General features: G+C 73.7%; 53 protein-coding genes and 4 tRNA genes (2 of these 57 only partly in view). 48 read left to right on the top strand and 9 right to left on the bottom strand.

Annotation, left to right across the window (positions count from 1 at the left end; genetic code table 11):
- Positions 1-2, top strand: a 2-nt sliver of a protein-coding gene (locus ACFVXN_RS07190; RefSeq protein WP_389229500.1) for a cyclophilin-like fold protein. Its footprint begins 547 nt before the window's first position; only 2 of the gene's 549 nt are visible here; its start codon lies off the left edge, out of view; only part of the stop codon is in view: it crosses the left edge, with 2 bases visible at positions 1-2.
- Positions 3-31: 29 nt separating this feature from the next.
- Positions 32-430, top strand: a complete 399-nt coding sequence (locus ACFVXN_RS07185) for a cupin domain-containing protein (protein WP_389229497.1) — start codon at positions 32-34, stop codon at positions 428-430.
- A 49-nt stretch (positions 431-479) separates the two neighbouring features.
- On the opposite strand, the gene ACFVXN_RS07180 is transcribed toward ACFVXN_RS07185, so the two are convergent.
- From ACFVXN_RS07180 to ACFVXN_RS07170, 3 genes are all read right to left on the bottom strand, one after another.
- Positions 480-554: transfer RNA gene (locus ACFVXN_RS07180), tRNA-Val, on the bottom strand.
- A 29-nt stretch (positions 555-583) separates the two neighbouring features.
- Positions 584-654: transfer RNA gene (locus ACFVXN_RS07175), tRNA-Cys, on the bottom strand.
- 55 nt (positions 655-709) lie between these two features.
- Positions 710-781: transfer RNA gene (locus ACFVXN_RS07170), tRNA-Gly, on the bottom strand.
- A 182-nt stretch (positions 782-963) separates the two neighbouring features.
- Between ACFVXN_RS07170 and ACFVXN_RS07165 the strand changes: the two genes are divergently transcribed.
- Both ACFVXN_RS07165 and ACFVXN_RS07160 read left to right on the top strand, forming a co-directional pair.
- Positions 964-2073, top strand: a complete 1110-nt coding sequence (locus ACFVXN_RS07165) for a chorismate-binding protein (protein WP_389229494.1) — start codon at positions 964-966, stop codon at positions 2071-2073.
- Positions 2070-2906 (top strand): aminotransferase class IV, encoded by an 837-nt coding sequence (locus ACFVXN_RS07160; protein ID WP_389229491.1) that lies wholly within the window; start codon positions 2070-2072, stop codon positions 2904-2906. The genes ACFVXN_RS07165 and ACFVXN_RS07160 overlap by 4 nt, the downstream gene beginning before the upstream one ends.
- Before the next feature lie 11 nt (positions 2907-2917).
- Here ACFVXN_RS07160 and ACFVXN_RS07155 read toward each other — a convergent pair whose 3' ends face one another.
- Positions 2918-3346, bottom strand: a complete 429-nt coding sequence (locus ACFVXN_RS07155; RefSeq protein WP_389229488.1) for an SsgA family sporulation/cell division regulator — start codon at positions 3344-3346, stop codon at positions 2918-2920.
- 238 nt (positions 3347-3584) lie between these two features.
- On the opposite strand from ACFVXN_RS07155, the gene ACFVXN_RS07150 reads away from it, so the two are divergent.
- The 20 genes from ACFVXN_RS07150 (at position 3585) to ACFVXN_RS07055 (ending at position 23662) form a co-directional block, all read left to right on the top strand.
- Positions 3585-3656, top strand: a tRNA-Val gene (locus tag ACFVXN_RS07150).
- A gap of 132 nt (positions 3657-3788) precedes the next feature.
- On the top strand, positions 3789-5804 hold the full coding sequence (gene thrS / locus ACFVXN_RS07145) for a threonine--tRNA ligase (RefSeq protein WP_389229485.1): 2016 nt from the start codon (positions 3789-3791) through the stop codon (positions 5802-5804).
- 4 nt (positions 5805-5808) lie between these two features.
- Positions 5809-6396 carry an HIT family protein gene (locus ACFVXN_RS07140; RefSeq protein ID WP_389229482.1) on the top strand — a complete coding sequence of 196 codons (588 nt, stop codon included), beginning with the start codon at positions 5809-5811 and terminating at the stop codon, positions 6394-6396.
- A 7-nt stretch (positions 6397-6403) separates the two neighbouring features.
- A complete protein-coding gene (gene pgsA, locus ACFVXN_RS07135) occupies positions 6404-7009 on the top strand; it encodes a phosphatidylinositol phosphate synthase (RefSeq protein WP_389229479.1) in 606 nt (201 codons plus the stop codon).
- Positions 7006-8007: a phosphatidylinositol mannoside acyltransferase gene (locus tag ACFVXN_RS07130; RefSeq protein ID WP_389229475.1), complete on the top strand. Its 1002-nt coding sequence runs from the start codon at positions 7006-7008 to the stop codon at positions 8005-8007. Before pgsA ends, ACFVXN_RS07130 begins: the two co-directional genes overlap by 4 nt.
- A 23-nt stretch (positions 8008-8030) precedes the next feature.
- Complete coding sequence (locus ACFVXN_RS07125) at positions 8031-9224, top strand: glycosyltransferase family 4 protein (protein ID WP_389230512.1); 1194 nt, start codon at positions 8031-8033, stop codon at positions 9222-9224.
- A complete protein-coding gene (locus ACFVXN_RS07120; RefSeq protein WP_389229472.1) occupies positions 9221-9844 on the top strand; it encodes a hypothetical protein in 624 nt (207 codons plus the stop codon). The genes ACFVXN_RS07125 and ACFVXN_RS07120 overlap by 4 nt, the downstream gene beginning before the upstream one ends.
- A gap of 128 nt (positions 9845-9972) precedes the next feature.
- Positions 9973-10896, top strand: a complete 924-nt coding sequence (gene pdxS / locus ACFVXN_RS07115; RefSeq protein ID WP_389229469.1) for a pyridoxal 5'-phosphate synthase lyase subunit PdxS — start codon at positions 9973-9975, stop codon at positions 10894-10896.
- Positions 10893-11528, top strand: coding sequence for an NUDIX hydrolase (locus ACFVXN_RS07110; RefSeq protein ID WP_389229466.1), 636 nt, complete (start codon positions 10893-10895; stop codon positions 11526-11528). The genes pdxS and ACFVXN_RS07110 overlap by 4 nt, the downstream gene beginning before the upstream one ends.
- 41 nt (positions 11529-11569) lie before the next feature.
- Positions 11570-12772: a pyridoxal phosphate-dependent aminotransferase gene (locus tag ACFVXN_RS07105; RefSeq protein WP_389229463.1), complete on the top strand. Its 1203-nt coding sequence runs from the start codon at positions 11570-11572 to the stop codon at positions 12770-12772.
- Positions 12773-12781: 9 nt separating this feature from the next.
- A complete protein-coding gene (gene pdxT / locus ACFVXN_RS07100) occupies positions 12782-13399 on the top strand; it encodes a pyridoxal 5'-phosphate synthase glutaminase subunit PdxT (protein ID WP_389229460.1) in 618 nt (205 codons plus the stop codon).
- An 87-nt stretch (positions 13400-13486) separates the two neighbouring features.
- On the top strand, positions 13487-14245 hold the full coding sequence (locus tag ACFVXN_RS07095; RefSeq protein ID WP_389229457.1) for a YebC/PmpR family DNA-binding transcriptional regulator: 759 nt from the start codon (positions 13487-13489) through the stop codon (positions 14243-14245).
- 283 nt (positions 14246-14528) lie between these two features.
- Positions 14529-15098 carry a crossover junction endodeoxyribonuclease RuvC gene (gene ruvC / locus ACFVXN_RS07090; RefSeq protein ID WP_389229454.1) on the top strand — a complete coding sequence of 190 codons (570 nt, stop codon included), beginning with the start codon at positions 14529-14531 and terminating at the stop codon, positions 15096-15098.
- Between the two features lie 94 nt (positions 15099-15192).
- A complete protein-coding gene (gene ruvA / locus ACFVXN_RS07085) occupies positions 15193-15813 on the top strand; it encodes a Holliday junction branch migration protein RuvA (RefSeq protein ID WP_389229451.1) in 621 nt (206 codons plus the stop codon).
- Positions 15806-16876: a Holliday junction branch migration DNA helicase RuvB gene (gene ruvB, locus ACFVXN_RS07080; protein WP_389229448.1), complete on the top strand. Its 1071-nt coding sequence runs from the start codon at positions 15806-15808 to the stop codon at positions 16874-16876. The genes ruvA and ruvB overlap by 8 nt, the downstream gene beginning before the upstream one ends.
- 93 nt (positions 16877-16969) lie before the next feature.
- Positions 16970-17410 carry a preprotein translocase subunit YajC gene (yajC, locus tag ACFVXN_RS07075; protein ID WP_389229445.1) on the top strand — a complete coding sequence of 147 codons (441 nt, stop codon included), beginning with the start codon at positions 16970-16972 and terminating at the stop codon, positions 17408-17410.
- A gap of 98 nt (positions 17411-17508) precedes the next feature.
- On the top strand, positions 17509-19470 hold the full coding sequence (gene secD, locus ACFVXN_RS07070) for a protein translocase subunit SecD (protein WP_389229441.1): 1962 nt from the start codon (positions 17509-17511) through the stop codon (positions 19468-19470).
- Complete coding sequence (secF, locus tag ACFVXN_RS07065; protein ID WP_389229438.1) at positions 19470-20576, top strand: protein translocase subunit SecF; 1107 nt, start codon at positions 19470-19472, stop codon at positions 20574-20576. The genes secD and secF overlap by 1 nt, the downstream gene beginning before the upstream one ends.
- The gene (locus ACFVXN_RS07060; RefSeq protein WP_389229435.1) at positions 20573-21133 is read left to right on the top strand and encodes an adenine phosphoribosyltransferase; all 561 of its coding nucleotides are present in this window, start codon (positions 20573-20575) and stop codon (positions 21131-21133) included. The genes secF and ACFVXN_RS07060 overlap by 4 nt, the downstream gene beginning before the upstream one ends.
- A 198-nt stretch (positions 21134-21331) precedes the next feature.
- A complete protein-coding gene (locus tag ACFVXN_RS07055) occupies positions 21332-23662 on the top strand; it encodes a RelA/SpoT family protein (RefSeq protein ID WP_389229432.1) in 2331 nt (776 codons plus the stop codon).
- 66 nt (positions 23663-23728) lie between these two features.
- Here the strand turns inward: ACFVXN_RS07055 and ACFVXN_RS07050 are convergent, their stop codons facing one another.
- From ACFVXN_RS07050 to ACFVXN_RS07040, 3 genes are all read right to left on the bottom strand, one after another.
- The gene (locus ACFVXN_RS07050) at positions 23729-24388 is read right to left on the bottom strand and encodes a hypothetical protein (RefSeq protein WP_389229429.1); all 660 of its coding nucleotides are present in this window, start codon (positions 24386-24388) and stop codon (positions 23729-23731) included.
- A gap of 72 nt (positions 24389-24460) precedes the next feature.
- Positions 24461-26170 (bottom strand): DUF349 domain-containing protein, encoded by a 1710-nt coding sequence (locus tag ACFVXN_RS07045; protein ID WP_389229426.1) that lies wholly within the window; start codon positions 26168-26170, stop codon positions 24461-24463.
- The gene (locus tag ACFVXN_RS07040) at positions 26167-26949 is read right to left on the bottom strand and encodes a peptidylprolyl isomerase (RefSeq protein WP_389229423.1); all 783 of its coding nucleotides are present in this window, start codon (positions 26947-26949) and stop codon (positions 26167-26169) included. Before ACFVXN_RS07040 ends, ACFVXN_RS07045 begins: the two co-directional genes overlap by 4 nt.
- 176 nt (positions 26950-27125) lie before the next feature.
- Between ACFVXN_RS07040 and ACFVXN_RS07035 the strand changes: the two genes are divergently transcribed.
- Positions 27126-27848: an MBL fold metallo-hydrolase gene (locus tag ACFVXN_RS07035; RefSeq protein ID WP_389229420.1), complete on the top strand. Its 723-nt coding sequence runs from the start codon at positions 27126-27128 to the stop codon at positions 27846-27848.
- A 5-nt stretch (positions 27849-27853) separates the two neighbouring features.
- Positions 27854-29215: a histidine--tRNA ligase gene (hisS, locus tag ACFVXN_RS07030; protein WP_389229417.1), complete on the top strand. Its 1362-nt coding sequence runs from the start codon at positions 27854-27856 to the stop codon at positions 29213-29215.
- Positions 29216-29243: 28 nt separating this feature from the next.
- Here the strand turns inward: hisS and ACFVXN_RS07025 are convergent, their stop codons facing one another.
- Complete coding sequence (locus tag ACFVXN_RS07025; RefSeq protein ID WP_389229414.1) at positions 29244-29813, bottom strand: TspO/MBR family protein; 570 nt, start codon at positions 29811-29813, stop codon at positions 29244-29246.
- A gap of 102 nt (positions 29814-29915) precedes the next feature.
- Between ACFVXN_RS07025 and ACFVXN_RS07020 the strand changes: the two genes are divergently transcribed.
- The 3 genes from ACFVXN_RS07020 to ACFVXN_RS07010 all read left to right on the top strand — a co-directional run bounded on the left by ACFVXN_RS07020 (position 29916) and on the right by ACFVXN_RS07010 (position 33755).
- Positions 29916-31028 (top strand): Rv2578c family radical SAM protein, encoded by a 1113-nt coding sequence (locus ACFVXN_RS07020; protein ID WP_389229411.1) that lies wholly within the window; start codon positions 29916-29918, stop codon positions 31026-31028.
- A gap of 79 nt (positions 31029-31107) precedes the next feature.
- Positions 31108-32922, top strand: coding sequence for an aspartate--tRNA ligase (gene aspS, locus ACFVXN_RS07015; protein WP_389229408.1), 1815 nt, complete (start codon positions 31108-31110; stop codon positions 32920-32922).
- Complete coding sequence (locus ACFVXN_RS07010; protein ID WP_389229405.1) at positions 32919-33755, top strand: GNAT family N-acetyltransferase; 837 nt, start codon at positions 32919-32921, stop codon at positions 33753-33755. The genes aspS and ACFVXN_RS07010 overlap by 4 nt, the downstream gene beginning before the upstream one ends.
- A 52-nt stretch (positions 33756-33807) precedes the next feature.
- On the opposite strand, the gene ACFVXN_RS07005 is transcribed toward ACFVXN_RS07010, so the two are convergent.
- Positions 33808-36045 carry an MMPL family transporter gene (locus tag ACFVXN_RS07005; protein ID WP_389229402.1) on the bottom strand — a complete coding sequence of 746 codons (2238 nt, stop codon included), beginning with the start codon at positions 36043-36045 and terminating at the stop codon, positions 33808-33810.
- 92 nt (positions 36046-36137) lie between these two features.
- Between ACFVXN_RS07005 and ACFVXN_RS07000 the strand changes: the two genes are divergently transcribed.
- The 19 genes from ACFVXN_RS07000 to ACFVXN_RS06910 form a co-directional block, all read left to right on the top strand.
- Positions 36138-37565: a replication-associated recombination protein A gene (locus tag ACFVXN_RS07000; protein ID WP_389229399.1), complete on the top strand. Its 1428-nt coding sequence runs from the start codon at positions 36138-36140 to the stop codon at positions 37563-37565.
- A gap of 211 nt (positions 37566-37776) precedes the next feature.
- Positions 37777-38403: a 30S ribosomal protein S4 gene (rpsD, locus tag ACFVXN_RS06995; protein WP_389229396.1), complete on the top strand. Its 627-nt coding sequence runs from the start codon at positions 37777-37779 to the stop codon at positions 38401-38403.
- 165 nt (positions 38404-38568) lie between these two features.
- The gene (locus ACFVXN_RS06990; RefSeq protein ID WP_389229393.1) at positions 38569-38934 is read left to right on the top strand and encodes a DUF948 domain-containing protein; all 366 of its coding nucleotides are present in this window, start codon (positions 38569-38571) and stop codon (positions 38932-38934) included.
- The gene (locus ACFVXN_RS06985; RefSeq protein WP_389229390.1) at positions 38931-39437 is read left to right on the top strand and encodes a hypothetical protein; all 507 of its coding nucleotides are present in this window, start codon (positions 38931-38933) and stop codon (positions 39435-39437) included. Before ACFVXN_RS06990 ends, ACFVXN_RS06985 begins: the two co-directional genes overlap by 4 nt.
- Positions 39438-39584: 147 nt before the next feature.
- Positions 39585-42278, top strand: a complete 2694-nt coding sequence (gene alaS, locus ACFVXN_RS06980; RefSeq protein WP_389229387.1) for an alanine--tRNA ligase — start codon at positions 39585-39587, stop codon at positions 42276-42278.
- Complete coding sequence (ruvX, locus tag ACFVXN_RS06975) at positions 42275-42880, top strand: Holliday junction resolvase RuvX (protein ID WP_389230509.1); 606 nt, start codon at positions 42275-42277, stop codon at positions 42878-42880. The genes alaS and ruvX overlap by 4 nt, the downstream gene beginning before the upstream one ends.
- Entirely contained in the window at positions 42877-44049 is a 1173-nt protein-coding gene (gene mltG, locus ACFVXN_RS06970) for an endolytic transglycosylase MltG (RefSeq protein WP_389229384.1), read from the top strand. The genes ruvX and mltG overlap by 4 nt, the downstream gene beginning before the upstream one ends.
- Positions 44046-44927 (top strand): shikimate dehydrogenase, encoded by an 882-nt coding sequence (locus tag ACFVXN_RS06965; RefSeq protein WP_389229381.1) that lies wholly within the window; start codon positions 44046-44048, stop codon positions 44925-44927. Before mltG ends, ACFVXN_RS06965 begins: the two co-directional genes overlap by 4 nt.
- Before the next feature lie 155 nt (positions 44928-45082).
- Complete coding sequence (locus tag ACFVXN_RS06960) at positions 45083-46756, top strand: GspE/PulE family protein (protein WP_389229378.1); 1674 nt, start codon at positions 45083-45085, stop codon at positions 46754-46756.
- A gap of 103 nt (positions 46757-46859) precedes the next feature.
- Entirely contained in the window at positions 46860-48479 is a 1620-nt protein-coding gene (locus ACFVXN_RS06955; protein WP_389229375.1) for a PilT/PilU family type 4a pilus ATPase, read from the top strand.
- Positions 48479-49720, top strand: coding sequence for a type II secretion system F family protein (locus ACFVXN_RS06950; RefSeq protein WP_389229372.1), 1242 nt, complete (start codon positions 48479-48481; stop codon positions 49718-49720). The genes ACFVXN_RS06955 and ACFVXN_RS06950 overlap by 1 nt, the downstream gene beginning before the upstream one ends.
- Positions 49721-49993: 273 nt before the next feature.
- Positions 49994-50416 (top strand): type IV pilin protein, encoded by a 423-nt coding sequence (locus ACFVXN_RS06945; protein WP_389229369.1) that lies wholly within the window; start codon positions 49994-49996, stop codon positions 50414-50416.
- 103 nt (positions 50417-50519) lie between these two features.
- Positions 50520-52322, top strand: coding sequence for an Ig-like domain-containing protein (locus ACFVXN_RS06940; protein ID WP_389229366.1), 1803 nt, complete (start codon positions 50520-50522; stop codon positions 52320-52322).
- A complete protein-coding gene (locus ACFVXN_RS06935; protein WP_389229363.1) occupies positions 52235-52993 on the top strand; it encodes a type II secretion system protein J in 759 nt (252 codons plus the stop codon). Before ACFVXN_RS06940 ends, ACFVXN_RS06935 begins: the two co-directional genes overlap by 88 nt.
- A 2-nt stretch (positions 52994-52995) precedes the next feature.
- Positions 52996-54561 carry a ricin-type beta-trefoil lectin domain protein gene (locus ACFVXN_RS06930; protein ID WP_389229360.1) on the top strand — a complete coding sequence of 522 codons (1566 nt, stop codon included), beginning with the start codon at positions 52996-52998 and terminating at the stop codon, positions 54559-54561.
- 25 nt (positions 54562-54586) lie between these two features.
- Positions 54587-55381: a prepilin peptidase gene (locus tag ACFVXN_RS06925; RefSeq protein ID WP_389229357.1), complete on the top strand. Its 795-nt coding sequence runs from the start codon at positions 54587-54589 to the stop codon at positions 55379-55381.
- A 90-nt stretch (positions 55382-55471) separates the two neighbouring features.
- Positions 55472-56533 carry a type IV pilus assembly protein PilM gene (pilM, locus tag ACFVXN_RS06920; RefSeq protein WP_389229354.1) on the top strand — a complete coding sequence of 354 codons (1062 nt, stop codon included), beginning with the start codon at positions 55472-55474 and terminating at the stop codon, positions 56531-56533.
- Entirely contained in the window at positions 56530-57261 is a 732-nt protein-coding gene (locus ACFVXN_RS06915; RefSeq protein ID WP_389229351.1) for a fimbrial assembly protein, read from the top strand. The genes pilM and ACFVXN_RS06915 overlap by 4 nt, the downstream gene beginning before the upstream one ends.
- Before the next feature lies 1 nt (position 57262).
- Positions 57263-57671, top strand: partial view of a hypothetical protein gene (locus ACFVXN_RS06910; RefSeq protein WP_389229348.1) — the 5' portion only. The gene runs 392 nt beyond the window's last position; the window shows 409 of its 801 coding nt (coding positions 1-409); it begins with the start codon at positions 57263-57265; its stop codon lies beyond the right edge, outside the window.

The raw sequence follows: 57671 nt of genomic DNA, 5'->3' as shown, positions 1-57671 counted from the left end.
GACCCGCACCCACCACCAGGAGGAGACGACCATGAAGATCACCCCGAGCGGCGGCCGGACCGTCGCGGGCCCTGCCGACTGGTTCACCGGCACCGTCTCCATCGACGGCGTGCGCGACCCCGACGAGCAGTCCGCGATCGGGTGCGCGCACGTCCGGTTCGCGCCGGGAGCGCGCACCGCGTGGCACCGCCACCCCCGCGGCCAGACCCTCTACGTGACCGACGGCATCGGCTACGTCGCCCGTCGCGGCGGCGAGCCGCAGGAGATCCGCCCCGGCGACGTCGTGTTCATCGAGCCCGGCGAGGAGCACTGGCACGGCGCCACGCCCGAGCGGTTCATGGCGCACGTCGCGATGCAGGAGGCCGACGAGCAGGGGCAGGTCGTGACGTGGCTCGAGCACGTGAGCGACGAGGAGTACCGGGGGAGCTGATCCCTCCCGCGCACGGCAAAGGCCCCAGGTCGATGACCTGGGGCCTTGCTGGTGGGCGATACTGGGATCGAACCAGTGACCTCTTCCGTGTCAGGGAAGCGCGCTACCGCTGCGCCAATCGCCCGTGGTGCTCGAGAGCACCGCGTTACTACGAGGTGGAGACGGGATTCGAACCCGTGTGGACGGCTTTGCAGGCCGCTGCCTCGCCTCTCGGCCACTCCACCCTGAGACCTCAGTCCTCAGCGACCGATGAAGGTCGGCCGGGAGTGTCTGCCTCCGAGCGGACGACGGGATTCGAACCCGCGACCCTCACCTTGGCAAGGTGATGCTCTACCACTGAGCCACGTCCGCACGCCTGTCCCGCCGGTTCTCACCGGCGTTCCTGGTGCGTCGAGAACATTAGCCGACTTCTGCGGGGAGAGTCCAATTGGTCCCCCTGACCTCGGGTGTCCCGCGTGATCACGCGGATCCGGGGGTCCTGGCGGGTGTCGTGGGTGGTCGGGAGGGCCGTCGGGGGTGGCTACCGTGACGTGGTGCACAGTGCTGAGTCGCGTCCGTCGCGCCCGGGGACCGCGTGGTTCGGCGGGCGGGTGCTGCGTGACCCCGTCGAGCACGTGCCGGACGTGGCCGCCGAGCCGTGGCGGCTCGCGGTGCCGGGGCGGTGGGTGCTGGTGGGGGACTTCGACGGGCCCGTCGCGGCCTGGCGGTTCGGGCACGAGCGGGGGAGCGACGGGCCTGGACCCGCGGCCGCCGGCTGGCGTGGTCCCGACCCGGACTCGTGGACGTCGTCGGTGGACGAGCAGGGCTACGTCGACGCGGTGGCGGCGCTGCGCGAGGCCGTCCGCGAGGGCACGGTCTACCAGGCGAACCTCTGCCGGGTCCTGTCCGCGCCGCTACCCGTCGACGACGGCCGGGAGCCGGACGCCCGGGCGCTGGGCGTGGCGCTGGCGGCGGGGAACCCCGCGCCCTACGCGGGCGGCGTGCACGTGCCGGGCGGCGGCGACCTGCCGGGTGTCTGGGTCGTCACCGCGTCCCCGGAGCTGTACCTGCGGGTCGAGGACGGCTGGGTGACCTCCGCGCCGATCAAGGGCACGGCGGTGACCGCGGCGGGCCTGACGGACAAGGACCGCGCCGAGAACGTGATGATCACCGACCTGGTGCGCAACGACCTGCAGCGGGTGTGCGAGCCGGGCACGGTCGAGGTGACGACGCTGCTGGGCGTCGAGGAGCACCCCGGTCTGGCCCACCTCGTCTCGACGGTGCGGGGTCGGCTGCGCTCGGACGTGCGGGGCGCGGGGGACCTGTGGGGACCGCTGCTCGCGGCGACGTACCCGCCGGGCTCGGTGTCCGGTGCCCCGAAGTCGTCGGCCCTCGACCTGATCGCCCGCCTCGAGCCCGTCCCGCGCGGCCCGTACTGCGGGGCCGTGGGGTGGGTGGACGTCGGCGCGGACGGGTCTGTGCGGGCCGAGCTCGCCGTGGGCATCCGCACGTTCGTGTGGCGCGACGGCGTGCTGCGGTTCGGCACCGGCGCCGGGATCACCTGGGGGAGCGACCCGGCCGCGGAGTGGCGGGAGACGGAGCTGAAGGCGCGCCGCCTGGTCGCGCTGGCGTCGGGCACCCCGGTGGGAGACTGGCGGCCGTGACGAGCGTGGTGTGGGCCGGTGGCCGGCTGCGGGACCCCGGTGAGCCGCTGGTGACGGCGCTCGACCCGGGGCTGACCACGGGGCTCGGGGTGTTCGAGACCTGCGCGGTGTCCGACGGTCACGCGTTCGCACTCACCCGGCACCTGGACCGGCTCGCGGCGTCGCTGCGGGCGCTGGACCTGCCGGCGGTCGACCTCGACGAGGCGCGGGCGGGCGTCGCGGCGGTGCTGGCGGCCGGTGGTGCCGCCCTCGGGCGGGTGCGCGTCACGGTGACGCCCGGCACGCCCGGCGCCGGCCGGCCCACGCTGCTGGTCACCGGCGGGCCGGCGCCCGTGCGGGGCCCGGCGCACGTGGTGCGCAGCGCGTGGGTGCGGGGCGAGCGGTCGCCGCTCGCCGGCCACAAGTCGACGTCCTACGCGGCGGACGTGCTGGCCCTGGCCGCCGCGACCCGCGCGGGCGGCAACGAGGCCGTGCTCGCGAACAGCCGCGGCGCCCTCTGTGAGGGCACGGGGTCGAACGTGTTCGTCGAGCGTGACGGCGCGCTGCTGACGCCGGAGCTGTCGTCGGGCTGCCTGCCGGGCGTGACGCGCGCGCTCGTCCTGGAGTGGGCGGCCGAGGCGGACCTGCCGGTGCGGGAGGCGCCCGCCGACGCGCTCCCGTGGTCGGTGCTGGACGACGTCGCCCGGGGGGCCGCGCACCTCGCGCTCAGCGGGTCGCTGCGCGGGTTCGTGGCCGTGCGCGTGCTGGACGGGGCGCCGGTGTCACCGGGGCCGCTGGTCGACGAGGTGGCCCGGCTGTTCGCCGAGCGCGCGGGTGCGGACCCCGATCCCTGAGAGGGGCGGGGTCAGGCGGTGAGCAGCGCCGCGATGAGGGCGGCGATCTCGCCCTCCATGCGGTCGCTCTCGGTGCCGAGCGCGACGAGCTGCTCGGTCGCGGTGAGGAACCGCTCGAGGGGCTCGGACGGCGACGCGAGCAGCGCGCTGCCCTCGATGCCGGTCAGCGAGATGAGGGTGAACAGCGGGTCCTCGTCGCGCCACACCTGGACGTCCCCGGAGCCGGCCGGGTCCTCGGAGTCGGCGAGCATCCCCTGGAGCAGGAGCTCGCGACCCAGGAGCCACACCGACGTGGACTGGGGGCTGGTGAACACGGCGCGCACCGTGTACGGGTCGCTCACGCGGTACGACAGCTCCGCGGTGACCGGCAGGACGCTGGCATCGGAGCTGATGAGCTGCATGGCGACGGACTCGACGACGTCGTACGAGCGCTGGGCCACTGCATCCTCCTTCACACACGTCACGCGAGACGACCATCATGACAGCCGGGGCGCCAGGTGCCGAGGTCGGGCGGCGAGTTTCACCCGGTAGGCCGCACGGGTGACCCCCGACGTGCCGTGCGCGGTGGTCGCGAGGGGCGCCGATCCCGCTGGTGGCGCGGATCTGCCGCCCCTGCCGGCCCGGTGCGGCGCCCGGTTTCGGAGTTGGCCCCGGGTTCGGGTAGAGTCCTTTCCCGCCGGGCGATTGGCGCAGTGGTAGCGCGCTTCGTTCACACCGAAGAGGTCACTGGTTCGAACCCAGTATCGCCCACCGGCACGACGGCCCCGAGGTCCCCAGCGGACCCGGGGCCGTCGTCGTCCCACGGACCGGGTGAACCGGTCGGTAGCATCGTCCGAGGATCCCGCGTGTCCGGCGCGGGCCCGACCCGAGGAGACCATGCACGTGTCCGAGCTCATCACCCTCACCGTCGACGGCACCAGCACCACGGCCGAGGCGGGGACGACGGGCACGGACCTGTTCTCCGCGCGCCGCGAGGTCGTCGTCGTCCGCGTCGACGGGGAGCTGTGGGACCTGTCCCGGCCGCTGCCCGACGGTGCCGTCGTCGAGGCCGTCACCATCGACTCGCCCGACGGGCTGGCCGTCCTGCGCCACTCCGCCGCGCACGTGCTCGCGCAGGCGGTGCAGGAGGTCAACCCGACCGCGAAGCTGGGCATCGGCCCGCCGGTGACCGACGGCTTCTACTACGACTTCGACGTCGCGGACCCGTTCACCCCGGAGGACCTCAAGGCCCTGGAGAAGGTGATGTCCCGGATCGTCAAGGAGGGGCAGACCTTCCGCCGGGTCGAGGTCACGGACGACGAGGCGCGCGCGCTCGCCGCGGACGAGCCCTACAAGCTCGAGCTGATCGGTCTGAAGTCCACCGCCGACACCGCCGGCGAGGGCGCGTCCGTCGAGGTCGGCCAGGGCGGCCTCACCTACTACCAGAACGTGCGCGGCGCGGGCCGGGAGACCGAGACGGTCGTCTGGCAGGACCTGTGCCGGGGCCCGCACCTGCCCAGCACCCGGCTGCTCGGCAACGGGTTCCAGCTCACCCGGTCGGCGGCCGCCTACTGGCGCGGGTCCGAGAAGAACCCCCAGCTGCAGCGCGTCTACGGGACGGCGTGGCCGACCAAGGACGAGCTCAAGGCGTACCTGGACCGCGTGGCCGAGGCCGAGCGGCGCGACCACCGCCGGCTGGGCACCGAGCTCGACCTGTTCTCGTTCCCGGACGAGATCGGTTCCGGCCTGGCGGTGTTCCACCCCAAGGGCGGCATCATCCGCATGGAGATGGAGGAGTACTCGCGGCGCAAGCACGTCGAGGCGGACTACTCGTTCGTGAACTCCCCGCACATCACCAAGCAGCAGCTCTTCGAGATCTCGGGCCACCTGGACTGGTACGCCGACGGCATGTACCCGCCCATGCAGCTGGACGAGGAGCGCGACGCGGACGGCAACATCCGCAAGGCGGGGCAGAACTACTACCTCAAGCCGATGAACTGCCCGATGCACAACCTGATCTTCGACTCCCGGGGCCGGTCGTACCGCGAGCTGCCGCTGCGGCTGTTCGAGTTCGGCACGGTGTACCGGTACGAGAAGTCCGGCGTGGTGCACGGCCTGACCCGCGCGCGCGGCTTCACGCAGGACGACGCGCACATCTACTGCACCCGCGACCAGATGAAGGGGGAGCTCACCAGCCTGCTCACCTTCGTCCTCGACCTGCTCAAGGACTACGGCCTCGACGACTTCTACCTGGAGCTGTCGACCCGTAACCCCGAGAAGTCGGTCGGCGAGGACGCCGCGTGGGAGGAAGCGACCGAGACGCTGCGCCAGGTCGCCGAGGAGTCCGGCCTCGAGCTGGTCCCCGACCCGGGCGGCGCCGCGTTCTACGGCCCGAAGATCTCGGTCCAGGCGAAGGACGCCATCGGCCGCACCTGGCAGATGTCGACCATCCAGCTCGACTTCAACCTGCCCGAGCGGTTCGAGCTCGCGTACACCGCCGCCGACGGCACCCGCCAGCGGCCGGTGATGATCCACCGTGCCCTGTTCGGGTCGATCGAGCGGTTCTTCGCGGTGCTCACCGAGCACTACGCGGGGGCGTTCCCGGCCTGGCTCGCGCCGGTCCAGGTGCTCGCGGTGCCGGTCGCCGAGCCGTTCGAGCCGTACCTCGAGGACGTCGTCGCGCAGCTGAAGGCCCAGGGGATCCGTGCCGAGCTCGACCGATCGAGCGACCGGTTCGGCAAGAAGATCCGCAACGCGAGCACGCAGAAGATCCCGTTCGTGCTGATCGCGGGCGGCGAGGACGCGGAGGCCGGCGCGGTGTCGTTCCGGTACCGCGACGGCCGCCAGGAGAACGGCGTGCCGGTGGCCGAGGCCGTGCAGCGCGTCGTGACCGCGGTCCGTGAGCACGCGCAGGTCTGACCCGGTGCCCGAGGACGACCGACCCGGCGGCGCGGTGGCCCAGGACGCCGCCGCGCTGCCGGGCGTGCCCGACGGCTTCGGCCGGCTGTGGACCCCGCACCGGATGGCGTACATCGGCGGCGAGAACAAGCCCGCCGACGACGCCGCCGGTGACGGGTGCCCGTTCTGCCGCATCCCGTCGCTGACCGACGAGGACGGCCTGGTGGTGGCGCGGGGCGCCGTCGCCTACGTCGTGCTCAACCTCTACCCGTACAACGGCGGGCACGTGCTGGTGGTCCCGTACCGGCACGTCGCCGACTACACGGACCTGACCGACGCGGAGGTCGCGGAGGTCGCGGAGCTGACCCGCACGGCGATGCGGGTGCTGCGCGCGGTCTCCGGCCCGCACGGGTTCAACCTGGGCATGAACCAGGGCGACGTCGCGGGGGCCGGGATCGCCGCGCACCTGCACCAGCACGTCGTGCCGCGCTGGTCGGGCGACGCGAACTTCCTGCCGGTCGTCGGCCGGACGCGCGCGCTGCCCGAGCTGCTCGCGGACACGCGCGCACGGCTGGCGGCCGGCTGGCCCGCCGCCGACCACCAGAAGGGATGACCCGCACGTGCTGAACCGACTGCGCGGGGCCATGACGCGGATCTTCACGCCCGTGGCCGACGCGCTCCTCAAGCGCGGGGTGTCGCCCGACGCGGTGACGATCACCGGCACGGTGGCGGTCGTCGTCACCGCCCTGTGGCTGTACCCGACCGGGCACTTCCTCGCCGCGAGCCTCGTGATCGCGGTGTTCGTGCTCACCGACAGCCTGGACGGGGTGATGGCGCGGCGCGCCGGTCGCTCCGGGCCGTGGGGGGCGTTCCTCGACTCGACGCTCGACCGGTTCGGCGACGCGGCGATCTTCTCCGGCCTGGTGCTGTACTTCGTGGGCGACGGCGACTCGTGGGGCGTCGGGACCGCGCTGGCGTGCCTGGTGCTCGGCTCGGTGGTCCCGTACGCCCGGGCGCGTGCCGAGGGGCTGGGCATGACCGCGCAGGTCGGGATCGCCGAGCGCGCCGACCGGCTCGCGGCGGTGCTGGTCGCGACCCTGCTCGTCGGTCTGGGTCTGCCGCAGGTCGTGCTGGTCGTCGTGCTGGCGCTGCTGGCCGTCGCCTCGCTGGTGACGATCGTGCAGCGGATGGCGACCGTGCGGCGGCAGGCGGTGGGAGCCGCGTGACCACCCCGCAGGTGCCGGCCGCCCGCCCCGGCCGGATCGACGTCGCGCGCGCCTACGCGTTCGCCTGGCGGGTCGTCGGCAGGGTCCCCGACCCGGTGGTCCGCGGGGTGTTCCGGCTGATCGCCGACGCGGTCTGGCTACGTCGCGGTGCCGGCGTCCGGCAGCTCGAGGCCAACCTGCGCCGGGTCCGCCCGCAGGCGCGCCCGGAGGAGATCCGCCGGCTCGGGCTGCTCGGGATGCGGTCGTACATGCGGTACTTCGGCGAGGCGTTCGCGCTGGTCGGCGTGTCGCCCGCGCAGATCGACGCCCGGGTGCGGCTGGTGAACCCGGACCTGATCCGGTCGACGATCGCCGAGGGCCGGATGACCGTCCTCGCGCTCGGGCACCTGGGCAACTGGGACCTCGCCGGCGCGTACGCCACCCGCAACCTCGGCCCGACCGTCACCGTCGCCGAGCGGCTCAAGCCCGAGGCGCTGTTCCAGGAGTTCCTGCGGTTCCGGCAGGGCCTGGGCCTGGAGATCATCCCGCTGGAGAACGCGGGCGGCGGGGTGTTCCGCGAGCTCGTCCGGGCCGTGCGGCAGCCGGTCGGCGGGCTGCTGCCGCTCCTGGCCGACCGCGACCTGACGCACCGCGGCGTGGAGGTGGACCTGTTCGGCGAGCGCGCACGCGTCGCCGCCGGTCCCGCCGCGCTGGCGGTCGCGACCGGCGCCCCGCTGTGCACGGCGTCGATCACCTACGAGCGGCTGCACGGCGAGCGCCGTCGCGCCGCGGGCACGCCCTGGGGGATCGTCATCGAGTTCGGCCGGCTGCTGACCACGCCCGACGACGTGCCGCGGTCCGAGCGCGTCGCCGCGCTGACCCAGGCCTGGGTGGACGACCTCGGCGCCGGCATCGCGCGGGCGCCGCAGGACTGGCACATGCTCCAGAAGGTGTTCGTCGCCGACCTCGACCCGGAGCGCTACGCCCGGACGCTGGCCGCCGAGGAGCGCTCCCGGTGACCGCGCCCGCCCCCGCGCGGCCGCTGCGCATCGGGATCGTCTGCCCCTACTCCTTCGACGTGCCCGGCGGCGTGCAGTTCCACGTCCGGGACCTCGCCGAGGCGCTGATCGAGCGCGGGCACACCGTGTCCGTGCTCGCTCCCGCGGACGAGGACACCCCGATCCCGGAGTACATGACCTCCGCCGGTCGCGCCGTGCCGGTCCGGTACAACGGCGCCGTCGCCCGGCTCACCTTCGGTCCGCTCACCGCCGCACGGGTGCGCCGGTGGGTCGAGGCGGGGGAGTTCGACGTCCTCCACCTGCACGAGCCCGTCACCCCGTCGCTCAGCATGCTCGCGCTGTGGATCGCCGACGGCCCGGTCGTCGCGACGTTCCACACCTCGCTGGTCCGGTCCCGGTCGCTGCAGATCGCCTACCCGCTGGTCCGGCAGTCGCTCGAGAAGATCAGCGCGCGGATCGCGGTGTCCGAGGACGCCCGGCGCACGCTGGTCGAGCACCTCGGCGGCGACGCGGTCGTGATCCCGAACGGGGTGTACGTCGACGCGTTCGCGCGCGCCGGCACCGACCCGCGCTGGGTCGGGACGCCCGAGGCGCCGACCGTGGTGTTCCTCGGCCGGCTCGACGAGTCCCGCAAGGGCCTGCCGGTGCTGCTCGACGCGGTGCCCGCGGTCCGCCGCGCGTTCCCCGGGGTCCGGTTCCTGGTCGCGGGGCGCGGCGAGACCGGGCCGGACGAGGCCCGCGAGCTGCTGGGCGACGACGCCGACGCGGTGGAGTTCCTCGGCGGGATCAGCGACGAGGAGAAGGCGCGGCTGCTCGCGTCCGCGGACGTGTACTGCGCGCCGCAGACCGGCGGCGAGTCGTTCGGCATCGTGCTGGTCGAGGCGATGAGCGCCGGCACGGCCGTCGTGGCGTCCGACCTCGGCGCGTTCCGCCGGGTGCTCGACGAGGGCCGGGCCGGTGTGCTGTTCCGCACCGGCGACCCCGCCGACCTCGCGCGCACCCTCGTCGACCTGCTCGGCGACCCCGACCGCCGGGCGCACGTCGCGGCCGCGGGGGAGGCGGCCGTCAGCCGGTACGACTGGTCGTCGGTCACCCACGAGGTGCTGACCGTGTACGAGATGGCCGTCGAGGGCAGCGCCGCGCCCGTGGGCGAGGACCCGACGTCCCGCCGCGGGGCACGCCGCCTCGACGTGCGCCGCCTGAGGGGTGACGAGTGAGCTGGTCCGAGACCGTGGTCCTGGTGGTCGCGGTCGTCCTGCTGGTGGTCTGGTGGTCCTGGTTGGCGGCGTCCAGGATCGACCGGCTGCACCGCAAGGTCGCCGCGTCCGGCGCCGTCGTCGACACCCAGCTCGTCCGTCGCGCCTCGGCCGCGTCCACGCTCGCGGCGTCCGGCGTGCTCGACCCGGTGAGCTCCGTGCTGATCGGGGAGGCGTCGTGGGCCGCGATCGCCGCCGGGTCGCCCCAGACGCAGGGGATGGCGCGCCTGCCGGACGAGCTCGAGGGCGCCGCGCGCGCCACGGCCGACCGCGGGCTGGTCGAGAGCGAGCTGTCCTCGACGCTGCGCGAGGCCCTGGACGACCCGGACGAGGTCGCCGCCCTGCGCGAGGAGCCCGGCGCCGACGAGCTGCTCGACGCCCTCGCCGACGCCTGGTACCGGGTGCAGCTGGCGCGGCGGTTCCACAACGAGGCCGTCGCGCAGGCGCAGCGGATGCGCCGGGGCTGGGCGGTCCGGACGCTGCGGCTGGCCGGCCGGGCGCCGATGCCGCAGACGCTCGAGCTCGACGACGCCTGGCCGCCCGCCCTGGGCCGGCCCGGTGCACCGCCCGCCGCCACCTGACGCACCGCCCTGGCGCCACCTGTCCCGGCACCACCTGCCCTGTGGACGACGACCGGACCCCGGCCCGGCCGCGTCTACGATGACGGTGGAACCCGCCACCCCCTCCCGTCGAACTGCGAGGAACCTCAGTGACCAGCGAGACCAGCCAGCCCACCACCAGCAGCGACGTGCCCGCGGTCGGCACGGCCCGCGTGAAGCGCGGCATGGCGGAGATGCTCAAGGGCGGCGTGATCATGGACGTCGTCACGGCCGAGCAGGCCAAGATCGCCGAGGACGCCGGTGCTGTCGCCGTCATGGCGCTCGAGCGGGTGCCCGCGGACATCCGCGCGCAGGGCGGCGTGGCGCGGATGAGCGACCCCGACCTCATCGACGGCATCGTCAGCACCGTGTCCATCCCCGTGATGGCCAAGGCGCGGATCGGGCACTTCGTCGAGGCGCAGGTGCTGCAGAGCCTCGGCGTGGACTACGTCGACGAGTCCGAGGTCCTGACCCCGGCCGACTACGCGCACCACATCGACAAGTGGCAGTTCACCGTGCCGTTCGTCTGCGGCGCGACCAACCTCGGCGAGGCCCTGCGCCGGATCACCGAGGGCGCGGCGATGATCCGCTCCAAGGGCGAGGCCGGCACCGGTGACGTCTCGAACGCCACCACCCACATGCGGACCATCCGCGACGAGATCCGCCGCCTGTCCTCCCTGCCGGAGGACGAGCTGTTCCTCGCGGCGAAGGAGCTCCAGGCGCCGTACGACCTGGTCGTCGAGGTCGCCCGCGCCGGCAAGCTGCCGGTCGTGCTGTTCACCGCCGGCGGCATCGCGACCCCGGCCGACGCGGCGATGATGCGCCAGCTCGGCGCCGAGGGCGTGTTCGTCGGCTCGGGCATCTTCAAGTCGGGCAACCCGGCCGAGCGCGCCGCCGCCATCGTCAAGGCGACGACGTTCTACGACGACCCGGACGTGATCGCGAACGTCTCGCGCGGTCTCGGCGAGGCGATGGTCGGCATCAACGTCGACGACGTCCCCGTGCCGCACCGCCTGGCCGAGCGCGGCTGGTGACCGACCCGCTGGCGCACGACGGCCCGTCGACCCCCACCGGGGCCGGCGGGCCGTCGCCGTCCGTGCCCGGGCTCCCGTCGCCGTCCGCGACCACGGTGCTGGGCGACGACTGGGTGCTCGGCGACGACGGACTGCGGTTCCGCCGCGCGGCGCGGGTGCTGCTGCTCGACGCCGACGACCGCCTGCTGCTGGTCCGCGGCCACGACGTCGACCAGCCCGAGCGGTCCTGGTGGTTCACGGTCGGCGGGGGCATCGACCCCGGCGAGGACGCCCTGGCGGCGGCGGTCCGCGAGGTCCGCGAGGAGACCGGCCTCGAGCTCGACCCTGCCGCGTTGGTCGGGCCGGTGCTGACCCGGACCGGCATCTTCGACTTCTACGCGCAGCGCTGCCGGCAGGAGGAGGAGTTCTTCGTCGCCCGGGTGGACTCGGCGCTCGACACCGACGCGATCGCGCGGGACGGCTGGACCGAGGTCGAGCTCGACGTGCTGGACGAGCTGCGCTGGTGGCACCTCGACGACCTGGCAGCGGAGACCCGGGAGGTGTTCCCGGAGGGGCTGCCCGACCTGGTCCGGCCGCTGCTGCGCGGGTGGGACGGCGTGACCCGCCACCTCGGGGACCAGCACGACGACTGACGGCGTTACTGACCAGTAACGTCCGTCGGTTAGGGTCAGGCGTGCCCATCTCGACGTCGCCTGCCACCCGCATCCACCGCAGCGGGATCCGCACCCTCATGGAGCTCGCCATGCGCGACCCCGAGGCGATCCGCCTCGAGATCGGCGAGCCCGACGTGCCGACGCCCGCGCACGTCGTCGCCGCCGCGGGTCGGGACGCGGCCCTCGGGCACACCGCCTACACGTCGAGCACCGGCACCCCCGAGCTGCGCGAGGCGCTGGCCGAGAAGGTCCGCCGGGTCAACGGGCTCGACGTCTCGGCGGCGGACGTCGTCGTCACGCACGGCGCCATGCACGGCCTCGCGATGGCGATCACCGCGCTGGCCGCGCCGGGCGAGACCGTCCTCATCCCCGACCCCGAGTTCCCGAACTGGCGGATGGCCGCCGTGTCCGCGGGCGTCGACGTCGCCACCTACCCCGCGCACGCGGCGAACGGCTTCGTCCCGACGCTCGCGGACATCGAGGCCGCGATCACGCCGCAGACGCGCGTCCTCGTCGTCTGCTCGCCCAACAACCCGACCGGCGCGATGTACCCGGCGGAGCTCCTGGCCGGCGTGGTCGAGCTGGCCCGCGCGCACGACCTGTGGGTGTTCTCCGACGAGTGCTACGAGGCGATCACCTACGACGCGCCGCACGTCAGCCCGGCCACGTTCGACACCGACGGGCGCGTCCTGACGTTCTTCAGCTTCTCGAAGACCTACGCGATGACCGGCTGGCGGCTCGGTTACGTGGTGTCCCGGGACGCCGGTGTGATCGACCTCCTCGGCCAGGTCGCCGAGGCGACGGTCGCCTGCCCGTCCTCGGTGAGCCAGCGCGCGGCCCTCGCGGCCCTGACCGGTCCGCAGGACGACGTCGTCGCGGCGGTCGCGTCGTACCGGGAGCGACGGGACGCGGCGATGGCGCTGCTCGCGCGGCGCGGGGTGCCCTGCATCCGACCGGCCGGCGCGTTCTACCTGATGGTGGACGTGTCCGCGGCGACCGCCGACTCCGAGGCGTTCGCGCTGCGGCTGCTGGACGAGCGGCACGTGTCCGTGTCGCCCGGCAGCGCGTTCGGTGCCGCGGGGGAGGGCATGGTGCGGGTGTCGCTCGCGAGCGAGCGCGCCGCGCTGCTGGAGGGTCTGGGTCGGGTCGCGGACATGGTCGAGCAGTGGGGGAGCGTCGACGTGCCCGCGACCGCGCTGCGTGCGGTGCCCGCGGATTCGTAGGATGACGGGGTGACCACCCCTCCCACCATCGGTGTCCTCGCCCTGCAGGGCGACGTCCGTGAGCACCTGGCCGCCCTCGAGGCGTGCGGGGCCGCCGCGGTCGCCGTCCGCCGGGCCCGCGAGCTCGACGCGGTCGACGGCCTCGTGCTGCCCGGCGGCGAGTCGACCACGATCGACAAGCTCCTGCGCGCGTTCGACCTCGACGGTCCGGTGCGCGACCGGCTCCGCGCCGGGATGCCCGCCTACGGCTCGTGCGCGGGGATGATCCTGCTCGCGGACCGGATCGTCGGCGGCATCGACGGCCAGCGGACGCTCGGCGGGCTCGACGTGACGGTGCGCCGGAACGCGTTCGGGCGGCAGGTCGACTCGTTCGAGACGGACCTGCGGATCGACGGCGTGCCGGACAGCGCGGCCGACCCGGTGCACGCCGTGTTCATCCGCGCGCCCTGGGTCGAGGAGGTCGGTCCGGCCGCCACGGCGCTCGCGCGCGTCGAGTCGGGCCCTGCCGCCGGTAGGATCGTCGCGGTGCGCCAGGGCTCGTTGCTCGCCACGTCCTTCCACCCGGAGGTGACGGGGGACACGCGGGTGCACCGGCTGTTCGTCGAGATCGTCCGCGACGCCCGGTGAGGGCGCCGGCGTGACCCGCCGTCGGGTCACGCTGCGACGCCGGCACCGGCACGCAGGGCTGCTGCGGAAACGAGAGGGTACGAAGCGATGTCGGGTCACTCCAAGTGGGCCACCACCAAGCACAAGAAGGCCGCGATCGACGCGAAGCGCGGCAAGCTGTTCGCCAAGCTGATCAAGAACATCGAGGTCGCCGCCCGCACGGGCGGAGGTGACCCCGCGGGCAACCCGACGCTGTTCGACGCCATCCAGAAGGCGAAGAAGACGTCGGTCCCGAACGACAACATCGACCGCGCGGTCAAGCGCGGCTCCGGTGCGGAGGCCGGCGGCGCCGACTACCAGACGATCCTCTACGAGGGCTACGGCCCCGGCGGCGTCGCGTTCCTGGTCGAGTGCCTCACCGACAACCGCAACCGCGCCGCGGCCGACGTCCGCGTGGCCTTCACGCGCAGCGGCGGGCAGCTCGCCGACCCCGGTTCTGTGGCGTACCTGTTCTCCCGCAAGGGCGTGGTGCTGGTCCCGAAGGAGGGCACCACCGAGGACGACGTCATGATGACGGTCCTGGACGCGGGCGCCGAGGAGGTCAACGACGCCGGCGACCAGTTCGAGGTCCTGTCCGAGGCGACCGACCTCGTCGCGGTCCGCACGGCCCTGCAGGAGGCCGGCATCGAGTACGACTCCGCGGACGTCGTGTTCCACCCCGCCACCCAGATCGAGGTGGACGCCGAGGGCGCCCGCAAGATCTTCCGGCTGATCGACGCGCTCGAGGACTCCGACGACGTGCAGAACGTCTACGCGAACTTCGACGCCTCCGACGAGGTCATGGCCGAGCTCGAGAACGACGACTGAGCCCAGCTGCACCGCGACGCCCCGCCCCGCCACGTGCCGCGCGGGGCGTCGTCGCGTCCGGACCTCCCGCACCACGCCGGGGTGGATCCACCCGGTCGGCCCGCACCACGCCGGGGTGGATCCACCCGGTCGGCCCGCCCCCCCGGGGGTGGATCCACCCGGTTGGCCCGCACCCCGGGGTGGATCCATCCCGGGGGTGCGTGGAACGAGACGGGCGACACGCACCGGCGTGTCCGGCCGGGTGGATCCACCCCGGGTCGGGTCGGGCTGGGAGACTGGGCCGGTGCGCGTACTCGGTGTGGACCCTGGGCTGACCCGGTGCGGGCTGGGGGTGGTCGACGGGCTCCCCGGGCGGCGGGTGCGGATGGTCGCCGTGGGCGTGGCGCAGAGCGCGCCGACCGCGGACATCGACCAGCGGCTGCTGCTGATCGCCGCGCACATCGACGAGTGGCTCGAGGAGCACGCCCCGGACGCCCTCGCCGTGGAGCGGGTGTTCGCCCAGAACAACGTCCGGACCGTGATGGGCACGGCGCAGGTCGCGGGGATCGCGATGCTCGCCGCGGCCCGCCGGAAGATCCCCGTGGCGATGCACACGCCGTCGGAGGTCAAGGCCGCGGTCACCGGCAACGGGCGCGCGGACAAGCCGCAGGTGCAGACGATGGTCCAGCGCCTGCTGTCGCTGGACGAGCTGCCGAAGCCGGCGGACGCCGCCGACGCGCTGGCCCTGGCGATCTGCCACCTGTGGCGACCGGCCGGTGCGGTCGGTGCCCCGCAGCGCGCCCCCGGGTCGATGACCGCCGCGCAGGCCGCGTGGGCGCAGGCCGAGCAGGCGGCCCGCCGGGTGCGCGCCTGAGGCGTCCCGGCCGGACCGGGCGCACGCGTGTCGTTCGTACAGGTGTTCGCACCCGTGGCAGACTGCTCGCGACGTCCGACGGGAAGGAGCCGGTGTGATCGCCTCGGTGCACGGGACGGTGCAGGCCGTGCGGCTGGACGCCGCCGTGGTGGAGGTCAACGGGGTGGGCATGCTCGTGCAGGCCACCCCGGCGACCCTGGCGGGGCTGCGGGTCGGCCAGACGGCCACGCTGCACACCGCGCTGGTGGTGCGGGAGGACTCGCTGACGCTGTTCGGCTTCCCGGACGACGACGAGCGCGAGGTGTTCGAGGTGCTGCAGTCCGTCAGCGGCGTCGGCCCCCGGCTCGCGCTGGCGATGCTCGCCGTGCACACCCCGGACGGCCTGCGGCGCGCCGTCGCCGCGGAGGACCTCGCGGCGCTGAAGCGGGTGCCCGGCATCGGCCAGAAGGGCGCCCAGCGCATCGTGCTGGAGCTCGCCGACCGGCTCGGTGCCCCGGCGGCGGTCGCGGTCGACGGCCGTCCCGCGACGCCCGCCGGGCCGCTCGACCGCCGCGAGCAGGTGGTCGAGGCGCTGGTCGGGCTCGGCTGGAACGCGAAGGCCGCGCAGGACGCCGTCGCGTCGGTGCTCGACGGCAGCACCGAGCCCGTGGGGGAGGACGAGGTCGCCGGCGTGCTGCGGGCGGCGCTGCGGACCCTGGGCGGCGGCCGTGGCTGACGCGCGCGGGCTCCCGGACGACGTGGACCTCGGCGTCGACCTCGGGCCCGAGTCGGTCGTGCGACCGGGCGCCGACGAGCTGGAGCGCGCGGCCGAGGCGGCCTTGCGGCCCCGCCACCTCGACGAGTTCGTGGGCCAGAAGGTCGTCCGGGACCAGCTGTCGCTGGTGCTGGAGGCCGCGATCGGCCGCGGCCGCGCGCCGGACCACGTGCTGCTGTCCGGCCCGCCCGGGCTCGGCAAGACGACACTTGCGATGATCATCGCCGCCGAGCTCGGCGCCTCCCTGCGGATCACCAGCGGCCCCGCGATCCAGCACGCCGGGGACCTCGCCGCGGTGCTGTCCTCCCTGGAGGAGGGCGAGGTGCTGTTCCTCGACGAGATCCACCGGCTGGCGCGGCCTGCCGAGGAGCTGCTGTACGTGGCGATGGAGGACTTCCGGGTCGACGTCGTCGTCGGCAAGGGCGCGGGCGCGAGCGCGATCCCGCTGTCGCTGCCGCCGTTCACGGTCGTCGGCGCGACGACGCGGGCGGGGCTGCTGCCCGCGCCGTTGCGCGACCGGTTCGGGTTCACCGGCCACCTGGACTTCTACGCGGACGACGAGCTCGAGCGCGTGCTGCTGCGGTCGGCGGGCCTGCTCGGGGTGCCGCTCGCCGTGGAGGCGGCGGGGGAGATCGCCTCGCGGTCCCGTGGCACGCCGCGCATCGCGAACCGGCTGCTGCGCCGCGTGCGCGACTGGGCGCAGGTGCGCGGCGACGGGACCCTGTCGCTGGTCGCGGCCCAGGCGGCGCTCGAGGTCTACGAGGTCGACCACCGCGGCCTGGACCGCCTGGACCGGGCGGTGCTGACGGCGTTGTGCACGCGGTTCGGCGGCGGGCCGGTCGGGCTGACCACGCTGGCCGTCGCGGTCGGCGAGGAGCCGGAGACGGTCGAGACCGTCGCGGAGCCGTTCCTCGTGCGCGAGGGGCTCATCGGCCGGACCCCGCGCGGGCGGGTCGCGACCCCCGAGGCGTGGGCGCACCTCGGGCTCGCGGCGCCGGCACCCACGGGGACCCTGTTCGGCTAGGTGGGAACCGCCGGGAGCACCGAGACGTTAGGACCCCGGAGCCGTGGCGAATAGACTGCGGCGGTCATCTGAAGCGATCAGGAGCTGTTCTTCGTGGATCCCACCTTCCTCATCATCCTCGTCATCGGTCTCGGGGCGATGTTCCTGCTGTCGAGCCGGCAGCGGAAGGCGCAGCAGAAGCAGCTCAGCTTCCGCGACAACCTCCAGCCCGGCCAGGAGGTCATGACGGGGTCCGGGATGTACGGGACGGTCGTCGAGGTCGACGGTGACGTCGTGGTCCTCGAGTCGACCCCGGGCAGCCGGACGCGCTGGATCAAGGCCGCGATCGCGCGCCTCGTCGAGCCGCCGGTCGAGGACGTCGAGGACGTCGAGGACACGGACGTCGCGGACGACGACGACGTCGAGTGGCGCGACGAGCCGGGCGCGGTCCCGCCGGGCCGGATCGACGTGCCGGACGACCTGTCGTCGCTCCAGCCCCCGCGCGGCGAGGACGGCCGCGACGACGAGGGTCCCGCGTCGCCGGACAAGAAGTAGTCGAGGGTGCCGGCCCCCGCAGCAGCGGGGGCCGGTGACCCACCACCCGTACCGCCCGCCGACAGCGGGCGGTACGCGCACGAGAGAAGACGATCCCGTTGGCCCCACCCAGCCGCCGCCGGCACCCGGCGCGCACGCTCCTCACGCTCGCCGTCATCACGGTCGCCGTCTTCGGGGCGGTGCTCGCGGGGACCAAGTGGTCCGACGCGACGTGGACCCCGAAGCTCGCGCTCGACCTCGAGGGCGGCACGCAGCTGATCCTCGCGCCGGTCGCGCAGGACGAGTCCCGCGTCACGAACGAGACGATCTCCCAGGCGATCGAGGTGATCCGGCAGCGGGTCGACTCCTCGGGTGTCGCCGAGGCCGAGATCACCAGCCAGGGCGGGTCGAACATCGTCGTCGCGCTGCCCGGCAGGCCCAGCGAGGAGACCCTGGACCTGGTGCGGACCTCTGCCCAGATGGAGTTCCGGCCGGTGCTGACCTACGGCGCACCCGCGCCGACGGACCCTGCCGCGACCGACCCGGCAGCGACCGACCCCGCGGCCGATCCCGCGGCGACGACCGCGCCGACCGACGCCGCCGCTGACCCCGCCGCCGACCCGGCGGCCACGACGGCGCCGACCGACGCGGCGGCCGACCCCGCCACCGACCCGTCCGACGAGCCCACGAAGGCCGCGCCGGACAACGCCAGCGACGCCGCGTACTACATCACCCCCGCGGTCCAGGCCCGGTTCGACGAGCTCGACTGCACCGACCCCGCGAACCTCACCGGCGGCCTGCAGGGCCCGGCCGACGAGGCGCTGGTCACCTGCGACCCGAGCGGCACGCTCAAGTACGTCCTCGGCCCGATCGAGGTCGAGGGCGCCCGGATCGCCAACGCCAGCTCCGGCCTGTCCGTGAGCCCGTCCGGCGCGACCACCAACACCTGGGCCGTCAACCTGGAGTTCGACCGCCAGGGCACCCGCGAGTTCGCGGACGTGACCGAGCGCCTCCAGGGCCTGACGTCGCCGCAGAACCAGTTCGCCATCGTGCTCGACGGCCTGGTCATCTCGGCGCCGAGCCTGAGCCCCGGCGTCATCATCTCGGACGGCAAGGCCGAGATCACCGGCCAGTTCACGCGCGAGAGCGCGGCGGCCCTCGCCAACCAGCTGAAGTTCGGCGCCCTGCCGCTGAGCTTCGAGGTGCAGAGCGAGGAGCAGATCTCCGCGACGCTCGGCTCCGAGCAGCTGGAGAAGGGCCTGATCGCCGGCCTCATCGGCCTGCTGCTGGTCGTCCTGTACTCGTTCTTCCAGTACCGGGCGCTCGGCCTGGTCACGGTCGCGTCCCTCGTGATCGCCGGCCTGCTCACCTACGGCGTCATCACCCTGCTGTCCTGGACGCAGGGGTACCGCCTCTCGCTGCCCGGCGTCGCGGGGTTGATCGTCGCGATCGGCATCACCGCGGACTCGTTCATCGTGTACTTCGAGCGCATCCGCGACGAGCTCCGCGAGGGCCGGACGCTGGTCGCGGCCGTCGACCGCGGCTGGGAGCGGGCGCGTCGCACGATCCTCGCGTCCGACGCGGTGAACTTCCTCGCCGCGATCGTCCTGTACTTCCTCGCGGTCGGGTCGGTCCGGGGCTTCGCGTTCACGCTCGGCCTCACCACGCTGCTCGACCTGCTCATCGTGTTCACCTTCACGCACCCCGTGATGCGCCTGGTCGCGAAGACGAAGTTCTGGGGCGGCGGGCACCCGCTGTCCGGCCTGGACCCGCGGCGTCTCGGCGCCACCGGCGGCACCCGCTACGTGGGTCGCGGGCGGGTGGCCACCGGCCCCCGCACCGCCGCCACGTCCGGTGCGACGGCCTCGCTGGACGCGCCGACGTCGACCCTGACGGCCGCCCCGGCCGCCCCGGGCGGGACCATCGCCGAGCGCCGCGCCGCCGCGCGCGCCGCCCAGGCCGGTGCCGCGCCCGGCACCACCCCGTCGGACGCGGCACCGCCCGACGCCACCACCACCGACGACCCGCCCGACGCGACCGGTGACGGCGACGCTCGACGCACCGAGGGGAGCGACGCCTGATGGCCGTCAACTTCGCCCAGTGGGGCAACGACCTCTACACGGGTCGCCGCTCCTACGACATCGTGGGCAGGCGCACGCGCTGGTTCGTCATCTCCGGCGTGCTCGTCGTGCTCTCGGCGATCCTGCTGTTCAAGCCGGGCCTCCAGCCCGGCATCGAGTTCCGCGGCGGCTCCGAGTTCACGGTGTCCAACGCGTCCTCGACCGACCAGCAGCCCGCCGTCGACGCGGTCGCGGAGGTCTCCGCCGAGGAGGTCCCGCGGGTCACCAACGTCGGCACCTCGTCGCTGCGGATCCAGACCGCCGAGCTCACCAGCGAGCAGGTGGACCAGGTCCGCACGGCGCTGCAGGAGGCGTACGGCGTCGGCGAGGAGGACGTCGCGAGCTCGTTCATCGGCCCGACCTGGGGCAAGGACGTCTCGAACAAGGCGCTGCTGAGCCTCGTCGTGTTCCTCGTGCTCGTGTCCGTGGTCATGACGATCTACTTCCGCAACTGGCGCATGGCGCTGGCGGCGATCGTCGCGCTGTTCCACGACCTCGTCATCACCGCGGGCGTGTACGCCGCGGTCGGCTGGGAGGTCACGCCGGCGACGGTGATCGGCTTCCTGACCATCCTGGGCTACTCGATCTACGACACGGTCGTGGTCTTCGACAAGGTCCGGGAGAACACCGCCGGGGTCACCGACCAGACGCGGTCCACCTACGAGGAGCGCGCGAACCTCGCGGTCAACCAGACCCTGGTCCGCTCGATCAACACCTCGGTCGTGGCGCTGCTGCCGGTCGCGGCGATCCTGTTCATCGGGGCGTTCGTGCTCGGCGCGGGCACGCTGCGCGACATCGCGCTGGCCCTGTTCGTCGGCATGATCGTCGGGGCGTTCTCCTCGATCTACCTGGCGACGCCGCTCGAGGTCGCCCTGCGCGAGCGCGAGCCGGCGATCCGCGCGCACACCGAGCGCGTGCTCGCGGCCCGGGCGCGGCTCGCGGCCGGCGGCGTGGACGGCGACGCCTCCCAGGAGGAGGTCGCGGTCGCGCGGTTCACCGGTCAGGTCCGCCCCGGCGGGCACCAGGGACCCGCGGCGCAGCCGCGGCGGAAGAAGGGCCGGCGATGAGCGGCACCCAGGACGTGGCACGCCTCAGCGGGCAGGAGCTCGTCGACCGCATCGAGACCCTGGTCCGGGACGTGCCGGACTACCCGACGGCCGGCGTGGTGTTCAAGGACATCACCCCGCTGCTCGCGGACGGGCCCGCGTTCGACGCCGTCGTCCAGGAGATGGCCGCCCGGGTGCCGGGCCCGATCGACCTGGTCGCCGGCATGGAGGCGCGCGGGTTCATCCTCGCCGCACCCGTCGCCCTCGCCCTCGGTGCGGGCTTCCTGCCCGTGCGCAAGGCGGGCAAGCTGCCCGGTCCGACGGCGCGGCGCGAGTACGAGCTGGAGTACGGCGCGGCCGCGGTCGAGCTGCACCCGTTCACCGTGTTCCCGGGCGCGCGCGTGCTCGTCGTGGACGACGTGCTCGCCACCGGCGGGACGGCGTCGGCGACCATCGAGCTGCTCGAGGAGTGCGGTGCCGAGGTCGTGGGCCTGTCGTTCCTCATGGACCTGACGTTCCTGCCGGGTCGGTCGCGGCTCGCGGGGCGGCACGTCGACGCGCTGCTCGAGGTCGGCTGACCGCCACCCGGGTCGACCCTCACGACCGCCGACCGGCGGGGCCCACGCCCTGCCCGGTCGGCGGTCGCGTCGTCTGGCCGTAGAATCGACCGGATCAGCCGTGCCACCGGGGTGACCGGCGGGCCGACCGGGTCCCCGGTGGGTCCGGGCAGCGGCGTCGGACAGCCGGGCCACGCCCCGGCAGGGCAGGAGGCGCGCATGGCGGACCAGGTTCGGACGTCGACGCCCGACCCGCGGCCGGAGGTGCCCCCGACGACGGGGAGCACCAGCCGGGTGCGCTCGCGCCTGGCCCGCTTCGGGCAGGGACGCGGGCCCGCGCAGTCGCCCGTCATCGAGCCGCTGCTCCAGGCGGTCCGGACCAACCACCCGAAGGCCGACCTCGGCATCCTCGAGCGCGCCTACGCCACCGCCGAGCTCGCCCACCGCGGCCAGCTGCGCAAGAGCGGCGACCCCTACATCACGCACCCCGTCGCGGTCGCGACGATCCTCGCCGAGCTCGGGATGACCCCGCCGACGCTGGCGGCGGCGCTGCTGCACGACACCGTCGAGGACACGTCGTACTCCCTCGACCAGCTGCGCACCGAGTACGGCCCCGAGATCGCGATGCTCGTCGACGGCGTCACCAAGCTCGACAAGGTGACCTACGGCGACGCCGCGCAGGCCGAGACGGTCCGCAAGATGGTCGTCGCGATGTCCCGGGACATCCGCGTGCTCGTCATCAAGCTCGCCGACCGGCTGCACAACGCCCGGACCTGGAAGTTCGTGCCCGCGGCGTCCGCCGAGAAGAAGGCCCGCGAGACGCTCGAGATCTACGCGCCCCTCGCGCACCGCCTCGGCATGAACACGATCAAGTGGGAGCTCGAGGACCTCTCGTTCCAGACCCTCTACCCGAAGGTCTACGACGAGATCGTGCACCTGGTCGCCGAGCGTGCCCCGGCCCGCGAGGAGTACCTGGCCGTGGTCCGGGACCAGGTCGGCGCCGACCTGCGCACCTCCAAGATCAAGGCGACGGTCACCGGCCGGCCGAAGCACTACTACTCGATCTACCAGAAGATGATCGTGCGCGGACGCGACTTCGCGGACATCTACGACCTGGTGGGCGTGCGCGTCCTGGTCGACACGGTGCGCGACTGCTACGCGGCGCTCGGCGCCCTGCACGCGCGGTGGAACCCGGTCCCCGGCCGGTTCAAGGACTACATCGCGATGCCCAAGTTCAACCTCTACCAGTCGCTGCACACGACGGTGATCGGTCCCGGCGGCAAGCCCGTCGAGATCCAGATCCGCACGCACGACATGCACCGGCGCGCGGAGTACGGCGTCGCGGCGCACTGGAAGTACAAGGAGAACGCCAAGGGCGCGGGGACCGGCACCGACGTCGACGGCAACGACATGGCGTGGCTGCGCCAGCTCGTCGACTGGCAGAAGGAGACCGCCGACCCCTCGGAGTTCCTCGACTCCCTGCGGTTCGAGATCGCCGACGGCGAGGTGTTCGTCTTCACGCCCAAGGGCGACGTCATGGCGCTGCCCGCCGGCGCGACCCCGGTCGACTTCGCCTACGCGGTGCACACCGAGGTCGGCCACCGGACGATGGGCGCGCGCGTCAACGGCCGCCTGGTCCCGCTGGACTCGACGCTGGAGAACGGCGACGTCATCGAGGTGTTCACCTCGAAGTCCGAGACCGCCGGCCCGTCGCGCGACTGGCTCGGGTTCGTCACCAGCCCCCGCGCGCGGAACAAGATCCGGCAGTGGTTCACCAAGGAGCGCCGCGAGGAGGCGATCGAGCACGGCAAGGACGCCATCGCCAAGGCGATGCGCAAGCAGAACCTGCCGATCCAGCGCCTGCTGTCCCACGAGTCGCTGATCGGGCTCGCGAACGAGATGCGCTACGCCGACGTATCCGCGCTGTACGCGGCGATCGGCGAGGGCCAGGTGTCTGCCGCGACCGTCGTCCAGCGTCTCGTGCACGCGATGGGCGGCGAGCCCGGTGCCGAGGAGGACATCGCCGAGACCGCGCGTCCCGGGCAGACGACGCGGCGCATCCGGACCGGCGACCCCGGTGTGGTCGTCAAGGGCGTCGACGACATCTGGGTCAAGCTCGCCAAGTGCTGCACCCCGGTGCCGGGCGACGACATCGTGGGTTTCGTGACCCGCGGCCAGGGTGTCAGCGTGCACCGGTCGGACTGCATCAACGTCGGCTCGCTCCAGGCCCAGCCGGAGCGGATGGTCGAGGTCGAGTGGAGCCAGGGGAGCACGGCCCTGTTCCTCGTGCAGATCCAGGTCGAGGCCCTCGACCGCAGCCGGCTGCTGTCGGACGTCACGCGGGTGCTGTCCGACCACCACGTGAACATCCTGTCCGCGTCGGTGTCGACGTCCCGCGACCGGGTCGCGATCTCACGGTTCGTGTTCGAGATGGCCGAGCCGTCGCACCTCGCGTCCGTGCTGTCGGCGGTGCGCAAGGTCGAGGGCGTGTTCGACGTCTACCGGATCACCGGGGCCAAGGCCGCCGAGCAGCCCGTCGTCGACGCCTGACCGGCCCGCAGCGTCACCCGCTCCGCGCTCCTCGCCGAGATCGCACCTCCTGACCGAGGTAGCCCCTCAGACGGACCGATCTCGGCCCGACGGACCGACCTCGAGTGACGAGGGCGGGGCGGTCGGCGTGGGCGCTTGGCGACGGGCGAGCACGTCGAGGAGGCGGCTCGCCGCGACCACCCCGCGGCGGCCGCTCGCGGCGGCCACGTCGGCACGGACCTCCGCCAGGTCCACCAGCCCGGCGTCGAGCAGCGCGCGCACCAGGCGGAGCGCGGCGTCCGCGGGCGCGCGCAGCAGGAGCTCGGACGCGGTCCTGCGGGCCGTGGTCACGGCGACGCCGCCGAGCAGCACGACGTCCCGGTCGCGCACGCCGGACCCGGCGCCCGTCGTGCCCGGCACCGTCTCGCCGCCGGGGTCGCCGCGACCCGCTGCGCCGCGTCCGACCACGCGCTCGGCGTGCACGTCCCGGGGCGCGCGTCCGCCGAGGTGCACCCACGCGGCGGACCCCAGGGCGACGACGCAGCGCGTCGGCAGCGCCGGGCCGAGCGCCGCCGCGCGCAGCTCCGGGGTGGCCCGGACCCCGGCGGGCAGGCCGACGTCGTCGGTGAGCGGCACGAGGTGCCCGTCGTGCGCGAGGACCTGCCAGGCGATGTCACCGAGGTCGGCCCGGGCGACGAGCGGGGCGGCGAGGGGGGCTGGCGGTCGGGCCGTCGGGGCGGTGGTCACGGACGCAGGATGCCGGTCACCCCGCCCGTCGGGCGAGAGGTGACCGGCATCCTGTGGACGACGGGCGGCGTGTCAGCCGCGTGACTCCTGCGCGGCGCGCTCGATCTGCTCGAGCCACGCGCGCCGGGCGTCCAGCGCGGCCTGCGCGTCGGCGACCTTGCGGGCGTCACCGCCGGCCTTGGCCTTCTCGAGGTCGGCCTCGAGCTGGGCGATCGCGCTCTCCAGCTGCGCCAGGGCGCCCTCGGCGCGCGCCCGGGTCTCCGGGTTGGTCCGGCGCCACTCGTCCTGGTCGGCGTCGCGGATCTTGCCCTCGACGGCACGCAGGCGCGCCTCGACGCGCTGGATGTCGGCGCGCGGGACCTTGCCGGCGGCCTCCCAGCGGTCCTGGATCGAGCGCAGCGCGGCCTTCGCCTGGCCGAGCCCCTTCGACACGTCGATGGCCTCCGCCTCGACCAGCAGCGCCTCCTTGACCTCGAGGTTGCCCGCGTACTCCCGGTCCGTGGCGGCGTTCAGCTCGTCACGGGCGTGGAAGAACGTGTCCTGCGCGGCCCGGAACCGGGCCCACAGGGCGTCGTCGTCGTTGCGGCTCGCGCGGCCCGCGGCCTTCCACTGCGTCATCAGGTCGCGGTACGCGCCCGCGGTGGCGCCCCAGTCGGTGCTGGTCTGCAGGCGCTCGGCCTCGCGGACGATCGCCTCCTTGGCCTGCTTGGCGCCGGCGTTCCGGGACTCGAGCTCGGCGAAGTAGTGCCGCCGCTCCCGGTCGAACGTGGTCCGCGCGTGGCTGAACCGCTTCCACAGCGCCTCCTCCGAGGTGCGGTCGACGCGCGGTCCGGACCGCTGCGCCTCCTTCCACTCGTCGAGGAGGGTGCGCAGCTGCTCACCGGCGGGCCGCCACTGCATCCGGGCGGGGTCGGTCGCGGCGATCTTCTCGGCGCGCTCGACGATCTGCTCGCGCGCGGCGAGCGCGACCTGCCGGGCCGCGGCGCGCTCGGCCTCCACCGCGGCGCGACGCTCGGCCGCGACCGGGCGCAGCGCCTCGACGCGGGCCCGCAGGGCGTCCAGGTCGCCGACGGCCGCGGGCTCCGCGGTCTCCTCGGTGAGCCGGTTGAGCGTCTGGTCGATCTCCTTGACGGCGAGGTCAGTCGCCTGGAGGCGCGCCTCGAACACGGAGACCTTGGCCTGCAGGTCGAGGAACCGGCGGACGTACAGCGCCAGCGCCTCCTCGGGCGTGGCGCCCGGGAACTGGCCCACGGCGCGCTCGCCGGCGGCCTCGCGGACGTAGACGGTGCCGTCCTCGTCGACCCGGCCGAACGCGGTCGCCGCAGCGGCCTCGGCGGAGTCGTCCGGGACCGGGACCGGCACCACGGGCGCGGACGCCGGGGCGGCGGCTCCCGGGGCGGCGGGGCGCGGCACCGGGCGGGGGCGCATGGCGCTGGGCAGCGGGGGGCGCGGCGCGGGGGCGGCGGGCGCCGCGGGGGCGTCCTGCTCCGCGGGGCGCTCCGCTGCGGCCTCCGCCTCGGGCGTGGGCGCCTCGGCCTCGGCCTCGGGCGCCTCAGCCTCGGGTGCCGTGTCGGCCTCGGGTGCGGTGTCCGCCTCGGGTGCGGTCTCGCCCGTGGCCTCCTCGGCTGCGGGCTCCTCGGCCGGCGCGTCGACCGTCGCGGCCGCGTCGTCGGCGGCGGGCGCCTGCGCGTCCGTCCCGGTGACCGCCTCGGCGGCCGGCGCGGTGCCGGTGGCGTCGTCGCTGTCGTGCGAGCGCTGCTGCTCGTCGGGCGTCTCGGTCACTGGGTCTCCACTCCCTCGATGGTGACGGGGGTCGCCGGGGTGCCGTCGGAGGCACCACCGTCCACGCCCGCGTCAGCGACTGCCTGCACGACGTCGAGGCCCGACGTGATGCGGCCGAACACGGTGTATCCGCCTGCCTGGTCCGCGGGGATCGTCGAGTCCTCGTAGACCAGGAAGAACTGGCTGCCCATCGACGCGCCGTCGCCGCCCTGGCGGGCCATCGCGATGGTGCCGGCGGGGTAGACGTCGTCCGCCGGGGCGTTCTCGATCGGGCCGAACGCGTACCCGGGGCTCCCGGTGCCGGTGCCCGTCGGGTCGCCGCACTGGAGCACGTGGATGCCGCTGGTGACGAGCCGGTGGCAGTCGGTGCCGTCGAAGTACCCCTCCTGCGCGAGGGTCACGAAGCTGGCGACGGCCTGCGGGGCCGCGGCGCCGTCGAGCTCGATGCCGATGTCGCCCTGGCTGGTGGTCAGGGTGCCGGTCCAGGTGCGGCCCTCGGCGAGCGCGGCGTCGGGCAGCTGGCCGCCGTTGCCGGTGCGCGCCTCGCCGCCCGTCGCGGTGTCCGTCGGGGGTGCGGTGGTGGTGGTGTCGTCCGCGGGGGAGTCGCTGCCGCCGAGCAGGAGGGCGGACGTCACGGCGGTGCCGAGCACCAGCACGCCCACGACGCCGCCCGCGACGACCTGCATCCGGCGTCGCCGGGCCTGCTTCGCGCTGCGGCGCTCCTGCCACTTCTCGTACCGGCGGCGCTCGTACTCGCGCTCGCGCTTGCTGGACGGCACGCACACTCCTCGTCGTCTCGGTCGTCGGCGCCGGGCCGGGCCCCCGCGTCGGCGCACGGGAGCGCGTGGCTCCCGTGCCCGCGGGACAGTCTAGGCAACCGGGGGTGGACCTGAGTGCGTGCCGCGCGGTGCCGCTCACCCGAGAGGCGCGGCGCCCCGCCGCTAGCGTGGCCCGGGTGCGCATCCTCGCCCTGACCTCACCCGTGTTCGCGGCCACCTGCTACGTCGTCGCGGCCGACGACGGCACCTGCGTGGTGGTCGACCCGGGGGCGGGCGTGGCGGACGACGTCGCGCGGACCGTGACGGCGCACGGCCTGCGGGTCACGGGGGTGGTGGTGACCCACGGGCACGCCGACCACCTGTGGGACGCCGGTGCCGTCGCGGAGGCCGCGGGCGTCCCGGTGCGGCTGCACGCGCGCGACGCGTACCGGGTCGCCGACCCGCTGGGCAGCCTCGGGCTGGGCTCCGCGGACCCCACGGCCCGGGCGCTGGCCGACGGGCTGCTCGCCGCCGTCGTCGGTGCCGGCGTCGACCCGGCACCACCGGCGGTGCCGGAGGTGCTGGCCTTCGGGGCCGACGACGACGCGCCGCGCACCCGTGACGCGGAACTCGTGCTCGGCGGGGTCCGCCTGGTCGCCCGGCACGCCCCGGGCCACACCGAGGGCTCGACGCTGTACCTGCTCGACGCCGGCGACGAGCAGGTGGCGTTCACCGGGGACGTCCTGTTCGCGGGCTCGGTCGGGCGCACCGACCTGCCGGGCGGGGACCCGGCCACGATGGCGACGACGCTGCGCGAGGTCGTCGCCGCCCTTCCGCCCGGCACGCACGTGCTGCCGGGCCACGGCCCCGCCACCCGGGTGGACGCGGAGCTGAGGACCAACCCGTACCTGGCAGGATGACGCGCATGGCACGTCCGACTCCTCTGTCCGGTTTCCCCGAGTGGCTCCCCGACGGCCGCGTGGTCGAGCAGCACGTCCTCGACACCCTGCGGCGCACCTTCGAGCTGCACGGGTTCGCGGGCATCGAGACCCGCGCGGTCGAGCCGCTCGACCAGCTCCTGCGCAAGGGCGAGACCTCCAAGGAGGTCTACGTGCTGCGCCGGCTCCAGGAGGAGGGCGACGGCGACCGCTCCGGCCAGCTCGGGCTGCACTTCGACCTCACCGTGCCGTTCGCCCGGTACGTGCTGGAGAACGCCGGCCACCTCGCGTTCCCGTTCCAGCGCTACCAGATCCAGAAGGTCTGGCGCGGCGAGCGGCCCCAGGACGGCCGGTTCCGCGAGTTCGTGCAGGCCGACATCGACGTGGTGGGCGCCGGCGACCTGCCGTACCACTACGAGGTCGACCTGCCGCTGGTGATGGCGGAGGCGCTCGGCGCCCTGCGGGACATCGGCGTGCCCCCCGTGCGGATCCTGGTGAACAACCGGCGCGTCGCCGAGGGGTTCTACCGCGGGCTGGGGCTCGAGGACGTCGACGCGGTGCTGCGCAGCATCGACAAGCTCGACAAGATCGGCGCCGAGAAGGTCGCCGGGCTGCTCGTCGCCGAGGCCGGCGCCACGTCCGAGCAGGCCCAGGCGTGCCTGGCGCTCGCGGCGATCCACGGCGGGGACACCGGCGTGGTCGACCGGGTGCGGGAGCTGGCGGCCGCCCACGGCGTCACCTCGGAGCTGATGGAGCAGGGGCTCGCGGAGCTGGGGCAGCTCATCGAGGCGGCGGCGGTGCGCGCCCCGGGCGTCGTCGTGGCGGACCTCAAGATCGCCCGCGGCCTGGACTACTACACCGGGTCGGTCTACGAGACGGTGCTGGTCGGCCACGAGCAGCTCGGGTCGATCTGCTCGGGCGGGCGGTACGACACCCTCGCCTCGGACGGCAAGCAGACCTACCCCGGCGTCGGGCTCTCCATCGGCGTGTCCCGGCTGGTCTCGCGCCTGCTGACCGCGGGGCTCGTGCGGGCGACCCGCGGGGTGCCCGCGGCGGTCCTGGTCGCGGTGACCGACGAGGCGACCCGGCCGGCGTCCGACGCCGTGGCCGTCGCCCTGCGGGCGCGCGGGGTGCCGGTGGAGGTCGCACCGACCGCCGCCAAGTTCGGCAAGCAGATCAAGCACGCCGACCGGCGGGGGATCCCGTTCGTCTGGTTCCCGGCCGCCGAGGACGGCGCCGCTGACCAGGTGAAGGACATCCGCTCCGGCGAGCAGGTCGACGCCGACGCCGCGACGTGGGCGCCGCCCGCCGAGGACCTCTGGCCGCGGGTCGTGCCGGCCGGGGAGTGACCCCCGTGCGCCCACGGGGTCGCCGCGCTCACGCCAGCGCGGCGACCCCGGCGTTCAGCGTCGTCGCGAACAGCACCCACGCCAGGTAGGGCCCGAGCAGCCAGGCGATCCACGGGGTCAGGCGGTGGAACGCGACGATCGTGGCGACCAGCGCCAGCTCGAGCGCGAGGATGATCGCCAGGCCCAGCCCCAGCTGCTCCGCGCCGAAGAACACCGGGGTCCAGGCGGCGTTCAGCGCCAGCTGCACGACGTAGAGCACCAGGGCCGTGCGTGCCACCCGTGCCCCGTGCCGCCGCCACAGCAGCCACGCCGCCACCGCCATCAGCGTGTACAGCACCGTCCACGCGGGCCCGAACACCCAGTTCGGCGGGGTCCACGCGGGCTTCGCGGCGTCCGCGTACCAGCCGTCGACCCCCGAGGTCGACGCGATCCCGCCGCCGGCGGCGACCAGGACGTTGAGCAGCAGCAGGCCCGCCAGCACGAGCCAGCTGCGCCGGCCGCGGCGCGCGCCCGCGTCCGGGTCGGTCGGCACGTCGCGGCGCGCGGCGGTCCGCGGGTCGGGGGAGCGGGTGGGCCGGGCCGGGTTCGCGGAGGTCATGGCTCCACGGTCGGCCCCCGTGCCGGACCCGGCAACCGGAAGCCCAGCATGCTGAGCACCGCGGTGCTTGCGCCGAGGTCGAACACGTGTTCGAATCGAGCCATGCGGTGGGACGGGCAGAAGACGACGGGGCAGCCCGACGGCGCGCTGCCCGGGCTGGCGCTCGCGGGCCTGCAGCGCTCGGTCCGGACGCCGGAGTTCGCGGGCGTGACGTTCCACGAGGTGCACGCGAAGTCGGCCCTGAACAAGGTGCCCGAGGCGTCGGCGATGCCGTTCCGGTGGACGGTCAACCCGATGCGCGGCTGCCTGCACGCCTGCACCTACTGCTTCGCCCGCCCGACGCACGAGTACCTCGGCCTGGGACCGGACGAGGACTTCCAGACGCAGATCGTCGTGAAGACCAACGTCGCCGAGGTGCTCGCCGCCGAGCTGCGGCGCCGGTCCTGGGCGCACGAGCACGTCGCGCTCGGCACCAACACCGACCCGTACCAGCGCGCGGAGGGCCGGTACGCCCTGATGCCCGGGATCATCGGCGCGCTGGCGCACTCCGGCACGCCGCTGTCCCTGCTGACGAAGGGCACGCTCCTGCGCCGCGACCTGCCGCTGCTGGTCGAGGCGGCCGGTGAGGTCGGGGTGAGCGTGGCCGTGTCGCTCGCGATCGGGGACGAGGAGCTGCAGCAGGCGATGGAGCCCGGCACGCCGACGCCGCGGGCGCGTCTCGCGCTGATCCGCGCGGTCCGGGACGCCGGGCTGCCCTGCACGGTGATGGTCGCGCCGGTGATGCCGTGGCTCACCGACTCGACCGACCACCTCGACGGGCTGTTCCACGACCTCGCCGAGGCGGGCGCGTCGGGCGTCTCGGTGATCCCGCTGCACCTGCGCGGCCCGGTGCGCCCGCTCATGCTCCGGTGGCTGGCCGAGCACCGGCCCGCGCTCGTCGCGAAGTACCGGCGGCTGTACGGGGACGGCGCCTACGTGCCCGAGGAGTACCGGCGGTGGCTGTCCGACCGGGTGCGCCCGCTGCGCCGCCGGCACGGCCTGGACCTGCCCGAGGTCCCGACGACGGACCCGGTGGTCGGGGGCACCGCGGGGGTCGCCACGCCCGCGCCGTGGCGGTTCCGGCCCCGGCAGGCCGCGGAGGTGCCCGCGAGCCTGCTCCCCGGTGCGGTGACCGGTGCGGTGCGGGCCGGTGTCGTGCAGCCGGCGCTGTTCTGACGGCGGCGGCGACGGCCGGGTCGGCAGTAGACTCGCCGGGCTGCTCCGAGCAGCGCCCCACCACCTGAGAGGACTTGTCGTGCTGCGCACCCACACCGCCGGCTCGCTGCGGGCCGAGCACATCGGCACCACCGTCACCCTGACCGGGTGGGTGGATCGCCGGCGCGATCACGGTGGGGTGGCCTTCGTCGACCTGCGCGACGCCTCGGGCATCGCCCAGGTCGTCATCCGCGACGAGGCCGTCGCCCACGGCCTGCGCGCCGAGTACGTCCTGCAGGTCACCGGCGAGGTCGGCCGCCGCCCGGACGGCAACGAGAACAGCCACCTCGCGACCGGCGAGGTCGAGGTCGTGGCGCAGCAGGTCGTCGTGCTCAACGAGTCCGCGCCGCTGCCGTTCCAGGTGTCGTCGTCGCTCGACGAGCCCGTGGGCGAGGAGGCGCGCCTGCGCCACCGGTACCTCGACCTGCGCCGGCCGGAGCCCGCGAAGGCGATGCGCCTGCGGTCCAAGGCCAACCAGGCCGCGCGCCGCGTGCTGGACGCGCAGGACTTCGTCGAGGTCGAGACCCCGACGCTGACCCGCTCCACCCCCGAGGGCGCCCGCGACTTCGTCGTCCCCGCGCGCCTGGCGCCGGGCTCCTGGTACGCGCTGCCGCAGTCTCCGCAGCTGTTCAAGCAGCTGCTCATGGTCGGCGGCATGGAGCGCTACTACCAGCTCGCCCGCTGCTACCGCGACGAGGACTTCCGGGCCGACCGGCAGCCGGAGTTCACGCAGCTGGACGTCGAGATGTCGTTCGTCGACCAGGACGACGTGATCGCGCTCGGCGAGCAGATCCTCGTGGCGCTGTGGGACCTGATCGGCTACACCGTGCCGACCCCGGTGCCGCGGATGACGTACGCCGACGCGATGGCGCGGTTCGGCTCCGACAAGCCCGACCTGCGGTTCGGCCTCGAGCTGGTCGAGCTGACCTCGTTCTTCGCGGACACCCCGTTCCGCGTCTTCCAGGCTCCGTACGTCGGTGCGGTCGTCCAGCCCGGCGGCGCCTCGACGCCGCGGCGCGGGTTCGACGCCTGGCAGGAGTGGGCCAAGCAGCGCGGCGCCAAGGGCCTGGCGTACGTCACGGTCGCCGAGGACGGCACGCTCGCCGGCCCGGTCGCGAAGAACATCTCCGAGGCCGAGCGCGAGGGCCTGGTCGCCGCCGTCGGCGCGCAGCCGGGCGACGCGGTGTTCTTCGCCGCCGGCAAGGCGTCCGAGGCCCGGGCGCTGCTCGGTGCCGCGCGCCTCGAGATCGGTCGCCGCGGCGGGCTGATCGACGAGTCGCAGTGGGCGTTCGTGTGGGTCGTCGACGCGCCGCTGTTCAAGCCCACGGGCGAGGACGACGACGTCGCCGTCGGCGAGGGCGCCTGGACCGCCGTGCACCACGCCTTCACGTCGCCGACGCCGGAGTGGATCGACCGGTTCGAGGAGAGCCCGGGCGAGGCGCTGGCCTACGCGTACGACATCGTCTGCAACGGCAACGAGATCGGCGGCGGCTCGATCCGTATCCACCGCCGCGACGTCCAGGAGCGCGTGTTCGCGATCATGGGCATCGGCGAGCAGGAGGCCCAGGAGAAGTTCGGCTGGCTGCTCGACGCGTTCCAGTTCGGCGCGCCGCCGCACGGCGGGATCGCGTTCGGCTGGGACCGCGTGGTCGCGCTGCTCACCGGCTCGGAGTCGATCCGCGACGTGATCGCGTTCCCGAAGTCCGGCGGCGGCTACGACCCGCTGACCGGTGCCCCGGCGCCGATCACCGCCCAGCAGCGCCGCGAGGCCGGCGTCGACGCCCAGGAGAAGGCCCCGGTCGCGCCGAAGGCCGAGACCCCCGTCGCGGACGCGGCGGCCCCCGCGCGGCAGTGACGCGGGTCGCCGACGCGGCGACCACCCCGGACGGGTCGTCCGACCCCGCGCTCCCCGCGCGGTGGGCGGACGACCCGTTCCTGCTGGACGAGCGCACCTGGTGGCGCCCGGCGGAGGTCCGGACCGCGGGGGGAGCGATGCTGCTCGTGCAGCGGGCGGTGCAGCCCACGTCGGGAGGCCGCGACGACGGCGGGCCGGCGACCATGCTGCTCGCGTCGGGCGAGCCCCGCGCGGCCGCCGTCCTGGTCGCCGAGCACGCCTGGCGCGCCTCCGCCGCCGGGTCGCCCGCGCACCGGTTCGCGTGGGTGGAGACCGCGGCGATGCCGCACCTGACGCCGGACGACCTCGGCCGGCTCGGGCTGCGGCCCGCGCGCACCGGCTGGGAGTGGATGGTCGCCGGCGCCGCGCCTGCGCCGGTCGACGCCGAGCGCGTGGTCCGCGAGCTCGACCCCGCGGCCGAGGGCGACGCGATCCGCGCGTGCCTCGCGGCGGCCAACCCGACGACCGACGCCGACCCCGCCGGTGCGGGGGAGCGCTGGTGGGGCGTCGAGGACGGCCGCGGCGGTCTCGGCGGCGTGATCGGCGCCGGCCCGCGGGCCGGCCGGCCGGGCGGTCGCGGCTCGGCGCACCTGCACGGGCTCGGCGTGCTGCCCGCCGAGCGCGGGCGCGGCCTCGGGGCGGGGCTCACCGCGGCGGCGACCCGCGGGCTGCTCCGCGACGGGCTGGACTGGGTGTCGCTGGGGATGTGGGACGACAACGACGGCGCGCGGCGGATCTACCACCGGCTCGGCTTCGCGACGGTGCACCGCCTCACGACGCTGCGCCGCCCCTGACGTCGTGCGGGCGCCCCCTGCGGGGCGGGCCCGTGCAGGCGGCCCCGACGGGTCAGTGCGTGATCGCCAGACGCGCGTGCAGGCGCTTCAGCGGGCCGGGTGCCCACCAGTTCGCCTCCTGCAGCACCGTCATCGTGGCGGGCACGAGCAGGAGCCGGACCAGCGTCGCGTCGACCAGCACGGCGACCGCGAGCGAGAACCCGACCTCCTTGATCACCAGCAGCTCGCCGGCGACGAAGCCCGCGAACACCGCGACGATGATCGCCGCGGCCGACGTGATGACCCGGCCCGACCGCTGCAGCCCGAGCCGGACCGCCTCGTCGTTCGGGACGCCCGCGTCGTGCAGCTCCTTGATCCGGGACAGCAGGAACACCTCGTAGTCCATCGCCAGGCCGAACGCGAAGGCGATCACGAGCGCGATCACGTACGTCTCGATCCCGCCGGTGGGCTCGAACCCGAGCAGGCCGGACAGGTGCCCGTCCTGGAACACCCAGACCAGCACGCCCAGCGACGCGCACAGCGAGACGGCGTTCGTCAGCAGCGCCTTGACCGGCACCAGGACCGACCCGGTCATGAGGAACAGCAGCACGAGGGTCGCCACCGCGACGATCCCCAGCGCCCAGGGTGCGCGGTCGAGCAGCGCGTCGGTGAAGTCGATCTGGTTGGCCGCCTGACCGCCGACGTAGGCGTCGAACGGCAGGTCCAGGTCGCGCAGCCCGTGCACGACCTCCTGGGCGGTCGCGCCGCCCGGGTCGGTGCCCTCGGGGCGCACGCCGATCACGACCACCGAGTCCCGGGTCGCCGGGGGGTCGACGGAGGCGACCCCGGGCAGCGCCTCGATCTGCGGGACCACCGCCGCCGCCTCGGCAGCGTCCGCGCGCGCCACCACCGTGACCGACGGCGACGACGACGCCGGGTACTGCTCGGCGAGCACGGCGACGAACTCCCGCTGCGGGCTGGAGAGGGGAAGCAGCTCGGTCGTGGAGTTGCGCAGCTCGAGGTGCAGCAGCGGCGTCGCGAGGACCAGGAGCACCGCGAGGGTGCCCCCCATCACCCACCACGGTCGGCGCTGCACGCGGGTCGCGAGCCGGGAGAACACGCCCTCGTCGGCCTGCACGTCCGCGGTCCGGGCGAGCAGGCCGCGCAGCACGGGCACGCGGGACAGCAGGCCGGGTCGGGCGAGCCGGCGGCCGGTCAGCACGAGCAGCGCGGGGACCAGGGTCAGCGCGGTCGCGACGGCGAACACGATCACGGCGACGGCACCGGCCCCGAACGCCCGGAGGATGTCCTGCCGGAACACGAGCAGCCCGGCGATCGAGATGGCGACCGTCAGGGCGGAGAACGCCACGGTCCGCCCGGCGGTGCGCATCGTGGCCAGCAGCGCGGTCAGCACGGCCCCGTCGCCGCGACGACGGCGCGCGCCCGCCCCGGCGTCGTCGCCGAGGGCACGGCCCAGCTCCTCGCGGAACCGCGACACGATCAGCAGGCCGTAGTCGATCGACAGCCCGAGCCCGAGCACGGTGACGACGTTCACCACCGACGACTCGAGGTCGTCCATCACGTGCGACAGCGCGACCAGGGCACCCAGCCCGCCGGCGATCGAGGCCAGCGCCCCCACCATCGGCATCGCCGCGGCGAGGAACCCGCCGAACACCAGCACCATGATGAGCAACGCGACCGGCAGCGCGATCGCCTCGCCGGTGGTGAGGTCCTGCTTCACCTGGTCGGTGATCGCCGAGACGATGAGCGACCCGCCCCCGACCAGCCCGGTCGCCCCGGGCGCGACGCCGTCCAGCGCGCCCGGCACGGCGGCGAGGTGCCGCTCGACGTCCGCCAGCGCGACGGCCCGGTCGTCCGCGGACAGCGCGGGGTCGAGCTCGGCGACCATGAGGAAGCCGTCGCCGTCCTGCGCGAGCAGCGGCGCGGCGGCGGGGTTCGCGGGGCCGTCGGGCAGCACGAACGGGTCGATGACGGACACCACGCCCTCGACCCCCGCGACGTCGTCGCGCGCGGGCGCGAGGGCGTCCGCGAGGCCCTCGGTCGCCGGGTCGACGCCCTGCACGACCAGGCTCAGCGACGCACCCGCGGTGCTCGTCTCCGACAGCAGCTCGCCGGCGCGGGCGCTGTCGGAGCCGGGCACGGTGGGCTCGCCGGTGGTGAGCCGGTCGAACAGGTTCTGGCCGCCGACGCCGACGAGCGCGAGGAACAGGCACGCGCCCGCGACGACCGCCCAGGTGAGGACCGTCAGGCGGGGGTGGCGGGCGACCGTCAGGCCGAGTCTGTCGAGCACGCCGGTCAGCATCTCAGGCCGGGACGGTCCGGCGCACCCCGCCGGCACCTGCGGTGCGCGCCGTGTGGGACGGCGTGCGTAGGCTCGCGGGCATGGATCTGTTCGACGCGGTGACCTCGACGGCGCAGGGGACCCCCGCGCTGTCGGCGGGCGCACCGCTGGCGGTGCGCATGCGCCCGCGCAGCCTGGCGGAGGTCGCCGGCCAGGCCCACCTGCTCGTCCCGGGTTCGCCGTTGCGGCGCCTGGTCGAGCCCGGCGACGAGACGACGCGCCGGGCCGCGCCCTCGTCGGTGGTGCTGTGGGGGCCGCCGGGGACGGGCAAGACGACCCTGGCGTACCTCGTGGCGACGACGTCCGGCCGCCGGTTCGTGGAGCTGTCGGCCGTGACCGCCGGGGTCAAGGACGTCCGCCAGGTCGTCGAGGACGCGCGCCGGCGGCTCGCGGCGGACGGCTCGGAGACGGTGCTGTTCATCGACGAGGTGCACCGGTTCACCAAGGCCCAGCAGGACGCGCTGCTGCCGAGCGTCGAGAACCGCTGGGTCACGCTGGTCGCGGCGACGACCGAGAACCCGAGCTTCTCGGTCAACTCCCCGCTGCTGTCCCGGTCGCTGCTGCTGACCCTGCGGTCGCTCGACACCGAGGACGTGCGCGCGCTGATCCGCCGGGCCGTCGAGGACGAGCGCGGCCTCGGCGGTGCGGTCCGGCTCACCGAGGACGCCGAGGACCACCTGCTGCGCCTGGCCGGCGGCGACGCGCGCAAGGCGCTGACCATCCTCGAGGCGGCGGCGGGGTCCGCGCTGGCGGCCCGGTCGGAGCGGCTGGCCGACCCGGACGCCGAGCCGCCGGACCCGGACCAGCCGGCCGAGGTCGACCTCGCGACCACCGAGCGGGCGATCGACGTCGCGGCCGTGCGGTACGACCGGGACGGCGACCAGCACTACGACGTGATCAGTGCGTTCATCAAGTCGGTGCGCGGGTCCGACGTCGACGCGTCCCTGCACTACCTGGCGCGGATGATCGCGGCGGGGGAGGACCCGCGGTTCATCGCCCGCCGCATCGTCATCTCCGCCGCGGAGGACGTCGGCATGGCGGACCCCTCGGCGCTGCAGACCGCGGTCGCCGCCGCGCAGGCCGTCGCGCTGATCGGCATGCCCGAGGCCCGGATCATCCTCGCGGAGGCGGTGGTGCACCTCGCGACGGCGCCGAAGTCCAACGCGGCGTACAACGGCATCAACGCCGCGCTGGCCGACGTGTCCGCGGGTCGGATCGGCGCCGTGCCCGGCCACCTCCGGGACGCGCACTACGCGGGCGCGAAGGCCCTCGGCCACGGCAAGGGCTACCTGTACGCGCACGACCACCCGCACGGGATCGCCGCGCAGCAGTACCTGCCGGACGACTTGGTCGGCAGCCGCTACTACACGCCGACCGACAACGGCTACGAGCGCCAGGTCGGCGAGCGGCTGGGCCGGATCCGGTCGGTCCTGGACCAGGCACCGCCGCCGCGACCGGACGCGCCGTAGCCGCGCGCCGCCACCGGTTAGGTGATCCGACCCGGTCCCGGTAGAGTCGACAGGTCGTCCGCGCCGTGTGCCGGACGGCCGCCTGGGGTCTTAGCCGCGTCCCGGGGGCCCACGAGCTGGTCTCGCAGCCTCCGACGCACCAAGGTCGGCCCCGCGCCCGCCCCGGAGTCGCCGGGACCGGGTGTGCCGTACGAACGACAGGAAGATCCTCATGAGCAACGTGACCCGTGCGCGTCGCCAGGTGCGCCTCTCGCGCGCCCTCGGCCTCGCGCTGACGCCCAAGGCCGTCAAGCACTTCGAGAAGCGCCCCTACCCGCCCGGTGAGCACGGCCGCGCCCGCCGTCGCACCGAGTCGGACTACGCGGTGCGTCTGCGCGAGAAGCAGCGGCTGCGCGCCCAGTACGCGCTCCGGGAGAAGCAGCTCGCCCGTGCGTACGAGGACGCCCGCAAGGCCCCGGGCCTGACCGGTGAGGCCCTCGTCGAGGACCTCGAGACCCGCCTCGACGCCCTGGTGCTGCGTGCCGGCTTCGCCCGCACCATCCTCCAGGCGCGCCAGACGGTCGTGCACCGTCACGTGCTGGTCGACGGCAAGATCGTGGACCGTCCGTCCTTCCGCGTGAAGGAGGGCCAGACCCTGCAGATCAAGCCCAAGAGCCAGACCACGGTGCCGTTCCAGGTCGCCGCCGCCGGTGCCCACCGCGACGTGCTGCCGGCCCTGCCGGGCTACCTCGACGTCCAGCTCGAGAAGCTGAGCGCCGTCCTCGTCCGCCGCCCGAAGCGCGCCGAGGTCCCGATCACGTGCGAGGTCCAGCTGGTCGTGGAGTACTACGCCCGCTGACCGCACCCGGTCCACCCGCGACGCCCCCGTGCCGCCCGTCAGGGCCGGTGCCGGGGCGTCGCGGCGTTCCGGGGCCACGTGCAGGACGGCACGGTCGACCCGGCCGTGCCGGGTAGGGTTTCGCGGGAGCGCCGGGCACCACCGGCACGAGCTGAAGGGCTGACCATGCTGGGAGACATCGCGGGGCTGATCGCGGCCATCGCCTTCGTGCTGCTGGTCGGCGCGCTCGCCGTGCCGCTGGTGAAGCTCGGGCGGGTGCTGGACGAGACGCGCACCTCGGTCCGCGAGATCACCGAGCACACCGTGCCGATCCTCGACGAGGCCGCGACCACCGTCTCCTCGACGAACACCCAGCTCGAGCGGGTCGACGCGATCACGACCTCCGCCGCGCAGATCACGCAGAACGCCTCCGCGTTGACGTCCCTGTTCGCGGCGACGGTCGGGGGCCCGATGATCAAGGTCGCCGCGTTCTCCTACGGCGTGCGCCGCGCGCTGTCCGGCCTCACGGGCCGGGGGAGGTCCGGGCGATGAGCCGCCTGCTCTGGGTCGCCGTCGGCGCCGCTGCCGCGGTCGCCGGTGCCAAGCGGCTCGGGCTGCTCGACGGGGTGACCGGCGCGCCGGCCGCCCACGGCGCCCACGCCGGCGGCCCCGCCACGGGCGCGGCCACCACCGCCACGACCGCCGCTCGGGCCGTGCGCACCGCGTTCCGCGCGGGCGCCACCACCGCGGGCGCCGTCCGGTCGTTCTCGGACGCCCGGCGCGCGTTCCGTGACGGGATGGCGGAGCGCGAGCAGCAGCTGCGCCACGACCTCGTCGGCGACGTCGACGTGGACGCGATCCGCGCCGAGCGTGCGGCGCGGCGGGCGGAGCGCGACGGGCTGCACGACGACCCGTCCGGATCCACCCCGCCCGCCTGGCAGCACGACCCGGAGGCCCGCGTGGCCGCCCGCGCCGCCCGGTCCCGGCGCGGCTGGGCGGACGAGCCGACCGACGACCCCGACGACCAGGACGGCGACCTGCCGTACTCCTTCTGACCACCCACCCCGGCCCGGGTGCCTGACCCCGGGCCCGCAGCGCCCTAGGCTGCACCCGGTCGCCCCCGCGGGAACACCCCCGCCCGGTGCGACGCTGAGCACGAGGACGGCGGGACGCCACCCCGCCCGCGAGATGACGAGGACACCATGCGCACCGCCGAGATCCGCCAGCGTTGGCTCGACTTCTTCGAGGCCCGCGGCCACGCCGTGGTGCCCTCGGCCCCGCTGATCTCGCCCGACCCCTCCACGCTGTTCGTGATCGCCGGCATGGTGCCGTTCATCCCGTACATGCTCGGCGAGCAGACCGCGCCGTGGCCGCGCGCCACCAGCGTGCAGAAGTGCGTGCGCACCCTCGACATCGAGGAGGTCGGCAAGACCACCCGGCACGGCACGTTCTTCCAGATGAACGGCAACTTCTCCTTCGGCGACTACTTCAAGGAGGGGGCGATCACCCACGCGTGGGAGCTGATCACCACCCCCCAGGACCAGGGCGGCTACGGGTTCCCGGCCGAGAAGATCTGGGTCACGGTCTACGAGACCGACGACGAGGCCGCCGCGCTGTGGAAGAAGATCGCCGGCCTGCCGGACGAGCGCATCCAGCGCCGCGGCATGAAGGACAACTACTGGTCCACCGGTGCGCGCGGCCCCGCCGGCCCGTGCTCGGAGATCTACGTCGACCGCGGCCCCGAGTACGGCGCCGAGGGCGGCCCCGTCGTGGACGAGGACCGCTACATCGAGATCTGGAACCTCGTGTTCATGCAGTACGAGCGCGGCGACGGGGGCGGCAAGGAGGACTTCCCGATCCTCGGCGAGCTCAAGCAGAAGAACATCGACACCGGCATGGGCCTGGAGCGCGTCGCGTTCCTGCTCCAGGGCGTCGACAACATGTACGAGATCGACGAGGTGTTCCCGGTCATCGAGGCCGCGCAGCAGCTCTCCGGCCGCCGGTACGGCGCGGACCACGAGGACGACGTGCGGATGCGCGTCGTCGCGGACCACGTGCGCTCGGGCCTCATGCTGATGGGCGACGGCGTCACGCCGTCCAACGAGGGCCGCGGCTACGTGCTGCGCCGCCTCCTGCGCCGTGCCGTGCGCGCGATGCGCCTGCTCGGCGTCGAGACCCCCGCGCTGCCCACGCTGCTGCCCGTGTCGAAGGACGCGATGGCCGCCTCGTACCCCGAGCTCGAGCGCGACTTCGACCGCATCTCCCGCGTCGCGTACGCCGAGGAGGAGGCGTTCCTGCGCACCCTGGTGTCGGGCACGTCGATCCTCGACCTCGCCGTGAACGAGGCGAAGCAGGCGGGCGCGGGCACGAAGCCGCTGCTCACCGGCGACAAGGCGTTCCAGCTGCACGACACCTACGGGTTCCCGATCGACCTCACGCTCGAGATGGCGGCCGAGCAGGGCGTCTCCGTGGACGAGAAGGCGTTCCGCACCCTGATGCAGGCGCAGCGCGACCGCGCCCGGGCCGACGCGCTGGCCAAGCGCGCGGGCCGCGCGGACACCGCCGCCTACCAGGACCTGCACGCGACGCTCAGCGGGTCCGGCGCGAGGCCGGTGGAGTTCGTCGGCTACCAGCAGTCCGCGTCGCGGTCCCGCGTCGTGGGCCTGCTGGTCGACGGCGTGCCCGCGCCCGCCGCGACCGCGCCCGCCGACGTCGAGATCGTCCTGGACGTCACGCCGTTCTACGCCGAGATGGGTGGCCAGCTGGCCGACCACGGCACGATCGTGCTGGACGGCGGCGCGACCGTCGAGGTCGACGACGTGCAGGCGCCCGTCAAGGGCCTGCCGGTGCACCGCGGCCGCCTCGTCGAGGGCACGGTCACGCTCGACGAGCCCGGCGTCGCGACGATCGACACCGCGCGCCGCCTCGCGATCAGCCGCGCGCACACCGCGACGCACATGGTGCACAAGGCCGTCCAGGAGGCGCTGGGCGACTCCGCGACCCAGGCCGGGTCCGAGAACGCGCCCAGCCGCGTCCGGTTCGACTTCCGGTCCGGCCAGGCCGTCCCCGCGGGCGTGCTGTCCGAGGTCGAGGAGCGGGTCAACACCCGCCTGCAGGAGAACCTCGACGTCACCGACCAGACCATGCCGATCGCCGAGGCCCGCGCGCTCGGCGCGATGGCGCTCTTCGGCGAGAAGTACGGCGACCAGGTCCGCGTCGTGTCCATCGGCGGAGACTGGTCCCGCGAGCTGTGCGGTGGTACCCACGTGCGCCGTTCCGGCGAGCTCGGCCTGGTCACGCTGCTCGGCGAGTCCTCGATCGGCTCCGGCGTCCGCCGGGTCGACGCGCTGGTGGGCGACGGCGCGTACGGGTTCCACGCCAAGGAGCACGCGCTGGTCGGCCAGCTGTCCGGCCTGCTCGGCGCCCGCCCGGACGAGCTGTCCGACCGGGTGTCGTCCCTGGTCAGCCGGCTGAAGGAGTCCGAGAAGGAGCTCGCCGCGCTGCGCGCCGCCCAGGTGCTGGCCGCGGCCGGCTCGCTCGCCGCGGGCGCGCAGGACGTCGGCGGCACCCGGGTCGTCACGCACGACGCCGGCGAGGTCGCGGCGGACGACCTGCGCACGCTCGTGCTGGACGTCCGGTCGCGCCTGGGCGAGTCCGCGCCCGCGGTCGTCGCGGTCGGCGGCGTGGCCAAGGGCCGGCCCGTCGTGGTGGTCGCGACCAACGCGGCGGCACGGGAGCGGGGAGTCCGCGCCGGTGCGCTCGTCAAGGCGGCGTCGACCGTCCTCGGCGGCGGTGGCGGCGGCAAGGACGACCTCGCCCAGGGCGGCGGCACCGACGCGGCGCGCCTGCCGGAGGCGCTGGCCGGCATCCGCGACACGGTCGGAGCGGGCGCCTGAGGCCGGGCGCCAAGCCCCGCACCCGGGCAGCCGAACCCGTCGTCCGCGGGGCACGCCTCGCGGTCGACGTGGGATCGGTGCGCGTCGGACTCGCGGCCAGCGACCCGGACGGACTCGTGGCCACACCGGTGGCCACGCTCGCCCGCGACACCGACCCCGTCGACGCCGGTGACCTGCCCGGGGACCTGGCCGACATCGTCGCCGAGGTCGCCGAGCGGGACGCCGCGGTGGTGTACGTGGGACTTCCACGGCACCTGTCCGGCGACGAGGGCGCTGCGGCGCAGGCCGCACGCGCGTACGCTGGTGCGCTGGCGCAGGCCGTCGCACCCGTCGGGGTGCGGCTGGTCGACGAGCGGATGAGCACCATCACCGCTCATCAGGCGCTGCACGCGTCCGGCCGGTCCGGGCGTCGTCACCGGGCGGTCGTCGACCAGGCGGCCGCGGTGGTGATCCTGCAGACCGCGCTCGACGCGGAGCGTTCCTCGGGCCGTCGGCCCGGCGAGCGGGTCGTCCCGGCCCGCCAGGTGGACGCACCGGGTGAGCGCGCGGGGGGTCCGCAGGACGTGGCACAGGCAGGACGAACCGAAGGGACGACCGAGTGAGCGACCTCTTCCTCGGGGCTCCGCAGCAGGAGAACCACGAGGCGCCCCCGCCCTCGCGCCGGTCACGCCGGGACAGCGCCGAGCAGCGCGTGCAGCGACGCAAGCACCGCCGTCGCCGCACGGTCGTCGTGCTCGTGCTCGCGCTCACCCTGCTCGGCGGTGCCGCGTTCGTCGTCTGGAGCATCTTCGGCGGCCTGTTCACCGGAGTCGGGGGCGGCAGCGACACCGGCGTCTCGGACTACCCGGGCCCCGGCAGCGGCGAGGTCCAGGTCACCGTGGCCGCCGGTGACACCGGCGGCGCGATCGGTGCGACGCTCGAGGAGGCCGGGGTCGTCGCGACCGCCAAGGCGTTCACGGACGCGTACGCGGCCAACCCCGCCGCGGTCGGCATCCAGCCCGGCACCTACACGCTGCTGCTCGAGATGAAGGCGAGCGACGCCGTCGTCGCCCTGCTCGACCCCGAGGCGCGCGTCTCGTCCCGCGTGACGATCCCCGAGGGGTACACCGCGCAGCAGATCTACCAGCGGCTGTACGAGATCACGACGATCCCGGTCGAGGACCTGCAGGCCGCCGCCGCGGACCCCGCCGCCATCGGCCTGCCCGCGGAGGCGGGCGGCAACGTCGAGGGCTGGCTGTTCCCGGCCACCTACGAGATCGAGCCCGGTTCCAGCGCCGCCAGCGTGCTGTCCCAGATGGTCGCGCGGACCACGTCGCTGCTCACCAGCAAGGGCGTCCCGCAGGACCAGTGGGAGACGGTGCTGAACAAGGCGTCGATCGTCGAGCGCGAGGGCAAGCTGGACGAGGACCGGGCGAAGATGGCGCGGGCGATCCAGAACCGCCTCGACATCGGCATGCCGCTGCAGATCGACGCGATCGTGGCCTACGGCCTGGGCAAGTCCGGGACGGAGCTGACGTACGCGGACACCCGCGACGCCCAGCCGCCGTACAACCCGTACAACACCTACAAGGTGACGGGCCTGCCGCCGACGCCGATCGCGAACCCCGGCGAGGTCTCCATCGACGCGGTGCTGAACCCGGCCGACGGGCCGTGGCTCTACTGGGTGACCGTCAACCTCGACACCGGCGAGACCAAGTTCGCGGAGACCTTCCCGGAGCACGAGGCGAACCGGGACGAGCTGCGCGCCTGGCAGGAGGCGAACGGCGGATGACGACGAGCGGGCGCCTGGCGGCCGTCCTCGGCCACCCGGTGGCCCACTCGCTGTCCCCGCTGCTGCACCGGGCCGCGTACCGCGCGCTCGGCCTCGACGGCTGGTCCTACGAGGCGGTCGACGTCACCGAGGAGCAGCTGCCCGCGTTCGTCGCCGCGCTCGACGGCACGTGGGCGGGTCTCAGCCTCACCATGCCGCTCAAGCAGGCCGTGATCCCGCTGCTCGACCACGTCGAGCCGCTGGCCGACGTCGTGGGCGCGGTGAACACGCTCCTGGTGCAGCCCGGCGGGGGACGGCCGGTGCTCACGGGTGCCAACACCGACGTGAACGGGATCGTCGCGGCGCTGCGCGAGGGCGCCGGCCCCGGCGGGCTCCCGGACCGGCCGACCGCGGTCGTGCTCGGTGCCGGCGCGACGGCGGCGTCCACGCTGGCCGCGCTCGCCGAGCTCGGCTGCACCACGCCCGTCGTGCACGTCCGCTCACTCGGTCGCACCGGCGGGCTGACCCGGGCCGCGCACCGGATGGGCGTCGAGCCCGTCCTCCGGTCGCTCACGGGCGCGCTCGACGCGCTGACCCGCGCCGACCTCGTCGTGTCGACGCTGCCGCCGCACGCCGCGGACGACCTCGCGGTCGGCCTCGCGGACGGCGTCGACCCGCTCCGGCCCGGTGCGGTGCTGCTCGACGTGGCGTACGACCCGCGGCCCACCGCGCTGCAGTCCGCGTGGGCGGCCCGCGGCGGTGCGGCGGTGCCGGGGGAGCGGATGCTGCTGCACCAGGCCGTCGAGCAGGTGCGCCTGATGACCGGCCGCCCCGGGCCGCTCGCGGCGATGGACGCGGCGCTCGGCGCCGCGCTGGACGGGACGTCCGCGCCCGCCTGACCCGCCCCACCAGCGACGGAGCCCGGGCCGATTCACCCGGCCCGGGACCTCGGTCCCGGGCACCGATCTGCCCTCGTCCCTCATCTCACCGGCCGGTCCTGCCGATGGGCTGAACGGGGCAGGTGCACCGCCTGCCCCGGACGGAGGGACACGGGGTGAAGCAGCTCGGCGAGATCCTGCTGGACGAGGGCCTGGTCAGCGAGGCGCAGCTGATGGCGGCGCTGGACGAGCAGATGGCCCGCGGCCAGTCGCTCGGTCGGACGCTGGTCGAGATCGGCATCCTCACCGAGGGTCAGCTCGTGGCGGCGCTCGCGCGCCAGGTCGGCATGTCGTTCGTGGACCTGGACGAGTACCAGGTCGACCGGTCGGCCGTGTCGATGGTCCCCGCGGCCCTGTGCCGGCGGTACACGGTGCTGCCCGTCGGGTTCCAGGACGGGGCGCTCGTGCTCGCGACCGCCGACCCCGGCAACGTCGTCGCGGTCGACGACGTGCGCACGGTGTCCGGCATGGCGGTGCTGCCGATCGTCGCGACGTTCGAGAACCTCAGCCGGGCGATCGACCGGTACTGCCGCGCGGACGGGGAGATCGACGACCTGTCCTCGGCGTTCGAGGAGGAGAACCGCGCTCCCGAGGTCGACCTCAGCAACATGGGCGACGTCGTCGACGACGACGCGCCGATCGTCCGATATGTGAACCTGCTGGTCACGCAGGCGATCTCGGACCGCGCGTCCGACATCCACATCGAGCCCACCGAGCACGACCTGCGGGTCCGCTACCGGATCGACGGCGTGCTGCACGAGATGCAGCGCTCGCCCAAGCAGATCCAGGGCGGCGTGATCTCGCGCGTCAAGATCCTCTCGGACATCGACATCGCGGAGCGCCGCAAGCCGCAGGACGGCCGCATGTCGGTCACGCACAACGGCCGCAAGATCGACCTCCGCGTGGCGACGCTGCCGACGGTGTGGGGCGAGAAGATCGTCATGCGTATCCTCGACAACTCCACGGCGAGCCTCGACCTGCGGGACCTGGCGTTCCTCGACCACAACTACGAGACGTACCGCGAGGCCTACACCAAGCCCTACGGGATGATCCTGGTCACCGGTCCGACGGGCTCCGGCAAGTCGACCACGCTCTACGCGACGCTCAACGCCGTGTCGAAGCCGGAGATCAACGTCATCACGGTCGAGGACCCGGTCGAGTACCGGCTCCCCGGCATCAACCAGGTGCAGGTCAACCCCAAGGCGGGGCTGACGTTCGCGGGTGCGCTGCGCTCGATCCTGCGGTCCGACCCCGACGTGGTGCTGCTCGGTGAGATCCGTGACCACGAGACCGCGCAGATCGCCATCGAGGCGGCGCTCACCGGCCACCTCGTGCTGTCCACCCTGCACACCAACGACGCGCCGTCCGCGGTCACCCGACTCGTCGAGATGGGCATCGAGCCGTTCCTCGTCGGCTCCGCGCTCGACGCCGTCGTGGCCCAGCGGCTCGCGCGCCGGCTGTGCGCCAAGTGCTGCGAGCCGTACGTGCCGACCGAGGAAGAGCTCGTCGCCGCGCGCTTCCCGTGGGTGCCGGGGGAGCAGCGGCCCGAGATGTTCCGGCCGGTCGGCTGCGTCGCGTGCTCCCGCACCGGCTACCGCGGGCGCGTCGCGCTGCACGAGGTGATGGAGGTCAGCGAGGAGATCGAGCGCCTCGCCGTGGCGCGAGCCTCCGCCGCCGAGATCGGCGCCACCGCACGCAAGCAGGGCATGATCACCCTCCGCGACGACGGCTGGCAGAAGGTCGTCCTCGGGCAGACCTCGCTCGAGGAGATCCTGCGGGTCGTCGCGTGACCGGCTGGTTCACCGCCCGGACGCTCAAGAGCGGCACCGGTGCGACCGATGAGTACGCACGGGACGCCGCGGGTGCGCGGCGCGCGACAGAAGAGGTGGAACGGTGACCGAGCCCTACCCGGGTGACCCGCTGCAGCAGCCCGCGCGGGCGCTGCCGCCGTACGTGCCCGCCGGCGCCGGGGTCCCGACCCCGAGCGCGCCCGCTGCGGGCTCCGGGCCGGTCCCGGCCCTCGCCCCTTACGGTGCCCCCGCCGGTCCGCCGCCCGGCTACGCGGGTGGTCCCGCCGGGGCGCCCGCGCCCGGCGCGCCGCCCGTCGGTGCCCACGGTGCTCCGGGCGCGGCCCACGGTGCTCCGGGCATGCCGCCCGTCGGCGCGTACGCCCACCCCACGGCCCCGCCCGCCGGGCTCCCGCCGTACGGCGGCGTCCCCGCGGCGCACGTGCCCGCCCCGTCCGTCCCGACGCCCGCCCCGGCAGCGTCGCCCCCGTCCCCGGCGAGCCCGCCCGCCGAGCAGCGCCCCGCGCCGGCCGGCACGCGCGCCGCGCTCCGGCAGGCCGCTCCGCAGCGCGCCGGTCAGGGCGACCGTGCCCGCGAGGGCGACCTCGACCTGGACGCGACCCTCACCGCGATGGTCCAGGCCGGCGCCTCCGACCTGCACCTCACCTCCGGCGCCGCCCCGACCATCCGGCTGAGCGGGTCGCTGCAGCCGCTCGAGGGCTTCGAGCCGATGCAGGCCGAGGCGCTGCGCCGGACCATCTACGCCGTGCTGACCCAGAAGCAGCGGGAGAAGTTCGAGGCGAACCTCGAGCTCGACCTGTCCTACTCGGTTCGCGGGCTCGCCCGGTTCCGGCTCAACCTGTACCAGCAGCGCGAGTCGCTCGGCGCCGCGTTCCGCGTGATCCCCTACGAGATCAAGCCGCTGGAGAAGCTCGGCGTCCCGCCGATCGTCTCGACCTTCGCCGGCCTGCCGCGCGGGCTGGTCCTGGTCACCGGCCCGACCGGTTCCGGCAAGTCGACGACGCTCGCGTCGATCATCGACCTCGCGAACCGCACCCGCGCGGACCACATCATGACGGTCGAGGACCCGATCGAGTTCCTGCACCGGCACAAGAAGGCCCTGGTGAACCAGCGCGAGGTGGGGGAGGACACCCACTCGTTCGCGAACGCGCTCAAGCACGTGCTGCGTCAGGACCCCGACATCATCCTGGTCGGTGAGATGCGCGACCTGGAGACCATCTCGGTGGCGCTGACGGCGGCCGAGACCGGTCACCTGGTGTTCGCGACGCTGCACACCCAGGACGCCGCGCAGACCATCGACCGCGTGATCGACGTGTTCCCCGCGTCGCAGCAGGCGCAGGTGCGCACGCAGCTCGCCGGCGCGATCCAGGGCGTCGTCAGCCAGACGCTGTGCAAGCGGACCACCGGCATCGGCCGTTCGGTCGCGACCGAGGTCATGATCGCCACCCCCGCGATCCGGAACCTCATCCGAGAGGGCAAGACCCACCAGATCTACTCGGCCATGCAGGCCGGCGCCCAGCAGGGCATGCACACGATGGACCAGCACCTCGCCGAGCTCGTGAAGAACGGCTCGATCAGCTACGAGGTCGGTCTGGAGAAGTGCCACCACATCGAGGACTTCAACCGGCTCACGGGCCGTTCCGGCGGCCAGACGCAGGGCTCCGCCGGCCTTGGCCACGACGCGTACGGGATGCAGGCACACTGATGGCGACGACGACGGCAACGGGTTCCAAGACCTACGAGTACGCGGTCCGCGACCGCGCGGGCAAGATCGTCAAGGGCCGCGTGGACGCGGCCAACGAGGCGGCGGTCGCCGGTCGACTGCGCGAGATGGGCATGGCGGCCCTCTCGATCAACGAGGTCAGGAACACGGGACTCAGCCGGGAGATCTCGATCGCCGGCATCGGCGAGAAGATCACGCTGAAGGACCTCGCGATCGCGTCCCGGCAGCTCGCGACGATGATCAGCTCCGGCCTGTCGCTGATCCGTGCACTGGCGATCCTCACGGAGCAGACGGAGTCCAAGCCGCTGGCGAAGGTGCTCGCCCAGGTGCGCAACGACGTGGAGACCGGTGTCGCGTTCTCGGTCGCGCTCGGTCGGCACCCGGTGGTGTTCCCGCCATTGATGATCAACATGGTCCGAGCCGGTGAGATCGGCGGCTTCCTGGACGAGGTGCTGACGTCGATCGCCACGAACTTCGAGTCCGAGGTGAAGCTGCGCGGCAAGGTGAAGAGCGCCATGACCTACCCGGTCGTGGTCTTCATCATCGCGATCCTCGCGGTGGTCGGGATGCTGCTGTTCATCGTCCCGATCTTCGAGAACATGTTCGCCTCGCTCGGCGGCGACCTCCCGGCACCGACCCAGTTCCTCGTCATGCTGTCCGCCGGACTCAAGTGGGCCATCGTCCCGATCGTGGTCGCGGTCATCGTGTTCGCATTCTGGTGGGGCAAGCACAAGAACGACCGTTCGGTGCGGGAGAAGCTCGACCCGGTCAAGCTGAAGATGCCGGTGTTCGGCAAGCTGTTCCAGAAGATCGCGATCGCCCGGTTCACCCGAAACTTCGGCGCGATGATCCACGCGGGCGTGCCGATCCTGCAGGCCCTCGAGATCGTGGGCGAGACCAGCGGCAACATCGTCATCGAGCGGGCGACCAAGGCGGTCCAGGAGTCGGTGCGCACCGGCCACTCCCTGGCGGGCCCGTTGGCGGACCACCCGGTGTTCCCCCCGATGGTCACGCAGATGATGGCCGTCGGCGAGGACACCGGTGCGCTCGACACGATGCTCGCGAAGGTCGCGGACTTCTACGACCAGGAGGTCGAGTCCACGACGGAACAGCTGACCAGCCTCATCGAGCCGATCATGATCGTCGTCCTCGGTGGCCTCATCGGCGGCATGATCGTCGCGCTGTACATGCCGATCTTCTCGATCTACGAGCTGGTCCAGTAGCGCCGGACAAACGCACGGGCGACGTCGCGGGACCTCTGCGGCGTCGCCCGTTCGCGCGCCTGACCAGCGACGACGCGCACCCGAACGGGTGACGCCGTTCATCCTCTAATGTCCGGTTCGACCGGTTCCGGTGCGGCGAACGGGTGATTCGGAGATTGGCCCGGTGGTGGCCTCAAGTCGGACCTCCGGGAGCCCGAAATCTTCATCGGCGGCGCTCCCCGGGAGCACCGCCGACTGACTACCTTGAATCCGAATCTGAAACAGGAGTTGAGCATGATCGCTCGCATCCACCAGGCCATGGCGAAGAAGGACGACAAGGGCTTCACGCTCATCGAGCTCCTCGTCGTCGTCATCATCATCGGCATCCTCGCGGCCATCGCGATCCCGGTGTTCCTCAACCAGCGCAAGAGCGCGGTCGACGCCGGCATCAAGTCCGACCTGCGCACGGTCGCGAACGAGGTCGAGACCGCCTTCGTGAACAAGCAGGCCTACCCGGCCTCGGTCGACTCCTCCGGTAAGACGATCACCCTGGTGACCGGCACGGACACCAAGGTCGTCAACCTGAGCAACGCCAACACCACCATCAAGTTCACCAACGGTGGCTCCGGCACGTACACGATCACGGGCGTCAACACCACGGACGGCACGGGCACGACGTACACGTACGACAGCTCGAAGGGCGGCCTGCAGCCCTGATCGGCTGCTCACCCTGCACGACCCAGGTGGGCCCGAGCGCTGCTCGGGCCCACCTGGCCGCTCCGGCTCCGGTACGCAGCCCACCCCGACAGGAGACCTCCCCATGGCCCGGCGCCGCCCCACCGTCCCGCAGGACGACGCAGGCTTCACCCTCGTCGAGGTCATCGTCTCCCTCGCGCTGCTGACCATCACGGCCACGGCGGCGCTCTACTTCTTCGTCGGCGGGACCCGGGCGGTCAGCCACCAGCAGCAGTCCCAGAACGCCGTGGTCGTCGCGAACGAGGCGATGGAGAGCGCGTACTCGGTCGCCGCCAAGCTGAACGGCGCGACGAGCGGCCTGGTGGCCGGGCGGACCAAGAGCGACGTCGACGCGGCCTGGGCGTCCGTCGCGACCGCCGGCCTGGAGGGCTACTCCCAGACCTACCCGGCGTGGGACCCGGCCACGACCGCGCTGGCCGGCACCACGGACGACGCCGTCCCGCTGACCCGCACGTCCACCCTGAACAACCTCGAGTACTCCGCGCTGACCCTGGTCGGCCCGTGCTACCGCTCGAAGGCCGACGCCAACGCCGCGTGCGGCACGGTCGGGGCGACCGAGCCCACCTCGGTACCGTCGGGCTACACCCGCCTGATGCGCGTCATCGTCCAGGTCACCTGGGACAGCCAGTCCTGCCCGCCGGACGGCTGCTCGTACCAGGTCGCCTCGCTGATCGACCCGAACTCCGACCTCACCTGGAACAACACCACCCGCCCGATCGCCGTCGACGACGACGCGGTCGCGTACGCGGGTGGCACGGCCGTCCCGGTCGAGGTGCTGCGGAACGACATCCTGGGCGTCGTCGTCTCGAACCCGGTCCGCCTCGTGACCGCGCCCACGCACGGCACGGCGACGCTGCAGGCCGACGGGACGGTCCTGTACAACCCGGCGCAGTCGCCCGGCAGCTACTGGTCGGGCAACAAGAGCTTCACCTACAAGCTCAAGGACCAGGCCGGTCGCGAGTCGAACGACGCCACGGTGCGGGTCAAGGTCACCCCCGTGGTCAAGGACGACACGGCCACCACGTCCCAGGGTCAGACCGTGACCATCCCGGTCACCGCCAACGACTTCGCGTCTCCCGCGTCGATCCAGATCATCACCAAGCCGACCAAGGGCACCGCGACGGTCTCCGGCACCTCGATCGTGTACACGCCGGGCCAGATCGGGGCCGACTCGCTCGAGTACAAGGTGACCGACACCAGCGGGCTGGTGAGCGAGAACCAGGCCAAGGTCTCGATCACCGTCACCGCCTGGGCGCCCCCGAAGTCCGCGGACCTGACGGTGCGGGTCCCGGCGACGGTGAACGGCTCGACCCTGGACCTCAACATGCTCGGCATCACCGGGAACCCGGCCGGCTACCTCGTCGAGGTCATGTCGGTCTCGGCGAACCAGGGCCAGGTCTTCGTGAACGGCAAGGCCTACAACGCCAGCAACAACCGCGTCGGCACGCAGGTCTCGTACGCGCAGCAGGGCAACGTGCTGGGCCGGTGGACGTTCCAGTACCGCGTGATGACCCCGGACTCGTCGATCAAGTCCGAGGTCAAGACGATCACGCTGATGATCATGCCCGTCGCGCAGCCGGACACCTTCACCAACCAGACGCGGAACTCGACGGTCAGCCTGAACATCGGGCAGAACGACGCGCCGAACAACTACGGCGGCACCGTCCAGCTGTCCGCGGTGTTCAGCAACCCGACCTGCGGCACGCTCGCGACGTCGCACCCGGACTTCCAGAACGGCCGGATCAACTTCAAGACGCCCACCGTGACCAAGGCGACCACGTGCACCTTCACCTACACGCTGCAGGGCACGGGCCAGTACACGGACCTCGTGTCCGACCCGGTCACGGTCACGGTGACCACGAAGTGAGCCGGATCCGCAGGGCGCTGCGACCCGAGCGTCGCGACGAGGGGATGACGCTCATCGAGCTGCTGGTCGCGATGGGCATCTTCATGGTCGTGATCGCGGTGTTCATGGCCGGCGTCGTCATCATGACCCGCGGCACCGTGCGGGCCGACGTCACCGCGGCGTCCGGCGACTCGCTCCGGAACACGTTCCAGCGCATGGAGCGCCAGGTCCGGTACGCGGAGTCGGTGAACTACCCCGGCACCGGCACCAGCGGTGCGCAGTACGTGGAGTTCCGCACCGGCGCCGCGGTGTCCAGCACCGGCGTCGCGATGTGCACGCAGTGGCGGTGGGTGCCCGGCAGCGGCGACCTGCAGTTCCGCACGTGGCGGGACGTGGCGACCCCGTCGATCCCCGCGTGGACGACGGTCATCTCCGACGTGCTCCCGGACGACGCCAGCCCGGCGCGGCCGTACCCGTTCCAGGTGCACCAGGCGATCGCGACGAAGAACGAGCCCCGTCAGCGGCTGACGATGCGCCTGACGGTCGGCAACGACCTCGCGGGGGCGAAGGCCGTGAGCGAGACGACGTTCGTGGCACGCAACAGCAGCGTCGCGTCGGTCAGCAACGCGGACGCGAACAACGACGGCAGGTCGGACACGCAGGTCTGCGTGTCCGCGGCGGGAAGGCCCTGACCATGCGCAAGCGGACCACGACGCGGGGTGCGGGCGCCCGTCGCCGGACCCTCCTCGAGGCGATCGGCCGCGACAGCGGCGTCGCGATGATGAGCTCGATCCTGCTCGTGCTGATCATGGCGTCGCTGAGCATGGTCGTGCTCGCGCTGGTGATGGCGCAGACCCGCCCCACCGAGTTCGCACGGAAGAACACCCGGACCATCTTCGCGGCCGAGGCCGGTGTCGAGGCGGCGCTGAGCCGCATCCGCTCGGCGGGCGGCGCGGCGGACTTCACCGGGGCCGTCTACGGCGACCTCACCCAGCTCCCGTGCACCCTGTCGGGCACCGTCGCGGATGCGACCGGCGAGCTGCGCTACTCGGTGCAGGTCCGGTACTACAAGGACGACCCCGCCGGGCAGTCCGCCACGTGGCTGGCGAACAACAAGATGACGGGCTGCCGCCCCGCGACCCAGCCCGCGTACGCGTACATCAGCGCCCAGGGCTTCTCCGAGACGACGCCGCGGCTGTCCGCGGACGAGGCGGACCGCTCGCTGTCCAGCGTCTACCAGTTCAACACCACGAACAGCAACATCAACGGCGGTCGCATCTACACGTTCGGCGACCAGTACTGCCTGCGCGCCGACAACACCACGGTGGGGTCGACGATCACCTACGTGCCCAAGGACCAGTGCGGCGCGGACGACGACCGCGAGCTCTGGGTCTACGACGCCGACTACAAGCTCAAGCTGTCGGTGTCGACGCTCCCCGGTGGCAAGGCGCTGTGCATCGGCGGCGACCCGCGGTCGGGGTCCGTGCAGGCGAAGCTGCAGGAGTGCACGACGGACGCCTCGCGGTGGCAGCAGCTGTGGAGCTGGGACACCGGCGCCCGGTGGCGGGGCGAGAACGACAGCATCACCGACTACTCGGGGTCGTGCCTGTTCGCGGGCACCACGAACTCCGGCGCGATCAACGGCGCCAAGCTGCACATCGGCTCGTGCGCGAGCGACCAGGCGTGGGGCTCGTTCAACCCGGACCCGGCCGTCGGCGCCGGTGGCGCGAAGTACGAGACGATCCAGATCGTCAACTACCTCGAGTTCGGTCGCTGCTTCGACGTGACCGACCAGACCGTCGGATCGGCGTTCATGATCGTGTACCCGTGCAAGCAGGACCCCACCGGCGGCTCCAAGCTCAACTGGAACCACAAGTGGTACTACTCCGAGCCGCCGGTCGGGCAGTCCGTGCTGGAGAACCAGCGGATCAGCGTCCGGGTGGACAACAACACCTCGAAGACCTACTGCCTGCAGGCGCCCGGCGCCGGCGGCACGTACGTCACGCTGACCAGCAGCTGCAGCACCACCGCGCCGGCTCAGCAGTGGGACCGGTACCAGAACACGGGGAACTCGGCGAACTCCTACACGTTCGTGGACTACCTGGGCCGCTGCGTCGGCCTGAGCGACGACAAGTACAAGTCCGCCTGGTCGAAGATCGTCGTGACCTCGTGCTCCGGCGAGGCCGACCAGAAGTGGAACGCGCCGCCGCAGAAGTCCGACGCGCAGATCGGCGACTACGTGGAGGGCACCCGGCCATGACCAGCGCCGCAGGGGGAGCGTCGTCGTGACGGGTCTGGTCATCGCGTGCAGCGCGCTGCTCGGCCTGCTCGTCGGCTCGTTCCTCAACGTCGTCGTGTGGCGGGTCCCGCGCGGCGAGTCCGTGGTCAGCCCGCCGTCGGCCTGCCCGGCGTGCGGGCACCGGATCCGGTCCCGCGACAACGTCCCCGTGCTGTCGTGGCTGGCGCTGCGCGGCCGCTGCCGGGACTGCGGCGCGCCGATCGCGCGCCGCTACCCGCTGGTCGAGGCGGGCACGGCGCTCCTGTTCGCGCTCACCGGGTGGTTCGTCTCGGAGACGCTCACGCTCTGGGCGCTGCCGGCGATGCTGTACCTGGCCGCCGTCATGGTGGCGCTCACGCTGATCGACCTCGACGTGCACCGGCTGCCGGACGCGATCGTGCTGCCGTCGTACGGCGTCGGCGCGGGGCTGCTGCTGCTGGCCGACCTCGCACCCGACGGGTCGCTCGACACGGGCGCGGCCGTGCGCGCGGTCATCGGCGCGGCCGCCCTCGCCGCGTTCTTCTTCGTGCTGTTCGCCGTCAACCCGCGCGGCATGGGATTCGGCGACGTCAAGCTCGCCGGGGTGCTGGGTCTCTACCTCGGGTGGTTCGGCTGGGGCGCGTTGGCGGTCGGCGCGTTCGGTGCGTTCGTCCTCGGTGGCGTGTTCGGCATCGGCCTGCTGGTGACCCGGCGGGCGGGGCGCAAGTCCGGTATTCCGTTCGGCCCGTGGATGATCGCGGGCGCCATTCTGGGGATCGCCGCGGGGGAGCCGCTCTGGGCGTCCTACCTGGCGGTGTTCTGACGTTTGTCGGCGATCCCACCCGCACGACTTCTCAAGGGCGCCCCCGGGCTGCCCGATAGGCACTGAAGACAATCGATGAAGGGACGTGCGGTGGCCTCCTCACGTGTGGTCGGGCTGGACATCGGGACGAGCGCCGTGCGCGCCGCCGAGGTGGCCTTCGGCGGCGGCGGTCCCGCCGGCGGCAACGGGACGTTCGAGCGGTTCGGTCAGGTGGACCTGCCCCCGGGCGCGGTGCGCGACGGCGAGGTCGTCGAGCAGGCGGTCGTGTCGCACGCGCTGAAGCAGCTCTGGCAGCAGGCCGGGTTCAGCACCAAGGACGTCGTCCTCGGGGTCGGCAACCAGCGCGTGGTCGTCCGCGAGATGGAGCTGCCCTGGATGCCGCTCCCGCAGCTCAAGGCGTCCCTGCCGTACCAGGTGCAGGAGCTGATCCCCGTCGCGGGAGGTGACGCGCTGCTCGACTTCTACCCGACGGGTGAGGCGACGACGGACCGCGGCCGTACGGTGCGTGGCCTGCTGGTCGCCGCTCAGCGCGACACGGTCGCGGCCAACGTGCTCGCCGCCGAGTCCGCGGGCCTCAAGCCGACGATGGTCGACCTCAACGCGTTCGCGCTCGTCCGGGCGCTCGCCCGGGGCGGTGTCGGCGAGTCCACGGTCGCGCTCGTGGACATCGGCGCTCGGGTCACCAACGTCGTGATCTCCGCCCGCGGTGTGCCGGTGCTCGTCCGGATGATCCCGACCGGCGGGCAGCACATCACGGACGCCGTCGCGACCTCCATGAGCATCACCGCGCACGAGGCCGAGGGCCTCAAGCGCGAGGTCGGTCTGCAGTTCCAGGCGCCTCCCGGCGCGGAGTCGGCGGGCGAGGCGATCGCCGCGATCGGTCGGCAGCTCGTCGAGTCGATCCGCAACACGTTCGTCTACTACGCGGGCAACCACCCGGGCGCGGGCATCGAGGGCGTGCTGCTCACCGGTGGTGGCGCCCACCTGCCCGGCCTGGGCCAGTACCTCTCCAGCTCCAGCCGGATCCCCGTCGCACTGGGCGACGCCCTGCAGGGGCTGCGCCTGGGCAAGTCCCTCGACCGCTCCCGGCTGGCCGGCATCGAGTCCCTCGTCGCCATGCCCGTCGGCCTCGCCCACGGAGTCGCTGCATGACCGCCACCGCGGAGCGCCCGGCCACACGCCCGGCGAAGAAGCCCAAGGGCGGCGCGCCCGCCGCGTTCGTCGCCGGCCTGCCGCAGGTCAACCTGCTGCCCCCGGAGGTCCGCGCCGCGCGCTCGCTCTCCGTCGTCAAGCGGTGGCTCGGCATCAGCCTGGTCGCCGTCCTGGTCCTGGTCGCCCTCGGCTACGGCGGCGCAGTGCTCGCGCGCTCGGCCGCCGACGCGGAGCTCTCCGCGGCGGAGGACACCCAGATCGCCCTGCGCGCGGAGGAGGCCACCTACGCGGAGGTCCCGCGCGTGCTCGGCGCGATCACGCAGACCACGCTCGCCCGCGACCTCGGCATGGCGCCCGAGGTGTCCTGGAAGTCCTACCTCGACGCGATCTCCGCGGTCCTGCCGGTCGGGATGAGCATCGACGACTTCGCGCTCACCGGGCCGTCGCCGGTGGCGCTGCCCGTGACGGGCACCGACCCGCTCCAGGGCGCGAGCATCGGCAACGTGGCGCTCCAGGTGCGGTCGACCACCCCGCCGGTGGCCGCCGACCTGATCGACGCGCTCGACGCGCTGCCCGGCCTCGACAGCACGTGGGTGTCGTCCGTGGCCACCGCCGAGGAGGAGGGCACCACCTACTACGCGGTGTCGCTCACGGCTCAGCTGAACGACGCGGCACTGCTGCAGCGGTTCGCCGCCGAGCAGCCGGCCGCCGCCGAAGGGGACGAGTGACATGGGACAGTCCAAGACGAGCACCTGGGTCGCCGGGACGGTCTTCATCGCGCTGCTGATCATGGTCGGCAGCTGGTTCCTGCTGGTCTCTCCGGTTCTCACGACAGCCGGCGAGACGCTCACCACCGCGCAGGGCGTCGAGGCCGACAACGACGCCGCCCGGTCGCGGATCCAGACGCTCAAGGCGCAGTTCGAGACCCTGGACCAGAGCAAGGCCGAGCTGGCCGCGCTGCAGGTCCAGGTCCCGACCACCGCGGACATCTCCGACTACCTGCGGCAGGTCGACGCCAAGGCCGCCGAGCACGGGGTCTCGCTGACCGCGGTCAGCCCGTCGACGCCCGAGCTGTTCGCCTCGCCTGTCCCGCCGGCCGTCGCGACGGTCACGGAGCCCGAGACCACCGAGGGTGCCG

It is taken from the genome of Cellulomonas sp. NPDC058312 (assembly GCF_042880135.1).
Classification (GTDB): domain Bacteria; phylum Actinomycetota; class Actinomycetes; order Actinomycetales; family Cellulomonadaceae; genus Cellulomonas.
The sequence above is the reverse complement of the archived record's forward strand: the minus strand, read 5'-3'. Positions and strand labels throughout refer to the sequence as shown.

Coding starts and splice junctions, on each gene's coding strand:
- ACFVXN_RS07000 (WP_389229399.1), top strand. CDS start 36,138: ATGGATCTGTTCGACGCGGTGACCTCGACGGCGCAGGGGACCCCCGCG.
- hisS (WP_389229417.1), top strand. CDS start 27,854: ATGGCACGTCCGACTCCTCTGTCCGGTTTCCCCGAGTGGCTCCCCGAC.
- secF (WP_389229438.1), top strand. CDS start 19,470: ATGGCCGTCAACTTCGCCCAGTGGGGCAACGACCTCTACACGGGTCGC.
- ACFVXN_RS06965 (WP_389229381.1), top strand. CDS start 44,046: ATGACGACGAGCGGGCGCCTGGCGGCCGTCCTCGGCCACCCGGTGGCC.
- ACFVXN_RS06930 (WP_389229360.1), top strand. CDS start 52,996: ATGCGCAAGCGGACCACGACGCGGGGTGCGGGCGCCCGTCGCCGGACC.
- ACFVXN_RS06985 (WP_389229390.1), top strand. CDS start 38,931: ATGAGCCGCCTGCTCTGGGTCGCCGTCGGCGCCGCTGCCGCGGTCGCC.
- ACFVXN_RS06915 (WP_389229351.1), top strand. CDS start 56,530: ATGACCGCCACCGCGGAGCGCCCGGCCACACGCCCGGCGAAGAAGCCC.
- alaS (WP_389229387.1), top strand. CDS start 39,585: ATGCGCACCGCCGAGATCCGCCAGCGTTGGCTCGACTTCTTCGAGGCC.
- ACFVXN_RS07055 (WP_389229432.1), top strand. CDS start 21,332: ATGGCGGACCAGGTTCGGACGTCGACGCCCGACCCGCGGCCGGAGGTG.
- ACFVXN_RS07025 (WP_389229414.1), bottom strand. CDS start 29,813: ATGACCTCCGCGAACCCGGCCCGGCCCACCCGCTCCCCCGACCCGCGG.
- rpsD (WP_389229396.1), top strand. CDS start 37,777: ATGAGCAACGTGACCCGTGCGCGTCGCCAGGTGCGCCTCTCGCGCGCC.
- ACFVXN_RS06945 (WP_389229369.1), top strand. CDS start 49,994: ATGATCGCTCGCATCCACCAGGCCATGGCGAAGAAGGACGACAAGGGC.
- ACFVXN_RS06940 (WP_389229366.1), top strand. CDS start 50,520: ATGGCCCGGCGCCGCCCCACCGTCCCGCAGGACGACGCAGGCTTCACC.
- ACFVXN_RS07095 (WP_389229457.1), top strand. CDS start 13,487: ATGTCGGGTCACTCCAAGTGGGCCACCACCAAGCACAAGAAGGCCGCG.
- ACFVXN_RS06990 (WP_389229393.1), top strand. CDS start 38,569: ATGCTGGGAGACATCGCGGGGCTGATCGCGGCCATCGCCTTCGTGCTG.
- ACFVXN_RS07060 (WP_389229435.1), top strand. CDS start 20,573: ATGAGCGGCACCCAGGACGTGGCACGCCTCAGCGGGCAGGAGCTCGTC.
- ACFVXN_RS07185 (WP_389229497.1), top strand. CDS start 32: ATGAAGATCACCCCGAGCGGCGGCCGGACCGTCGCGGGCCCTGCCGAC.
- ACFVXN_RS06950 (WP_389229372.1), top strand. CDS start 48,479: ATGGCGACGACGACGGCAACGGGTTCCAAGACCTACGAGTACGCGGTC.
- ACFVXN_RS07020 (WP_389229411.1), top strand. CDS start 29,916: ATGCGGTGGGACGGGCAGAAGACGACGGGGCAGCCCGACGGCGCGCTG.